Source organism: Shewanella sp. BJSY2023SW001 (assembly GCF_047314685.1).
GTDB lineage: Bacteria > Pseudomonadota > Gammaproteobacteria > Enterobacterales > Shewanellaceae > Shewanella > Shewanella indica.
The window spans coordinates 1-57,671 of sequence record NZ_JBKORF010000010.1 but is presented as its reverse complement, the minus strand read 5'-3'; the positions used below and the strand labels follow the sequence as shown (position 1 = coordinate 57,671).

At 52.2% G+C, this 57,671-nt stretch carries 48 protein-coding genes, 1 pseudogene and 1 riboswitch (1 of these 50 running past the window's edge); of the genes and pseudogenes, 32 read left to right on the top strand and 17 right to left on the bottom strand.

The window, feature by feature from the left end:
• Nucleotides 1-663: the 5' portion of a GGDEF domain-containing protein gene (locus ACMHXH_RS01660; RefSeq protein ID WP_052248239.1), read on the bottom strand. The gene continues 471 nt to the left of window position 1, outside the view; the window shows 663 of its 1,134 coding nt (coding positions 1-663); the start codon lies at nucleotides 661-663; its stop codon lies off the left edge, out of view.
• 168 nt (nucleotides 664-831) lie between these two features.
• Here ACMHXH_RS01660 and ACMHXH_RS01655 point away from each other — a divergent pair, with 168 nt between their 5' ends.
• From ACMHXH_RS01655 to ACMHXH_RS01605, 11 genes are all read left to right on the top strand, one after another.
• Nucleotides 832-1,404 (top strand): aminodeoxychorismate/anthranilate synthase component II, encoded by a 573-nt coding sequence (locus ACMHXH_RS01655; RefSeq protein WP_144361029.1) that lies wholly within the window; start codon nucleotides 832-834, stop codon nucleotides 1,402-1,404.
• A gap of 177 nt (nucleotides 1,405-1,581) precedes the next feature.
• On the top strand, nucleotides 1,582-4,062 hold the full coding sequence (locus tag ACMHXH_RS01650) for a S9 family peptidase (protein ID WP_335912359.1): 2,481 nt from the start codon (nucleotides 1,582-1,584) through the stop codon (nucleotides 4,060-4,062).
• A gap of 137 nt (nucleotides 4,063-4,199) precedes the next feature.
• The gene (locus tag ACMHXH_RS01645; RefSeq protein ID WP_335912358.1) at nucleotides 4,200-5,342 is read left to right on the top strand and encodes an HDOD domain-containing protein; all 1,143 of its coding nucleotides are present in this window, start codon (nucleotides 4,200-4,202) and stop codon (nucleotides 5,340-5,342) included.
• Nucleotides 5,343-5,379: 37 nt separating this feature from the next.
• Nucleotides 5,380-6,285: an alpha/beta hydrolase gene (locus ACMHXH_RS01640; protein WP_335912356.1), complete on the top strand. Its 906-nt coding sequence runs from the start codon at nucleotides 5,380-5,382 to the stop codon at nucleotides 6,283-6,285.
• A 305-nt stretch (nucleotides 6,286-6,590) separates the two neighbouring features.
• Nucleotides 6,591-7,808 carry an aspartate aminotransferase family protein gene (locus ACMHXH_RS01635; RefSeq protein ID WP_335912355.1) on the top strand — a complete coding sequence of 406 codons (1,218 nt, stop codon included), beginning with the start codon at nucleotides 6,591-6,593 and terminating at the stop codon, nucleotides 7,806-7,808.
• 101 nt (nucleotides 7,809-7,909) lie between these two features.
• Entirely contained in the window at nucleotides 7,910-8,929 is a 1,020-nt protein-coding gene (gene astA, locus ACMHXH_RS01630) for an arginine N-succinyltransferase (protein ID WP_039035546.1), read from the top strand.
• Between the two features lie 10 nt (nucleotides 8,930-8,939).
• Nucleotides 8,940-10,400, top strand: a complete 1,461-nt coding sequence (gene astD, locus ACMHXH_RS01625; RefSeq protein WP_039035525.1) for a succinylglutamate-semialdehyde dehydrogenase — start codon at nucleotides 8,940-8,942, stop codon at nucleotides 10,398-10,400.
• 83 nt (nucleotides 10,401-10,483) lie between these two features.
• A complete protein-coding gene (locus ACMHXH_RS01620) occupies nucleotides 10,484-11,284 on the top strand; it encodes a DUF1338 domain-containing protein (protein WP_071476526.1) in 801 nt (266 codons plus the stop codon).
• 328 nt (nucleotides 11,285-11,612) lie between these two features.
• Nucleotides 11,613-12,005, top strand: coding sequence for a hypothetical protein (locus tag ACMHXH_RS01615; RefSeq protein WP_101095568.1), 393 nt, complete (start codon nucleotides 11,613-11,615; stop codon nucleotides 12,003-12,005).
• A 52-nt stretch (nucleotides 12,006-12,057) separates the two neighbouring features.
• Entirely contained in the window at nucleotides 12,058-12,921 is an 864-nt protein-coding gene (locus tag ACMHXH_RS01610; protein WP_052248240.1) for a hypothetical protein, read from the top strand.
• A 23-nt stretch (nucleotides 12,922-12,944) separates the two neighbouring features.
• Complete coding sequence (locus tag ACMHXH_RS01605) at nucleotides 12,945-16,403, top strand: zinc-dependent metalloprotease (RefSeq protein WP_335912354.1); 3,459 nt, start codon at nucleotides 12,945-12,947, stop codon at nucleotides 16,401-16,403.
• Nucleotides 16,404-16,495: 92 nt separating this feature from the next.
• Here the strand turns inward: ACMHXH_RS01605 and ACMHXH_RS01600 are convergent, their stop codons facing one another.
• The 4 genes from ACMHXH_RS01600 to crp all read right to left on the bottom strand — a co-directional run bounded on the left by ACMHXH_RS01600 (nucleotide 16,496) and on the right by crp (nucleotide 19,549).
• The gene (locus tag ACMHXH_RS01600) at nucleotides 16,496-17,827 is read right to left on the bottom strand and encodes an ATP-binding protein (protein WP_101095565.1); all 1,332 of its coding nucleotides are present in this window, start codon (nucleotides 17,825-17,827) and stop codon (nucleotides 16,496-16,498) included.
• Entirely contained in the window at nucleotides 17,827-18,501 is a 675-nt protein-coding gene (locus tag ACMHXH_RS01595; RefSeq protein WP_039035530.1) for a response regulator transcription factor, read from the bottom strand. Before ACMHXH_RS01595 ends, ACMHXH_RS01600 begins: the two co-directional genes overlap by 1 nt.
• A complete protein-coding gene (locus tag ACMHXH_RS01590; RefSeq protein ID WP_039035548.1) occupies nucleotides 18,482-18,829 on the bottom strand; it encodes a PepSY domain-containing protein in 348 nt (115 codons plus the stop codon). Before ACMHXH_RS01590 ends, ACMHXH_RS01595 begins: the two co-directional genes overlap by 20 nt.
• Nucleotides 18,830-18,913: 84 nt before the next feature.
• Complete coding sequence (gene crp / locus ACMHXH_RS01585) at nucleotides 18,914-19,549, bottom strand: cAMP-activated global transcriptional regulator CRP (protein ID WP_025011303.1); 636 nt, start codon at nucleotides 19,547-19,549, stop codon at nucleotides 18,914-18,916.
• A gap of 356 nt (nucleotides 19,550-19,905) precedes the next feature.
• On the opposite strand from crp, the gene ACMHXH_RS01580 reads away from it, so the two are divergent.
• Complete coding sequence (locus ACMHXH_RS01580) at nucleotides 19,906-20,688, top strand: tetratricopeptide repeat protein (RefSeq protein ID WP_039035549.1); 783 nt, start codon at nucleotides 19,906-19,908, stop codon at nucleotides 20,686-20,688.
• 333 nt (nucleotides 20,689-21,021) lie between these two features.
• On the opposite strand, the gene ACMHXH_RS01575 is transcribed toward ACMHXH_RS01580, so the two are convergent.
• The 3 genes from ACMHXH_RS01575 to ACMHXH_RS01565 form a co-directional block, all read right to left on the bottom strand.
• Entirely contained in the window at nucleotides 21,022-21,909 is an 888-nt protein-coding gene (locus tag ACMHXH_RS01575) for a phosphoribulokinase (RefSeq protein ID WP_039035531.1), read from the bottom strand.
• 103 nt (nucleotides 21,910-22,012) lie between these two features.
• Nucleotides 22,013-22,270, bottom strand: a complete 258-nt coding sequence (locus ACMHXH_RS01570) for a YheU family protein (protein ID WP_039035532.1) — start codon at nucleotides 22,268-22,270, stop codon at nucleotides 22,013-22,015.
• A complete protein-coding gene (locus ACMHXH_RS01565; protein WP_039035550.1) occupies nucleotides 22,254-23,231 on the bottom strand; it encodes a hydrolase in 978 nt (325 codons plus the stop codon). Before ACMHXH_RS01565 ends, ACMHXH_RS01570 begins: the two co-directional genes overlap by 17 nt.
• A 122-nt stretch (nucleotides 23,232-23,353) precedes the next feature.
• On the opposite strand from ACMHXH_RS01565, the gene ACMHXH_RS01560 reads away from it, so the two are divergent.
• Entirely contained in the window at nucleotides 23,354-23,860 is a 507-nt protein-coding gene (locus ACMHXH_RS01560; RefSeq protein ID WP_039035533.1) for a hypothetical protein, read from the top strand.
• Nucleotides 23,861-23,879: 19 nt separating this feature from the next.
• Nucleotides 23,880-25,493 (top strand): GMC family oxidoreductase N-terminal domain-containing protein, encoded by a 1,614-nt coding sequence (locus tag ACMHXH_RS01555; protein WP_413737528.1) that lies wholly within the window; start codon nucleotides 23,880-23,882, stop codon nucleotides 25,491-25,493.
• Here the strand turns inward: ACMHXH_RS01555 and ACMHXH_RS01550 are convergent.
• Nucleotides 25,453-25,905, bottom strand: a complete 453-nt coding sequence (locus tag ACMHXH_RS01550) for a DUF2390 domain-containing protein (RefSeq protein ID WP_039035535.1) — start codon at nucleotides 25,903-25,905, stop codon at nucleotides 25,453-25,455. The two genes, ACMHXH_RS01555 and ACMHXH_RS01550, sit on opposite strands and share 41 nt — an antisense overlap.
• Nucleotides 25,906-25,949: 44 nt before the next feature.
• Nucleotides 25,950-27,857: an ABC transporter ATP-binding protein gene (locus ACMHXH_RS01545; RefSeq protein WP_335912353.1), complete on the bottom strand. Its 1,908-nt coding sequence runs from the start codon at nucleotides 27,855-27,857 to the stop codon at nucleotides 25,950-25,952.
• A gap of 326 nt (nucleotides 27,858-28,183) precedes the next feature.
• Here ACMHXH_RS01545 and ACMHXH_RS01540 point away from each other — a divergent pair, with 326 nt between their 5' ends.
• The 3 genes from ACMHXH_RS01540 to fusA all read left to right on the top strand — a co-directional run bounded on the left by ACMHXH_RS01540 (nucleotide 28,184) and on the right by fusA (nucleotide 32,206).
• Nucleotides 28,184-28,369, top strand: coding sequence for a hypothetical protein (locus tag ACMHXH_RS01540; protein ID WP_039035537.1), 186 nt, complete (start codon nucleotides 28,184-28,186; stop codon nucleotides 28,367-28,369).
• A gap of 51 nt (nucleotides 28,370-28,420) precedes the next feature.
• On the top strand, nucleotides 28,421-29,854 hold the full coding sequence (locus ACMHXH_RS01535; RefSeq protein ID WP_238398941.1) for a diguanylate cyclase: 1,434 nt from the start codon (nucleotides 28,421-28,423) through the stop codon (nucleotides 29,852-29,854).
• Between the two features lie 261 nt (nucleotides 29,855-30,115).
• A complete protein-coding gene (gene fusA, locus ACMHXH_RS01530; RefSeq protein ID WP_039035538.1) occupies nucleotides 30,116-32,206 on the top strand; it encodes an elongation factor G in 2,091 nt (696 codons plus the stop codon).
• Nucleotides 32,207-32,543: 337 nt separating this feature from the next.
• Here fusA and arcA read toward each other — a convergent pair whose 3' ends face one another.
• Nucleotides 32,544-33,260 (bottom strand): two-component system response regulator ArcA, encoded by a 717-nt coding sequence (gene arcA, locus ACMHXH_RS01525; protein ID WP_039035539.1) that lies wholly within the window; start codon nucleotides 33,258-33,260, stop codon nucleotides 32,544-32,546.
• Between the two features lie 560 nt (nucleotides 33,261-33,820).
• On the opposite strand from arcA, the gene ACMHXH_RS01520 reads away from it, so the two are divergent.
• The 4 genes from ACMHXH_RS01520 to ACMHXH_RS01505 all read left to right on the top strand — a co-directional run bounded on the left by ACMHXH_RS01520 (nucleotide 33,821) and on the right by ACMHXH_RS01505 (nucleotide 41,172).
• Nucleotides 33,821-34,255, top strand: a complete 435-nt coding sequence (locus tag ACMHXH_RS01520; RefSeq protein WP_071476533.1) for a DUF3293 domain-containing protein — start codon at nucleotides 33,821-33,823, stop codon at nucleotides 34,253-34,255.
• An 82-nt stretch (nucleotides 34,256-34,337) separates the two neighbouring features.
• Nucleotides 34,338-34,515: riboswitch (Lysine riboswitch) on the top strand.
• 136 nt (nucleotides 34,516-34,651) lie between these two features.
• Nucleotides 34,652-36,019, top strand: coding sequence for a lysine-sensitive aspartokinase 3 (lysC, locus tag ACMHXH_RS01515; RefSeq protein ID WP_039035541.1), 1,368 nt, complete (start codon nucleotides 34,652-34,654; stop codon nucleotides 36,017-36,019).
• Nucleotides 36,009-37,115, top strand: a complete 1,107-nt coding sequence (locus ACMHXH_RS01510; protein WP_335908181.1) for a succinylglutamate desuccinylase/aspartoacylase family protein — start codon at nucleotides 36,009-36,011, stop codon at nucleotides 37,113-37,115. Before lysC ends, ACMHXH_RS01510 begins: the two co-directional genes overlap by 11 nt.
• A 187-nt stretch (nucleotides 37,116-37,302) precedes the next feature.
• The gene (locus ACMHXH_RS01505) at nucleotides 37,303-41,172 is read left to right on the top strand and encodes a S8 family serine peptidase (RefSeq protein WP_335912351.1); all 3,870 of its coding nucleotides are present in this window, start codon (nucleotides 37,303-37,305) and stop codon (nucleotides 41,170-41,172) included.
• 161 nt (nucleotides 41,173-41,333) lie between these two features.
• On the opposite strand, the gene asnC is transcribed toward ACMHXH_RS01505, so the two are convergent.
• Nucleotides 41,334-41,795, bottom strand: coding sequence for a transcriptional regulator AsnC (asnC, locus tag ACMHXH_RS01500; protein ID WP_039035065.1), 462 nt, complete (start codon nucleotides 41,793-41,795; stop codon nucleotides 41,334-41,336).
• A gap of 108 nt (nucleotides 41,796-41,903) precedes the next feature.
• Nucleotides 41,904-42,581, bottom strand: coding sequence for a bifunctional tRNA pseudouridine(32) synthase/23S rRNA pseudouridine(746) synthase RluA (rluA, locus tag ACMHXH_RS01495; RefSeq protein WP_039035058.1), 678 nt, complete (start codon nucleotides 42,579-42,581; stop codon nucleotides 41,904-41,906).
• A 208-nt stretch (nucleotides 42,582-42,789) separates the two neighbouring features.
• Here rluA and ACMHXH_RS01490 point away from each other — a divergent pair, with 208 nt between their 5' ends.
• Both ACMHXH_RS01490 and ACMHXH_RS01485 read left to right on the top strand, forming a co-directional pair.
• On the top strand, nucleotides 42,790-44,898 hold the full coding sequence (locus ACMHXH_RS01490; RefSeq protein WP_039035057.1) for a winged helix-turn-helix domain-containing protein: 2,109 nt from the start codon (nucleotides 42,790-42,792) through the stop codon (nucleotides 44,896-44,898).
• 184 nt (nucleotides 44,899-45,082) lie between these two features.
• The gene (locus ACMHXH_RS01485; RefSeq protein WP_039035056.1) at nucleotides 45,083-45,274 is read left to right on the top strand and encodes a hypothetical protein; all 192 of its coding nucleotides are present in this window, start codon (nucleotides 45,083-45,085) and stop codon (nucleotides 45,272-45,274) included.
• Nucleotides 45,275-45,478: 204 nt separating this feature from the next.
• On the opposite strand, the gene ACMHXH_RS01480 is transcribed toward ACMHXH_RS01485, so the two are convergent.
• Genes ACMHXH_RS01480 through ACMHXH_RS01470 form a run of 3 tightly spaced genes read right to left on the bottom strand, consistent with a single transcriptional unit; the run spans nucleotide 45,479 to nucleotide 46,728 of the window.
• The gene (locus tag ACMHXH_RS01480) at nucleotides 45,479-45,769 is read right to left on the bottom strand and encodes a hypothetical protein (protein ID WP_028779462.1); all 291 of its coding nucleotides are present in this window, start codon (nucleotides 45,767-45,769) and stop codon (nucleotides 45,479-45,481) included.
• Nucleotides 45,770-45,802: 33 nt separating this feature from the next.
• Nucleotides 45,803-46,321 (bottom strand): class I SAM-dependent methyltransferase, encoded by a 519-nt coding sequence (locus ACMHXH_RS01475; RefSeq protein ID WP_162206738.1) that lies wholly within the window; start codon nucleotides 46,319-46,321, stop codon nucleotides 45,803-45,805.
• Nucleotides 46,318-46,728 carry a hypothetical protein gene (locus tag ACMHXH_RS01470; RefSeq protein ID WP_039035054.1) on the bottom strand — a complete coding sequence of 137 codons (411 nt, stop codon included), beginning with the start codon at nucleotides 46,726-46,728 and terminating at the stop codon, nucleotides 46,318-46,320. Before ACMHXH_RS01470 ends, ACMHXH_RS01475 begins: the two co-directional genes overlap by 4 nt.
• 397 nt (nucleotides 46,729-47,125) lie before the next feature.
• On the opposite strand from ACMHXH_RS01470, the gene fccA reads away from it, so the two are divergent.
• The 3 genes from fccA (at nucleotide 47,126) to ACMHXH_RS01455 (ending at nucleotide 51,014) form a co-directional block, all read left to right on the top strand.
• Nucleotides 47,126-48,910 carry a fumarate reductase flavoprotein subunit FccA gene (fccA, locus tag ACMHXH_RS01465; protein ID WP_039035053.1) on the top strand — a complete coding sequence of 595 codons (1,785 nt, stop codon included), beginning with the start codon at nucleotides 47,126-47,128 and terminating at the stop codon, nucleotides 48,908-48,910.
• A gap of 197 nt (nucleotides 48,911-49,107) precedes the next feature.
• Nucleotides 49,108-50,097, top strand: a complete 990-nt coding sequence (locus tag ACMHXH_RS01460; RefSeq protein ID WP_233962637.1) for a 2-hydroxyacid dehydrogenase — start codon at nucleotides 49,108-49,110, stop codon at nucleotides 50,095-50,097.
• A 179-nt stretch (nucleotides 50,098-50,276) separates the two neighbouring features.
• Complete coding sequence (locus tag ACMHXH_RS01455) at nucleotides 50,277-51,014, top strand: dienelactone hydrolase family protein (RefSeq protein ID WP_221050484.1); 738 nt, start codon at nucleotides 50,277-50,279, stop codon at nucleotides 51,012-51,014.
• Here the strand turns inward: ACMHXH_RS01455 and ACMHXH_RS01450 are convergent.
• A complete protein-coding gene (locus ACMHXH_RS01450) occupies nucleotides 51,011-51,556 on the bottom strand; it encodes a mechanosensitive ion channel family protein (protein WP_039035050.1) in 546 nt (181 codons plus the stop codon). The two genes, ACMHXH_RS01455 and ACMHXH_RS01450, sit on opposite strands and share 4 nt — an antisense overlap.
• A 93-nt stretch (nucleotides 51,557-51,649) precedes the next feature.
• On the opposite strand from ACMHXH_RS01450, the gene ACMHXH_RS01445 reads away from it, so the two are divergent.
• The 6 genes and pseudogenes from ACMHXH_RS01445 (at nucleotide 51,650) to tnpA (ending at nucleotide 57,609) form a co-directional block, all read left to right on the top strand.
• Entirely contained in the window at nucleotides 51,650-52,393 is a 744-nt protein-coding gene (locus tag ACMHXH_RS01445; RefSeq protein WP_039035049.1) for a spermidine synthase, read from the top strand.
• An 88-nt stretch (nucleotides 52,394-52,481) separates the two neighbouring features.
• On the top strand, nucleotides 52,482-54,020 hold the full coding sequence (locus ACMHXH_RS01440) for a leucyl aminopeptidase (protein ID WP_405130410.1): 1,539 nt from the start codon (nucleotides 52,482-52,484) through the stop codon (nucleotides 54,018-54,020).
• A gap of 189 nt (nucleotides 54,021-54,209) precedes the next feature.
• Entirely contained in the window at nucleotides 54,210-54,779 is a 570-nt protein-coding gene (gene ahpC, locus ACMHXH_RS01435; protein WP_028779456.1) for an alkyl hydroperoxide reductase subunit C, read from the top strand.
• A gap of 104 nt (nucleotides 54,780-54,883) precedes the next feature.
• Nucleotides 54,884-56,443, top strand: a complete 1,560-nt coding sequence (gene ahpF / locus ACMHXH_RS01430) for an alkyl hydroperoxide reductase subunit F (RefSeq protein WP_071476541.1) — start codon at nucleotides 54,884-54,886, stop codon at nucleotides 56,441-56,443.
• 308 nt (nucleotides 56,444-56,751) lie between these two features.
• Nucleotides 56,752-57,000 carry a hypothetical protein gene (locus tag ACMHXH_RS01425; RefSeq protein WP_039035046.1) on the top strand — a complete coding sequence of 83 codons (249 nt, stop codon included), beginning with the start codon at nucleotides 56,752-56,754 and terminating at the stop codon, nucleotides 56,998-57,000.
• Nucleotides 57,001-57,174: 174 nt separating this feature from the next.
• A pseudogene (tnpA, locus tag ACMHXH_RS01420) lies at nucleotides 57,175-57,609 on the top strand (IS200/IS605 family transposase).
• Nucleotides 57,610-57,671: the final 62 nt, after the last annotated feature.

The window sequence follows — 57,671 nt, the reverse complement described above, 5'->3', positions numbered from 1 at the left end:
GCGCATGAATGCGCGGCGGTTGAGCAATCCGGTTAAGGTGTCTGTGTCGGCCTGATGTTGCAGTACCAGCTCGGCGCGCTCGGCATACATTTCGCTGATCAGCAGTATGGCGCAGGAGCTGATAATACAGGAGCAGATCACCAAGGCTTGTAAAACAGCTAGGGTATGTGTAGAAAGCAGGGCGATATCCGGGTGGGATGGCCAGCCATGCAGCTCAAAGAAGCTGAACAACCCCAGATTGGCTAACATCAGGATCAGGATAGAACGCCATTCACGGATCTCAAACAGTACAACCAACATGATGGCAAACAGCAGGTAATAGCTGTGGATCTTGATACTGGTACCTTGGGCTGTCATTAAAGCTGTGGCGGCATCGGCCATCAACAGCAACATTAAACACCATCTGGCGGCAAAGAACTTGCCTTTGTAGTTGAGCAGTAACACCAGAGGCAGCAGGGCAACAAAGGGCAGCTGATTCAAGCCGGAAAGGAGAAAACCCTGATTGCCGCTGATATAAAAGCCGAAAGTAAATAATAATATAGTCGCTATGGAAACCAGTACGCCCAAGTTGACTTGAATGACTTTGCGCTCCCGGGTTTTGACAGCACATCTATCACACCCTAGCATCAGTAAAAAATTCAGTAACCTGGTCATATTGAGCATAGGCAAAGCACTTTGAGAAGCCACTCGAAATATCAGCTTAATTCAAACCTCGTTGTTGAACCAGTCTTGGCTGACTTTCGGCATGATCCCTGTGCGTCAGTATGGTAGCATCTCTCGCCTGCACAACCTTTACCGTGCAATTGCGGGCAAAGATAAGGTGAGACCACAATGCTGCTGATGATCGACAACTATGATTCCTTTACCTTTAATCTGGTGCAGTATTTTCAGCAGTTGGGGCAGCAGCCTGTTATCAAGCGTAACGATGAGATTGCGCTTGATGAGATCCGCGAGTTGGCGCCGGATTATCTGGTGATATCTCCCGGGCCTTGTAGCCCGGATCAGGCGGGGATCTCGCTGGCCGCCATCGAACATTTTGCCGGTAAGTTGCCTATCCTGGGCGTCTGTCTTGGGCATCAATCGCTGGCTCAGGTGTTTGGTGCCAAGGTGGTTCGGGCCAAGCGGGTGATGCATGGCAAGACATCGGCCATCAGTCACAATGACCGTGGGCTGTTTCAAGGCCTGGCCAATCCTTTGACCGTGACCCGCTACCACTCGCTGCTGATTGAATCTGTGCCTGAAGGCTTCAGTCTGGATGCCTGGTATGATGACCCGGTACACGGGCGGGAAATCATGGCCATCAGCCATGCCGAGAAACGCCTCTACGGCGTGCAGTTTCATCCCGAATCCATTCTGACCCAGCAGGGGCTTGAACTGCTCAATAATTTTCTGCGTCTGGCTTAAGGAGCAGTGAGCCAGTCCCGGATTCGTACCAAGGTTCCATCCTTAACAAGCCTTTACAAGTTTTCAGCTTTTGCAGAACAACATCTTTTGGCAAATATGGTATAACAGGCCGCAATCGCTTGTTTTCTGTCATATGTCGCTTCCCGGCGGCCAAGATAACTATAAAAAGGAAGGATGATGAAAAGCCTGATGCGTCATGCCGGTCTGAGTGTTTTGACTCTGGCCGTTCTCAGCGGCTGCGCCGCCACCGAGCCGCAACTCACCACCCAAGAGATCACCAAAGCCAGCCAAACAGTACCCTTGGCAGCGCCTCCTGTGGCCGACAAGCCGTTAACTCTGAATCAAATTATGGCGGATCCCGATTGGATGGGACTTGCCCCCAAAGGTGCCTACTGGAGCGATGACAGCCGCGCTGTGCTGTTCGCCCGCCAGCAGAGTGCATCTGTGCTGCGTAGTTACTATCGTCAGGGAGTGGCAGACAAACAGGCGCAGGAGCTGGCGCTGTCTGAGCTGCACACAGTCTCGCAACGAGACGGCGTTCTGAGCCCGGATAAGCGCCGTAAGGCTTATATCTATCAGGGCAATCTGTTTGTAAAGGAGTTGGGCAGTGGTGAAATCACTCAGTTGACCCGGCAAAATACCAAGGTTGAAGGATTGCGCTTTTTAGCGAATGGCGATCTTGCCTATTGGCAGGCGGGGCAGGTATTCAGATTGCATGCAGGCTCTGGCCTTGTGGAACAGCTCGCGGATATCAAGATGGCCAAAGAGCCGGCACAGACCCAAGAGCCGGAAACTTATCTCGCCAAAGAGCAACATAAACTGATCCGCTATGTGGCCAAGCAGCAGGAAAACGCCAAGTCTCGGGAGACATATCAGCAGCAGTTACAGAATGAAGACCCGACCCTGACGGCCAAGCCTTGGTATCTGGGTGAGAGTGAGCAACTGGTGGAACTGAGCCTGTCGCCGGATGGCCGCTATCTGCTGCTGGCTTTGCAGGACAAGAGTTATAACTGGCGTGGCGAGCATGACATCATGCCCAACTATCTAGGCAAAGATGGCTATGTCGATCCTGTGCCGGTGCGAGCCAGAGTGGCTGAAGACAAGGCGCCAGGGCAGCGCTTGGTACTGCTGGACTTGCAGCAGCAGAGTCAGAAAGAGATAACTATCGAAGGCTTGCTCGGTTACAACCAGGATGTGTTGGCCGGCGTCAAGGCTGAAAACGCCAAGGCGAAAGGCGAGCGCTACGAAAGTGAAAAAGCCCCGCGCAAGATCCAACTGATGCAGGATTGGGGCTGGAGTCAGAGCGCCATTCAATGGCAAGAATCAGGCAAGCGCTTGGCCGTAATGCTGGAAGCCGTGGACAACAAAGACCGTTGGCTGGCCAGTGTCGATCTGGCCAAGGGCAAGCTAGTCACTGAGCACAGGCTGCATGACGATGCCTGGGTCAACTATGACTACAATCAGTATGGTTGGTTACCCGGCAGCGAGACCCTTTACTACCTGTCGGAAGAGAGCGGTTATTCGCAGCTGTATCTCAAGCCGCTCGGTGGCAAGGCGCGGGCTTTGACCTCGGGTAAGTTCGTGGTCAGTGACATCACCCTGAGCCCGGATAATCGTTATATCTACTACAAGGCCAACAAAGAACACCCCGGCAAGTACAATGTTTATCGGGTTGAGATAAGTAGCGGCAAGGATGAACAACTGACCCAGTGGAACGGGGTGCTCGACTACAGCCTGAGCCCGGATGGCCGTTCGCTGCTATTGACCGCCTCCAACCTGACCCGGCCGGATGAGCTCTATATTCAAGTCATAGGCGGTGAGCTGACTCAACTGACCCATTACACCAGCGACAGCTTCAAGAGTTATCCTTGGCAGGCGCCTGAGGTGGTTGCCGTGCCTTCCAGCCATGGCGCAGGTAACGTTTATGCCAGGGTGTATCTGCCGGCAGGTTTCGACAAGGATCGCGCCGAGTCATATCCGGCGGTGATCTTCAATCATGGTGCCGGTTATCTGCAGAATGCCCATTATGGTTTTTCCGGTTATTTCCGTGAGTTCATGTTCCATAACCTGCTGGCACAGCAGGGATATGTGGTGATGGACATGGATTATCGCGGCTCCAAAGGCTATGGCCGCGACTGGCGCACCGCCATCTACCGCAATATGGGGCATCCGGAAGTGGAAGACTTGGCCGATGGCGTCAAGTGGATGAGCCAGCATGCCAACGTTGATGCCAAGCGGGTGGGCACCTATGGCGGTTCTTACGGCGGCTTTTTGACCTTTATGGCACTGTTTACCCAACCCGAGTTGTTCCAGGCCGGTGCCGCGCTGCGGCCTGTGACCGACTGGGCTCACTATAATGCGCCTTATACCTCGAACATACTCAACACTCCGGATGTGGACCACATCGCCTATGAACGCAGCTCGCCCATCTATCATGCCGAGGGCTTGCAAAAGCCGCTGCTGATCATGAGCGGGGTAATGGACGACAACGTATTCTTCCAGGACAGTGTCCGCCTGGTGCAGCGACTGATAGAGCTGGAAAAGCCGATGTTTGAGACGGCTATCTACCCGGTTGAACCCCATGGCTTCAGACAGCCATCGAGCTGGCTGGACGAGTATCGCCGCATCTATAAGTTGTTTGAACAAGAGTTGAAATAGTCACTTTGCAGGCCTCATTCGAGGCCTGTTTCTTTTTGCTATCAAGATATTGCTGATAAAGCCGCTACATATATAACAATAAAGGGACTAACATAAAAAATGGAGCCCGGGTACGGGTGTGGCAGGAAGGTAATAATTTGGCCTTGTCGGTAGCGGGGGGCGTAAAACCCGGAAGTGTAATAGAGATAGAGCAGCGCCTGTATCAGCAGTTGATACTGGGCAAGCAACGCATTGATAGCGGTGGCGATGAGCTTGAACCTGAGCTGGCGGCGGTGGCCTTCAAGCTTGAGGTTGAACGCGAGGCGACTCTGGAGCGGCTCGCGAGGCAGCAACAGGCCAAGGCGCTTTATCAAAGAGTGTCGGTTCAGTTGAACTATACCCTGGCGGCTGAACTCGGCAACTGTTTGGCCTCCATCGAAGAGGTGACACGCCTATCAGGCATCACAGATAAACAGATCTTACTGCTGGAGTTATTGCAGCACCCAAGGCTTGATCTGGCACGCCTTCGCCCGGTCGTTGCCGAGCAGAGCTGGTTGGTGAGGGACTTGAGCTCTCTGGTCAACAGCCCCTCATTCAGGGCTCGCAGGCCGCAGAATCTGGATGTGCAATTGACAGACCTCAAGCTGGTGCTCAGCTATATAGGCGTTGAGCACCTGCGGGTATTGATCCCTTACTACACCTGTCGTCATTGGCTGCCCACAGGTCATGCCAGTTTGCTTTGGACTGTGCGCAAGCTATGGCGTTTCTCGCAGGTGCAGGGCATTGCCGCCAGAACCCTGGCCAGGTTGCATGACTTGGATGCTCCAATGCTGTACGCGGTTTCCCTGATGCAACAACTGGGGATCTCAGTGCTGCTCTCCATGAGCGCCAAGCTGTTTGAGCAGTTGCGCGGCTCCTGGCTCAGGGAGGCGAGTCGAGACAGGGATAAGGCGCTCTACGATGCCATCGCCCTGTGTGATTTTCCCGCCGCTTTGGTCTATTCCCTGGTCAAGCAGCATGCGCTGTCACTCAATTGGCAACTGCCGACCCAGCTTGGGTTTGCGGATGCGGCCATGGTGACTCTGCTCAAGGAGCGAGACACTGCTCTGGGGTTCAGTCAGTTGTCACCCAATGCGGCAGTGCTGGCTAAAGCCGATTGTTTTGCCAAGTGTTTTTTACTGGAAGAGATGCGGCAACTGGAATTCAGGGACAGACAGATCATGATGGCGTATCATGAGCTCACTGAACAGGAACTCATTCGTCTCAAAGGCCAGAATTACCGCAAACCCGAGCTGCTTTAAGCCGTTGCGGAGCCTGTAGGCCTTCCATGGAGGAGCTATGCCCAGTTGGCAAGCCTCGGTATTGAACCGGTTGTTAACTTATGTGGCGCGGCCGTCGGTCAGTCGCGGCAGTGCCAAAGTACCACTCAGTGCTATTCGCCAGCGCTTATTGGAGATGGATCGTCGCTGGTTGGGCTGGCCGCAGGAGCTTAAGGTCGAGCACTGGCCACTGAGCCACTCGCCGCTCATCCATTACCAGCTGCCGCAGCCAAGAGATGTCAGCCTCTTCTATATTCGCGGCGGTGGTTTCTGTTTCAAGACTCCCCATGCCCATGCCCGTTTCCTGGCCGATATCATGCAGCGCAGTTTGGCAGATTGCTATGTACCTGATTATCGTCTGGCACCTGAGCATCCATTTCCGGCAGCTTGTGATGATGTGCTGGAAGCTTATCGGATGACGCTTGAGCATTGTGACCCGACTCAATTGGTGCTGATGGGCGACTCGGCTGGAGGCAATCTGGCCTTGAGTCTGTTGTTGCAGCTGAAACAACTTGAGTTACCGTTGCCGAGAGCTTGCGTGTTGCTGTCTCCGGCGCTGGATCTCGGCATCACAGGCGACACCGAGCGCATTCTGGCAGCCGACGACCCTCTGTTCACCATTGAATCGCTACTCAGACTCAGAGGCGCGTATCTCGCCGGTAGTAACCCCATGTCTGAGCGGATCTCGCCGCTTTATGGTTGTTTTAACGATCTGCCGCCCATCTTGCTGCTGGCCGGTACTCGTGAGCTGCTGCTACAGGATGCCGAGCGCCTGCAACAGGCGGTATTACGCGACGGCGGTCGCATAGAAGCCGGTTTCTACCTCAATATGCCCCATGTCTTTCCATTATTTGAACTCTTGCCTGAGGCCATGGAAGCCAGGGGCCAAATCGCTGCTTTTATACGCAATAATCTACTGTTATGATTATCGTTAACTATTCAAAATGTATGAATAGTTAACGAATCCGGTGTCAGTTGAGATTTTTTGTGACTATTTATGCCGTTAAACGGCAGATATTTGCCTGCTTAATTCTCAAACTCAGATCTTTATGCACTTATAGGCCAAGGCATTGCTCCTGCATATTGATCAAACTGGTATTTTGATCACAATTTCGCTAATAATGACACCTAAGCAACACAAGTAAGTGCAGTTTTACTCACAAATAATAAAGATTAACTGCTTAAAACGGTGGCCGACAGAGCCGCCGACAACACAAAGGATGAGAAGGAATGAGTGTAAACATGAATTTGACACGTGCCCAGTTTGATGAAGTCATGGTGCCTAATTATGCACCGTCACCCGTTATCCCGGTTCGTGGCGATGGCAGTCGTGTTTGGGATCAGGAAGGCAAAGAGTATGTCGACTTTGCCGGTGGTATTGCAGTTAACTGTTTGGGCCACTGTCATCCAGCCGCCGTTGAGGCGCTTAAGGCGCAGGGCGAAAAACTCTGGCACTTGTCCAATGTGATGACCAATGAGCCGGCACTGGCATTGGCGACCAAACTGGTTAACGCCACTTTTGCCGACAAGGTCTATTTCGCCAACTCAGGTGCCGAAGCCAATGAAGCGGCCCTGAAACTGGCCCGCCGCTATGCTCTGGACAATTTCGGCGCCGAAAAAGATCAGATTATCGCCTTCGACAAGGCATTCCACGGCAGAACTTTCTTTACCGTCAGTGTCGGTGGTCAGGCCGCCTACTCAGATGGTTTTGGCCCCAAGCCGCAGGGGATCACACACCTGCCATTCAACGATGTTGCCGCATTGGAAGCCGCGGTGTCGGACAAGACCTGTGCCATCATGCTGGAACCGCTGCAGGGTGAGGGCGGTATTATAAACGCCACTCCAGAGTTCCTGGCCAAGGTGCGTGAACTGGCCGACAAGTACAATGCGTTGGTGGTGTTCGATGAAGTGCAAACCGGCGTTGGCCGTACCGGCGAGCTGTATGCCTACATGGGTACAGATATAGTGCCGGACATTCTCACCACGGCCAAGGCCCTGGGCGGCGGTTTCCCCATCGCGGCCATGTTGACCACGGACAAGATTGCCGCTCATCTTAAAGTGGGCACCCATGGTTCCACCTATGGTGGTAACCCTCTGGCCTGCGCCGTCAGCAACGCGGTATTTGAGCTGGTCAATACCCCCGAAGTGCTGCAGGGCGTTAAACGCCGTGAGCAACTGCTGCGTGATGGCCTGGAAAAAATCAATGCCAAGTACCAGGTGTTTTCCGAGGTGCGCGGCAAAGGACTGTTGCTCGGCGCCGTGTTGAATGAGCAGTATCAGGGACGCAGCCGTGAGTTTCTGTTGGCCTCGGTCGACAATGGCCTGATGACACTGATGGCCGGTGCCAATGTGGTTCGTTTTACTCCTTCTTTGATCATCCCTGAAAGTGATATTGCCGAGGGTCTGGCACGCTTTGAAAAAGCGGTCGCCAAGGTGGTTGCCGCCTGATCCCCGTGGGCCTTGGCCCACTTAGCGCAATAAACTCACAGCTGCTGTTCTGACGGGCAGGCCCGACGGAGCAGCAACTGTGGATGAGTGGAGATTTAACCATGTTAATCATACGGCCTATCCGAGCCTCAGATTTCCCGGCGCTGCGCTGTATCGCCGAGGAATCGGGCCATGGATTCACCTCGCTGCCGGTCAATGATGAACTGCTGACCCGCAAAATCGCCCGTTCGGAAACCTCTTTCGCCAAGGCGGTGGAAACGCCTTTTGATGAAGGTTACCTCATGGTGCTGGAAGACACAGAGACCCAAGAGGTTGTGGGCACCTGTGGTCTGGAAGCCGCGGTGGGAATGGAAGATGCCTTCTACCATTACCGTCTGGGTACAGAGGTTTATCATTCGTCGCAGATAGAAGTACGTAACGAGGTTGAAACCCTCAGCCTGTGTCATGATTACACAGGTGCCGCCGAGCTCTGCACCCTGTTTCTGAGAGATTCCTACCGCAAGGGCAACAATGGCCGCATGCTGTCACGCAGCCGCTTTCTGTTTTTGGCCCAGCATGCCAATCGATTCGGTGAAACTGTTATCGCCGAGATGCGTGGGGTCAGCGATGAGAACGGTAATTCCCCTTTCTACGGCTGGCTGCAGCAAAACTTCCTCGGCATAGATTTTATTCAGGCCGATTACCTCTCAGGTCTGGGACAGAAGGCTTTTATGGCCGAGATGATGCCCCGCAGCCCTGTCTATGTTTGCCTGTTGCCCGAAGCGGCGCAGAAGGTTATCGGTGAAGTGCACACCAATACACGCCCGGCCTTGAGCCTGTTACAGGCGGAAGGTTTCCGCTGGCGCAACTATGTGGATATTTTTGATGGTGGCCCCACGGTTGAATGCAACCTGGCGGACATTCGCTCCGTGCGCGAGAGTCGCTTACTGACGGTGCGTATCGGTGATATGCCTCAATCAAAGGACAGCTTTATTCTCTCCAACACCCATTTGGCAGACTACCGTGCCGGTTCGGCCAAGCTGGCGCTGACAGACGACAGTGAAGAAGTGATCCTGTCGAGCGAGTTGGCCGCCGCACTCTTGGTGGCAGACGGGCAATCGGTCAGGGTATTGGCAATATAGGAACAGCATAATGACACAATTTATCAAGGGCCAATGGCTCGCTGGCGAAGGCCAGGCAATGAGTTCAAGCAACCCGGCCAACGGTGAAACCCTGTGGCAGGGTAATGCCGCTACTCCGGCTCAAGTAGAAGCTGCCGTTGCAGCCGCCAGAGAGGCACAGTTTGACTGGTTTATGCTCGGTTTTGACGGCCGCCTGCAGGTGATAGAGGCTTATCGCGATCAGCTGGAAGCCCATAAGGCGGAAATCGCCGACACCATAGCGCAGGAAACCGGTAAGCCATTGTGGGAAACGGCCACCGAGGCGGGTGCCATGATAGGCAAAATCGGTCTGTCGGTTGCGGCTTATCACAAGCGTACCGGCGAAACTGAAAATGAACTGCCTGCCGGGCGGGCCGTGCTGAGACATAAGCCCCACGGCGTGGTGGCGGTCTTTGGGCCTTATAACTTCCCAGGCCATCTGCCTAACGGCCATATAGTACCGGCTTTGCTGGCGGGCAACACCGTGGTATTCAAGCCATCGGAACTGACGCCAAAAGTGGCAGAGCTGATGCTCAAGCTGTGGGAGAAAGCCGGTCTGCCAGCCGGGGTTATCAACCTGGTGCAGGGCGAAGTGGAAACCGGCAAGGCGCTGGCTTCACATCCTCAGCTTGATGGTCTGTTCTTTACCGGCAGCTCCCGCACCGGCCACTTGCTGCATCAGCAGTACGCCGGTCATCCGGGCAAGATCCTTGCCCTGGAAATGGGTGGTAACAATCCGCTCATCGTTAAAGGGATCAGTGATATCAAGGCGGCCGTGCACGAAATTATTCAATCTGCCTATATCTCCAGTGGCCAGCGTTGTACCTGTGCCCGCCGTCTCTACATAGAGAAAGGTGAGCAGGGCGATGCTTTGGTTACTGCCCTGGTTGCAGCGGTCAAAGCGATAGCTGTCGGCCCCTGGAATGCCGAACCACAGCCCTTTATGGGCTCGATGATCTCTGAAGCAGCCGCCAAGGGCATGGTCGCGGCGCAGCGTAATCTGCAGAATCTCGGCGGGGTTTCGCTGGTGGAACTGACCCATATTGAGAGCGGTACCGGCCTGGTGTCACCTGGGCTGATTGATGTTACCGAGGTGATTGAACTGCCCGATGAAGAGTATTTTGGGCCCTTGCTGCAACTGGTGCGCTATAGCAGCTTTGATCAGGCGATTTCGCTGGCCAATGATACCCGTTATGGCCTTTCTGCCGGGCTGCTGGCTGATAGCCGTGAAGACTATGACTATTTCCTGGCACGGATTCGTGCCGGCATAGTGAACTGGAATAAGCAGATCACCGGAGCCTCTGGTGCGGCGCCATTCGGCGGCGTCGGGGCATCGGGTAACCACAGAGCCAGCGCCTTCTATGCGGCCGACTATTGTGCTTACCCCGTGGCTTCCATGGAGGCCGATGGTTTGAGTTTGCCACAGGCATTGAGTCCGGGACTTAGCCTCTGACAGTGAAGGGAAGCGCAGTGGCGCTTCCCTTTTTTGAACATACCATTTGCCTTTGGGCAAACTGCATTACACAGGGAATAACCATGCATACAGATATCAATGCGCTGTTCAATGCCATGTGGCAGGACTATATCAAGATGACGCCTTCGGCGGCCAAAGTGCATCAGCTGTTGGGTCAAGGCAAGGCGATTATTAACGACCATATCGCCTTGCGTACATTTAATCTGCCCAAGGTGGGCTTGGATGTGCTGGCGGCCCATTTCGAAGCGCTGGGCTATGTGGCTTGCGGAGATTATCGCTTTGAGCAGAAAAAGCTGGTGGCGAAGCACTTTGAGCATCCGGATCCGACTCAGCCCAAGGTCTTCATTTCCGAGCTGCTGGTGGAAGAGTTTAGCCCAGAGCTGCAACAACGGGTTACCGACTTGGTTGAGCAGATCCCAACCCAGGCTTTGACCGCAGATAACTTTACTTATTCAGGCAGGCATTGGCAGCTTGATTATGGCACCTACCAAGCCCTGCTTGCCGAGAGTGAGTATGCTGCCTGGGTTGCCGCCTTTGGTTATCGTGCCAATCACTTTACCGTGTCTGTGAACCATCTGGCCGAGTTCAGCACCCTGGCCGCTGTCAATACCGCGCTCAAGGAAGCTGGTTTTATCCTCAACAGTGTGGGCGGTGAGATCAAAGGCTCAGCTGAAGTCTTGTTGGAACAGTCGTCCACCATGGCCGACAGAATCCCCGTCGCCTTTGATGACAAGACGGTAGAGATCCCCAGTTGTTTCTATGAATTTGCCCTGCGTTACCCTAAAGCCGATGGTGAACTCTATACCGGCTTTGTTGCGGCCTCGGCAGATAAGATTTTTGAGAGCACTAACGTCAAAGCATAGCATTGCTTAAATTCTTATAAATGGCCTCCTTAATTAGGGAGGCTTTTTTTTATAAACAAAACGACATGCTTAATATTTTGATGTCTCAATGTTTTTATTGTGTTTTAAATATGTTTTTTCATTGGTGTTTTGCATGCTTTATTAATTTGTTTTTATGATGTTTTTTATGACGTACACCCAGTTTTTAATCTATTTAGACTAGTCATTAAGTATTGGTGTTGATTGTAAGGTTTTTCATGCCTATGCTTGTTTACATACGTAACAATGCGTATTAAGTGCATTAGTATCAATATCGAGACGCTATTCCACTTGGAACAGCGAAAAAACCATGAACGAGAGAACAAAGTCGAATAATAAATTACTGAGCTTGGTCAAGTTGGCCATGCCTTTGCTATTGTTTTTGGCTTTTTCTAATGCAGCGATATCTAATGAGTTTGAAGAAGTTAATACACTGATATCTATTGCCAAACAGAACACATCACAGGTAAATCAGCTGGCAATCTATTCTCTTTCCTTGCCTTGTATTATGGCTGTTAAACTGGCAGATAACGCCGTCTTGGCCGAAGTGTTTAAAGCCATAGCAGTCAGTTGGTTTATTTTGTTCTTCTGCGGGCCCCGTATTCCCAACCTGGGTGTCCCGCAACTTTCCTTTGGTTGGATGCCCTATTGGGCGCAATTACTTCTCGAATGGGTAAAACCTATTCGTGGCAGTACCTCTTAGACTGGAATTAGCTCCAGATTAATTCGTTTTAAATAAATTAAGGCTTTTAAATATGAGATCCGGTATCTATCACCGCGATCTGGCCTTGTCACGCATAATAAAAAGTAAAAAAGCAAAGACGATCTTCCCTTTGCTGGGCTTACTATTGCTTGCGGGACAAGCTCAGGCGGTTAATGAGTTTGAACTCAAACAGGAAGAATTCGGCGAATGGACTGCCTATTTCAATGCGTCTTATACCCGCAATGCCTACAGTGAATCGGCTTTCGATGCTTACCGGGCTTATAGCCTGGATGCCAGGGTCGATTACAACAGTGATTGGGGCAGTGTACTGCTGACCTTTGGCGGTGAAAAAGAGACGCTGCACGGTAAGGAGTCGAGCTTTTTTGACCCCTTGTTCGAGTATCGAACGCCACTCTATTCCCTGACCGACACTCTGTCGCTTAAGGGCAGTGTCGGTGTTTATCTGCCGGCGGCGCATTACACCAAGCTGGATAGACTGGAGTATGCCCCCAGAGTGGCGGCTTATCTCTTCTATCGTCCTGAGGGCAACTTCAGCTTCTACCTGTCTCCCAGATACAGGTACAACGCCTACAAGTACAAGACCGCCGGTGAGCGGGTGCTGATTGAACATCAGGTCGATCTGGTGGCCGATGCCTATTGGCAATTTGCCAGTCATTGGTACCTGGATATCAGCGGCCGCTATCGGATGTCGAAGAACTACCGTGGTCGTCGTATGGATGACCAATTCACCTTTGCCCAGGAACTGGGATGGATGCCTGCCGATAGTTGGACACTGGCCATTGGCCATAACAACAGCGGCCGTTTCTACCACCCGGAACTGGGGCCTTCCGAAGGATTTGAGCTGTATAACAAGCGCAGCTCTACCTTCTATTTCTCAGTAACAAAATACTTATAAACTCAATTTATTCAGAGGATTAAATGAAGAAGTCAAGTCTGAGTCTGGCGATTGCAGCCAGCCTGGCACTCGCAGGATGTGGGGCAGGAGAAGAACCATACAAGGAGTTGCCCAAAGATGAGAAACAGATTAGCAGCGACTCGATAGAGAAGGCCGGTGAGCGCCAATATCTCTATATCCGCAGTGTCGGCAAGGCGCCGCGGTATGCCGCTGCCATCCGCGGCTTTAGCCAAGGTGATCCCAAGTTAGTGACCCTGCACAAGACAGAGAATGGCATACAGGTTCGTCAGTTGGATCGGGACGCCATAGGTCTTGGTCATGACAGCCGCTACCAGGAGGGCATCAACCAGGCGCCAGTGCTGACCATCCCCGGTGAATACATAGACTTCAGATGTACCGAAGACAAGTGGCGAGAATGTATCAACGTCGAGCAGGTCAATACCGATGCCAACCTGACCTGGCAGGACAAGCGCTTTTTTGTGCCTGACTTTGCCGACACCAAGATAGCTGAGCTGGGGATCAACGATATCTTTATGTTTGGTGAGTGTGTCACCGAAACTGAATCTCCAAAACTGGTCAATGCCGGAACCTACAAAGGCTATGAAATGGATCTGGACAAGGGGGTGATCAACTTCGAGATTGAACACACCTACCAGGCATCGGGCCAGTGTTTCAATCAGTTCTACGGTGGCAATCTGGATAACCTGTCGTTCACCACTACGGAATTTATCTCCATAGTGGCGCTGGATCAGCTGGCCAGTGAAGATTATCAAGCCATTCCTTACAGCGAGCATGAGAAGGGCACTTTTGGTTTCTTCAACTCCAGTCACAGCTATCGGGACAGAACCGACTCAGAGGGGGTGGATGGCTATGTTCGAACCTACCTGAACCGCTTCAACCCGGCCAAGGGAGAGTTGGTGTACTACTTGTCCAACAACTTCTATGAAGCCAAGAACAAGCCTTTCCTGGATGCGGCTATCGAGTCTGTGACCGCGATGAATATCGCCAACAGTCGGTATCATACCGGCTTGCCACAGATTAAGCTGGAGCAGGCGGGCGATAAACGCCATGGCGATCTGCGTTATAACCATATCACTCTGTTTGATGAACCTCTGGATAACGGTCTGGCCGGTTACGGTCCATCAGCAGCCAACCCACTGACAGGGGAGATTGTCAGCGCCAGGGTTAACCAATACAGCTCCAACCTCAAGCAAGGCGCGGTGCGTTACTATCGGCAACTGATGCTGGATTATAACCGTGGCAAGCTGGATGCGGCTTCGGTCGAAGCGCTCACCGGCGTGCCTTATCAGCAAGCCGTGGTTAAGCCTGCAGCTTTAGCAACATTGGAAACTGCGCCTGCCGCGCTGGACAAGCCTGCCGATGTGATGGTAGCCGCCACTCCGGCTGCTCTGCCACTCAAACCCGCTGAGCAACAGTTCAACGCCTTGGCCGACTTCGATGAAGCCAGCCGTGACTATTGGTCCGAGCATACTTTGATGCATATCGACACTGTGTTTGCCGCAGGCGGTCAGCAAAGAATGTTGCCGACCGGTGTTAAGGACCACAAGATTGATTGGCAGAATGCCGAATTGTGGGCCAATGGTGAAGTTGGCGGTAAGCTGCAGGCATTCGAGAAGCTGAGCCTGGATCTGCAAGATAGCCTGAGCACTGCGCTGGCCGCCCAAGCCTTTGCCGGTACTCTGACCCATGAACTGGGCCATAACTTCGGCCTGAGACACAACTTCGCCGGTAGCCGCGATGGTGACAACACCTTTAGCCAACAGGAAATGGAAACACTGAACCAGGCTTTTGCCGGTGCCGGTTATTCGGATCTGAAAGTGAACGCCGAATTTTCCAGCCAGATGGACTATAACGTTAACCGCTTTGCGACCACTTTTGAGCCCTATGACCTGGCGGCGCTGCGTTTCGGTTATGCCCGTGAAGTTGAAGCCGAAAATGGTGATTTTGTTTCCCTCAAAGAGGAAGATGCCAAGCGTCGTGAGGAGCTGCAAAAGGGCATGCTCCAGGGCGAGACTCGTTTCGGTGCGCTCTATAACATTGCCCGCGACCACAAGCTGCGCAGCTATGCCTTCTGTACCGACGAGCATGTGTCGCTCAACAGTAACTGTAACCGCAGTGATGCCGGTCAGAACCTGGATGACATTGCCCAGTTCTATATCGACAGATATCAGGACAGCTATGAAACCAGTAACCTGAGACATAACCGTCAGTCCCTTTATGAAGATCACAGCCTGGGTTACACCATTGCCCGCAAGCGCCAGTTTGATGAGATCCGCCAGTTTATCGAAGATGTCAGCTTCCTCGAGGGGATCTTTGACTTGCCGGAAAACTTCTTCGCCAACGACTGCCAGGTGAAAGAAGCAGCTGGCCAGGATACCTGGTATTGTGCCAACCAAAGGGCGATGAACAAGGCGGCCGACCTGTTTCTGCGCCTTGCCGGTGAAAATGATGCCGTGGTAGATGTCACCTTCCGCACTGCAGATGGCCAGGCAGCGCTGAGACAGCAGTACAACTTTGCCAAGTTGCTGGAGCAATATCGTTTCAAGAGCGCCGACATGACCATGAGGTTTGCTCCGGGTGAAGTGATCAGCCGGTTTGCCGACTCTCCAGAAGCGCTGAAGGAACTGATCATCAACTATGGTATCAAGGAAGAGTTCCGGGATATGCTGAGCGCCGATGTTACTTTCGCCGGTCGTTTGCTGAACGGGGTCAAGGCGCCTGAAGGCTCGCCCAACCATCCTTATGTCAACGAGCGAGATGTGCTTGGGGTATGGCCGGACAAACTGTTGGCAGTGCGTGCCTTGGTGAGCCGCACGACTCCGAGATCGACTTCCAGCCGCGGTCACAAGGCGCTGGTGGATCTGCCACAAACCGGCAAGCTGTTCGAAGAGATGCTTTGCCGCATGGCGCTGGGTAATGGCCCGGATCTGGTCAGCAATGGCAAGCCTTTGTTTGCCGATGCCTGTAACAGCAGCCCTGAGCTGGAAACGTATCTGCCTTACTATAGCGATTTTGCCAGCCAGAGCATAGAGCCTCTGCCCAATTATGACCGCACAGTATCACGCTTCTTTGGTTTTGATACAGTCAATGGTCAACCCAAAGGCAAGAGCAACCTGCTGCAGATGATGCTGAGACAAGTGGTGTTGGCCTCGGTCGACAGCGACTATCAGGGTGAGCAGAAGGCCAGGGTATGGCGTGAATATGTCGGTATTCATCAGGCTGCCCCTGGGCTGGATATGCAGGCCCAAGTGTCCCTGAACGGTAAAATCTATGCCGCCACCGCCGAGAACAAGTTGGCGCTGGCGCTGATTGCCCGCATCAAAGAAGTGCAGCAGTTTATCGCCTCGGCTTCTCCTGAACTGTTGGCGCAGCAGCTCAAGGGCGGCACTGTGGGTGAGATACTCAATGGTCAACTGAGCCGCGATCGTTTGGCTCTGAGCTACCTGCCTGTGCTCGATTGAGCCAAGGTCTGACAGCTTGATAGCAAAGAGCCCAGCCTAGGCTGGGTTCTTTATTTTTGTTTCAGTGGCTCTTTGAGGAGTCAGGCTAACCTTCAGGCCTTAAAGGTCAGTGAAACCTTGAGTCCACCCAATGCCGGGCTTCTGCTGAAGTCGATATCCAACTGATACTGCTCGGCAATATCCTTGACTATCGATAATCCTAATCCATGACCATTGATCTCTTCATCCAGACGATTGCCGCGGCGGGTGAGGGTTTGCATGTTTTTTTCTGCCACCCCGGGACCATCGTCTTCGACACTGACATATACCAGCCCCTGATGTTGCCACACCCTCACCAATACCAGGCTAGAGGCCCATTTATAGGCGTTATCCAACAGGTTACCGAGCAGCTCCATACCGTCTTCCCTGTGGATTGGCAGCCTGGGAATGCCATCGCTGATATCGAAGCGCCAACTGATTTGTTTGTATCTATGCACCTTATCCAGGGTTTGGCACAGGCTTTCCAGATCCCTTGGCAGTACCAGCTGCGCCGCAGGTAGCATATCGCCGGTTATTCGCGCTGCCGCCAGTTTACGCTCTATCATCTTGTGGATCTGCTCCAACTGCTGTTCCAGTGCCCTGGCGGTGTCGGGATCTTTCAACCCCAGCGCCTCGACCTGCTGACGCATCACCGCCAGTGGTGTCTTCAGACCGTGGCTGAGATTGCCCAGATTATTACGGCTGCGCTGAATTTGATTACTGGTGTATTCAAGTAACTCGTTGTAGGTTTCGGCCAGAGGTTTGACTTCGGGAGGAATAGTCTCTAGCGACAGCGAGTTGATTTCCCCCTCCCTGAGTTTGGCCAGCGCCTGTTTTATCTGCTTAACCGGCTTGAAGGATTGCCTCAATACCAGAAATATCCCCAGGATCATCGCCAGCAGCATAGCCAGGTTGACACTCAGTTTAGTGCCATAAACCTCGGTAAATACCTTACGGCCTATGCTGAGATCCTGTGCCACTGTCAAAGTGGCATTGATCTTCTTGCTGCTGGAGGTCAGCCCCAGTGACAACAACTGAATATCGTGATTTTGTGGCCCCTTGGTTTGCCAGGCGCGGGTTTGCCCTGGCTCCAATTGCACTATCTCCAGGCGTTGATCCCACAAGGAGCGGGAGCGGATCTCCCTATCCGGCAGGTTGAGCTGGTAATAGCGCCCGGAATAGGCGGGTTTGTAGAAGCCGGAAAGCAGGCTCTGATCTATCAGGATCTCACCGTCATTGAGGTGAGTCGCCAGTGCCACCTGTTCCAGATCTTCCTGCAAGCGGTTGATGATAGAGTCGTGAAATGCCTGACGCAGCATGGACTCCATAAACGCCAGGCCTATCAGGGTACTCAGTAACACCAGTGCTGTTAGCCACAGGCTCAGCTTGGTGCGGATGGACATCATCAGGATTGGCTGCCGTGAAAGATATAACCTTGGCCACGACGGGTTTCTATCGCCGTCTTACCCAGTTTCTTACGCAGGTGGGTGACATAGACCTCGACCACATTGCTCTCTTTCTCATCGTCAAATTGATACAGCTTATCGGTAAGCTGTGCCTTGGAAAGCAGTTTCTTGGGTGACATCAAGAAAATTCGCAGCAAGCGAAACTCCATGGCAGTCAGGTCGAAACTTTGTCCATTGACTGTTACTGTCTGTTCGGCTTCATCCAGACTGACGCCGCCGAAGTTCAATTGTTTGCCGGGCACAGTGGCACGGCCATGGGTTCGGTGGATAATTGCCTGCAGTCTGGCCAGCAGCTCTTGGGTATGAAAGGGCTTGCCCAGGTAGTCATCGGCGCCGGCATTGAAGCCTTCGACCTTTTCATGCCACTGACTGCGAGCGGTCAGCATGATCACAGGAGTGGTCAGTCCCTGCTGACGCCATTTTTCCAGCAACTGCAAGCCGTTGCCATCGGGCAGGCCGATATCGAGAATGATGCAGTCATACTGGGTTTCTTTGACCAGATAGTCAGCTTCTATGGCTTTGTCGGTGACATCCGTGACATAGCCTGCTTGCTTTAATTGTTTTGCCAGTTCTTCAACCAGCAGGGCGTTATCTTCAACGAGTAGCAGTTTCATTGGGACGACATTCGCTCGGTAATGGGGTTAGGTTATCGGGTAAACCTGTGCCTGCATTTAGGCTCAGGTTGACGATATGGCCATGTTCGACTTTTATCTGCAAATCATAACGCCATTCACCATCTTTCTGATAGAGATGAGCGTCGATCAATTTGCCATGGCACACCCATTGTAGCTGAGAGAGAGTGGCATCCAAGGAGAGAATCGTCCCGGATTTCACTAATTCCTTGGCGATATCGTGATCGGGTTCCAGGTGGGGACTGGCCACTTCAGCCTTTGCAGTACTCAAAGTCAGGCTAATAAAGCTAATGAAAAATAGCCCTCTCAATTGATGCTCCCGAAAAACAAAAGTGGCCAAGGATATTACCTTGGCCACTCTATAGAATCAGGCTTAAATCAAGCTGAAGCTGGCTTAGCGGGTACCGTAAACCACTATGGTTTTACCGTGCGCCTGGATCAGGTTCTGCTCTTCCAGCATCTTGAGGATGCGGCCCACAGTTTCGCGGGAACAACCAACAATCTGACCGATTTCCTGACGGGTGATTTTGATCTGCATGCCGTCTGGGTGGGTCATGGCATCAGGCTGTTTGGCCAGGTGCAACAGAGTCTGAGCGATGCGACCGGCCACGTCGAGGAAGGCCAGGTTGCCCACTTTTTGGCTGGTGCTCTGTAGACGATGTGCCATCTGAGCGGCAAGTTTCATCAGGATTTCAGGGTTAACCTGGATCAGCTGCTTGAACTTCTTGTAAGAGATTTCAGCAATTTCACAGGCTTGCTTGGCGCGAACCCAAGCGGTACGCTCGGCTTGCTCTTCAAACAGACCCAGTTCACCGATAAAGTCGCCCTGATTCAGATAAGAGAGGATCATTTCCTTACCTTCTTCATCTTTAATCAATACGGCAACAGACCCTTTAACTATGTAATACAGAGTGTCTGAATCTTCACCAGCATGGATCAGGGTGCTTTTGGCTGGATACTTATGAATGTGACAGTGTGATAAAAACCACTCCAAAGTCGGATCTGGTTTTGGCTTACCAATCAGAGCCATGCCTATGTTCCTCGATTGATTAAAACGAAAGTAAGGATATTCTAAATAAGGATTTTACGTCAATATCAAAGAGTAAACTTTGAACCTGGTCTTAGTTTAGACTAAGTGAATCAACGCAATTAAATCGCTAATCTTGGTTATCATTCTGATACTTTAGTGATACATGTCAACCAATTCAGATTAAAAGCCTCTGGATTCGCTCGAGTCTGTAGGTTAAATCACATCTTCTCAGCCTTGCTCACAATTCGCCAAGCACATTGAGGGCTATTATTAGCATTTTATTGTTGAATTCACCTCGACTTTCACGCCGGGTTCGGGCTAATTTATGAGTCTGTATGCATAGATTACCAAAGGGTATCAGAGTGAAGACCCCCTTAATTGCAGCGGCTGCCATGTTGGCCTTGAGTCTGTTCAGTGGACAGTTACAGGCCTTTGCCATTCCCCAGCCAAGCAAGGAAATTGCCGCCAGCAAACTGGCTTATATTCAGCTCAATGCCGCCAATGGTGAAGTGGAAGCTCAGTACCTGCTTGGCTTGATGTACCTCTCCGGCCGTTTCGTCGTCGAGGACAAAATTGCCGGTCTCGCCTGGTTGACCAAAGCTGCCGAAGGGGGCGAGACCAAGGCGCAGCAAACCCTGGCAGACCTGGCATTTGAAGGCAAGTTAATGCAGCGGGATCTGGCGCTGGCCGAGCGTTGGTATCTGCCGTTGGCTGAACAGGGCAACCATTGGGCCAAGTTCAGACTGGGTTTCCTCTATGCTTCCGGCGGCGAAGGGGTTAACCGCCATTGCGGCAAGGCTGTGGCGTTTTTCAGCTCGGCCGGTGATGACATCTCTCTTGGCAATGCCGCCTGGATCCTGGCCACTTGCCCGGAAGCCAAGTACCGAGATGGTGGTCGGGCGTTGGCGCTTGCTAAGCAACTACTGGAAGTTAACAATCAGGACCCCACAAATCTCGATAACCTGGCGGCAGCTTACGCCGAATTGGGAGATTTTACCGCTGCGGTGGCGACTCAGCAGCAGGCCATTGCAGCGCTTGAGCAGTCACAGGATTTCAGTAAAGCGCTTGAATTTAGGCAGCGGCTGGAGAGTTATCGCAGTCACAAGCCTTACCGTGAAGTGGTGCCCTTGATGGAATAACGCCCATTGTGAATGCTTCAAGCCGATACGGATAATTCCTTTGCTGAACGCTGGGGTTTTCGCTGTGGTTGATTGTGTTTGCGTCAGAGGAAGATAAGGGCGCTTGCATGGGGAGCAAGAATTCGGGCAATAAAAAATGCCCATTATGGGCATATAAAATAGGGTAGGTTGTTGACATACTCGAGGGAACAAACAGATCAAGATGGGGGAATCTATCCCCAAGAGTATGTCAACCATCAGTATTTCGCCTGAAATCCCGATGACTGTAATTTACCCTTTTAGACTTAAATCAAACTTAATCGAGTCTGAAGCCAAAATTTATCTGCAACCAGCTTATTCAATATCCTGCTCCAGCAGGGCTTGGCGCTTATCCATCAGGTCTTTGATAAGCGGCGTCAGAATAAGCTCCATCGCCAATGACATCTTGCCTCCCGGCACGACCAGGGTGTTTACCCTGGACATAAAAGCCCCTTGGATCATCTTCAAATAGTAAGGAAAGTCGACATTGTTGATGCCGCGAAAACGGATCACCACAAAGCTTTCATCCAGACTGGGAATATCCTTGGCACTGAAGGGGTTGGAGGTATCTACCGTAGGGACCCGCTGAAAATTGATATGAGTGCGGGAGAATTGCGGCGTCATGTGATTGATATAGTCGTCCATTGAACGCACGATTGAGCCCATCACTTTTTCACGGGTATGGCCGCGCTCAGAGGTATCGCGGATGATCTTTTGGATCCACTCCAGGTTGACTATGGGTACCATGCCAATCAAGAGATCCACGTGTTGGGCAACATTGCTTTCGCCGGTCACTACACCGCCGTGCAGCCCCTCGTAGTAGAGCATATCCGTGTCTTCCGGTAGCGGCCGCCATTGGGTAAAGGTACCCGGCATCTGGTTGTAAGGCACGGCTTCATCGAAGGTATGCAGGTAGGAGCGGGTTTCCCCTTGTCCCGTGCCGGCATAGTCGGCAAAACACTTCTCCAGACGGGCAAAGTCATTGGCTTCCGGACCAAAATAGCTGATGTTGCGGTTTTCGGCCTTGGCTTTGCGGATCATCACTTCCATTTCGGCGCGGGTATAGTGGTGAAAGCTGTCCCCTTCCACCATGGCCGCATTGATCCCCAGTTGTCTGAAGATGTGACTGAAGGCGGTTGTGGTAGTCGTGGTTCCGGCCCCCGATGAACCTGTCACTGCGATAATTGGATGTTTTGCAGACATTTTTCCTACCTGTTTCAAAGAACTTGGGCCGCAGGCCAACACTGTGGTTATCTGGCCCGTTAACCTTTAGTTAACTACTTATAAAGGAATGCAGGGGGACGGGTCAATCATGGGCAAGTGGAGTTCGGCGCATGATTTCCTCGCGGGAGCGGATGGCAACGGACTCGTCATCTTCGCTGAATTCTACCAGTAAATGGCCGCTCTTGAGCGCCAGATGGCACTTGCCGATGGCCTGCTCCAACGCCTTGTCACCCAGGGAATCGAAACTGCCGTCTTCCACCTGGGAAAGCAGGTATTCCTTAATCAGGTTATCCAGGGTTTCCTTGGGCAGTTGCAGCAGGGATTCATAGGGTATCAGCATGAGTTGACTCCGTCAGATAACGCAGCAATCGCTGCTCCAGATAATAGCGTGGTCGCCACGGTGTGCCACCCTCAATAAAACCTACATGGCCGCCATTGGCATGAAGTTCATATTCGACGCAGGCGGGCAGATGTGCCAATGATGGGATAACGGCGTCAGTCATAAAAGGGTCGTCTGCTGCATGAATTATCAGGGTCGGTTTGGCTATCTTACCCAATAAAGGCAAGGCGCTGGCCCTTTGATAATAGTCATCGACACCGTTGAAACCGTGCAGCGGTGCAGTCACCTGATGGTCAAAATCATAAAAGGTGTTCAGCCGTTTGATGGCTTCACCATTCAGCGGCAACTGGCTGTTGCCCCGCTCGAGTTTCAGCAACATTTTTTGCTGCAATTGGCGGATAAGATAACTTTGATAAACTTTGGAGAAGCCTTTCTCCAGCCGCTTGGCGCAGGATGCCAGCGCCAGCGGTGCCGATACCACGGCGGCGCGGCTGAGCAGGCTTTTATCTGCAAATTCTCCCTGGTACTTGGCCAGTACATTGCCGCCGAGGCTGTAACCTACCGCCAGTAGAGGCGAGTGGGGATAGCGCTGCTTCAGGGTTTGCAGGCTATGGCTGATATCGGCCGTATCACCGCTGTGGTAACTGCGCGCCAGGCGATTGTCTTCACCCGAGCAGCCTCTGTGATGGTGCACTACGGCGGCCAGTCTCTGCTTCTGACACTCACGCAGCAGGCGGCGGATATAGTGGGAGTCGGCGCTGCCTTCCAGCCCGTGCAGTATTACCAATAAGGGCTTACCCGGGGTTGGCGTCTTGAGCCAGTCGAGATCGATAAAGTCACCATCTTCCAGTTCCAGACGCTCACGCCGCAGCGGCAACCCCGCCACTTTGGTCAGCACGGGAATGATAGTTTGAAAATGGGGGCTTCTGGCCCACCAGGGCGGACGAAAACTGCTGCTCATGGGATCTCGCATGCAAAATGGCCTATTGCCGTGGGCGCTTTGCTGTGGTTAATTGGTTATCGGCCGGATTGTAACACAGATGTCAGCACAGCCGAGTGCAGGGAAATGACAGGAGGACAGGCATGCAAAGACGGCAGTTTCTATTGTGGGCTTTGGGAGGAACAACGGCGCTGGCGTTAGGTGTCAGCCTCTATGTGGATGAGGAGATTGCCAGCTTGAGTGAGCGGGAAAAGCCCCATGATCTTCTGCTTGGTGCCTTGATCCCTGTGTTGCTTGAAGGCGCATTGCCTGAGATTAGCAAGCATAGAGTCGATGCCATCAATCGTACTCTGGATGCGGTCAATCAAACCCTTAAATGGCTACCTAAGGCCCAGCGTCAGGAGCTGGAACAGCTGCTCGACTTGCTGGAAAACCGCTTTGGCTTACTTTTGCTGAGCGGCAGCATGACGCCTCTGATGCTGCGCAGCCCCAACGAATTGGTCGACATGCTGGAGTCCTGGCGCAGCGCTTGGATGGCGCTGCTGCAACAAGCTTATCTCGGTCTCAGAGAATTATTGATGGCAAGCTATTATGCCTGCCCTGAGCATTGGGACAGACTCAACTATAACAAGCCAAAACTGGCACTCTGATACCCGACTGGAGACACATTTGTCGATAGCTGATCCCATTTTGGCCGGGCTGGCCACAGGTTGGAAACATACAGATGGTGCCTCTTTGGCCGAGGATCTTGAACTGGAGACTGATGTCGTCATCATAGGCACAGGTGCCGGTGGCGGTACGGCGGCTGAAATATTGACTCAGGCTGGGCTCAGGGTCTTGCTGTTGGAGGCCGGGCCGCTCAAGTCATCGTCTGACTTTGTGATGGAGGAGCGCCGCGCCTATCCAGAACTCTACCAGCAAGCGGCGGCCATGAAGACCCTGGATAAGGGGATAGGTATTTTTCAGGGCAAGTCGGTCGGCGGCTCCACCACAGTCAACTGGACTACTTCGATTCGAACCCCCAAAGCCACCTTGGATTATTGGCAAAGCCTTGGGGTTAAAGGTTTGTCCCGCAGCGAGCTGGATCCCTGGTTCGACAAGATGGAGCAAAGGCTCAATATCAGTCGCTGGCCGATAGATCCCAACCGCAACAACCAGGCCCTCAGGGATGGCTGTGTCGCGCTTGGCTGGGACTACACAGTTATCAAACGCAATGTGCTGGGCTGCTGGAACACTGGGTACTGCGGCATGGGCTGCCCGGTGAATGCCAAGCAATCCATGCTGGTCACCACAATACCTGCTGCCCTGAATGCCGGGGCAGAGCTATACAGCCATGTTCGCGCCGAACGCTTCGAGCATCATGGTGAGCGGGTTTTTGCCCTTAGAGCCGAGGCGCTCGATGGCTATAACAAGCCTACAGGTGTCAAATTGATGATCCGCGCCCGTCATTATGTGGTGGCGGCCGGGGCCATTCACACTCCGGCATTACTGCTGCGCTCACAAATGACAGATCCCTATCAGCGCCTCGGCAAGCAGACCTGTTTACACCCAACCGTACTCAGCGGCGCCCGCTTTCGGGAGGCCATCAATGCCCACTCCGGGGCACCGCAGTCGATATATTCGGATCAGTTTGTTTGGCAAGATGGTGCCACTGGTCAACCTGGATATAAGCTGGAAGTACCGCCGGTGCATCCTGTGCTTATCGCCTCCAAGACCTTGGGCTATGGGCCACAGCATGCCGAGTTGATGTCCTGGTTCAATCATCTGCAGGTCACCATAGCCCTGATCCGGGATGGCTTTTCGCCGGAATTGCCCGGTGGCCAGGTATTGCTGACAGATAAAGGTACAGCGCTGGATTACCCTCTGACGCCGGCCCTGTTTGCCGCCGCCAGAAGGGCTTTTGCCAGCATGGCCGAGCTGCAGTTTGCCGCCGGTGCCGAGCAGGTTATGCCCATCAATGAGGGCGCCGGAATTTTGTCCTCCTGGCAAGAGGTCAAACAGGTTATTGCTGAGATGCCGCTGGCGCCACTGAAGACCATAGTGGCTTCAGCGCATGTGATGGGCGGCTGCGCCATGGGTGAAAACAGGCAGTTATCCTGGGTGAACAGCGAAGGCCAGGCGCATTACTACAGCAATCTGTCGGTGATGGATGGCTCTGTATTTCCCAGCAGTTTGGGAGCCAATCCGCAGCTGAGTATCTATGGTTTGACGGCGCGCAACGCCAGCTTGCTGGCCCGGAGGCTCAAGCCTGAGCCAGCAGTGCAGGATATTGCTGAGGACTGAGGTTGAACTGCGCCAGATAGGTACTGAGATTGTGTTGCCTGTCTTCAGTGACGCTGCGAGGCAGGCCGTTGAGTTTGTGCAATATCAGCTGCTGCCCTCTGCGTTCCATCATCAGCTCGACATCCAACATCTGTTGGTACTCGGTTTGTCCCAGGTTGGGTTTGGCCAGGCGTCTCAGTCGCCGATAGGGGCGCAGAATACCGCTTTCCCATTGCTCCACTTCGCTGTGGAGCTGGGCCCACGAGCCTTGGTTGAGGCTAACGCCTTTGTTGTCCAGGGTCAGCGCCAGCAGCAAGAGGTTGACTATCAGGCCGTGTTCGTCCTGCAGCTTTATCAGCAGGCTTTCCAGCGCCGGGTAAAGTGTTTCACATTCCTGCCAAAGACTAGAGGTAAACAGACTCGTATGTGGCACGCTTTTCTCCTTGCTTGCAATCTCAACACCCGGGTTTCCCCGGCTCAAAGGCCTGACTCGGCTTCGATGGTGTCTATCTCTTCCTGAAGTTCCAACCAGTTCATTTCACTCTCTTCCAGCGCCTGCGAAAGTTGGGTGCGCTCGGCGAGGATCTCCGTCAGTCTGGGCTTTTGTTCGGCTTCGTAGAGAGAAGTATCCGCCAGCAGATTTTCCAGCTCCGCCAATCTGTCGGTAGCCTGGCTCTGCTCGGCTTCCAGTTTGGCCTGGCGTTTCTTCAGTGGTGATAGTTTTTGCCTCAATTCAGCTTCCAGGCGTTTTTGCAGCTTCTTGTCCTGGGCCGGTGAGGCTTCGTCAACCTGAGACACACTTGCCGTTGCGGCTTTGGCGGCATCCAGCAACCACTGGTGATAGTCATCCAGATCGCCATCGAACATCCGCACTTCGCCGCCATCGACCAGGTAATAGTCGTTGCAGGTGAGTCTCAGCAGGTGACGGTCGTGGGACACTATCACCATGGCGCCTTCAAAGCCCTGCAGTGCAACGGTCAGGGCGTGGCGCATCTCCAGATCCAGGTGGTTGGTGGGCTCATCGAGCAGCAATAGATTGGGGCGTTGCCAAACCAGCAGCGCCAGTACCAGACGGGCCTTTTCACCACCGGAGAAGGGACGCACTTGGGCCAGCGCCATATCTCCCTGGAATCCAAAGCCACCGAGGAAGTCTCTCAACTCCTGTTCGCGGGCATTGGGGGCCAGGCGCTGCAGATGCTGCAGCGGGGTATCATCCAGCTGCAGAAACTCTATCTGATGCTGGGCAAAGTAGCCGATATTGAGCCCGGGATTGGGCTCGTACAGGCCGCGCATGGGCGAGAGTTGCTCAGACAGCAACTTAATCAGGGTGGACTTACCGGCACCATTACGACCCAATAAACCGATGCGGGCACCGGGCACCAGATTGAGATACACCTTGTTGAGAATAGCCTTGTCGCCGTAGCCGACCGACACATCTTCCATCTTCACCAAGGGGTTGGGCAGCGCATCCGGCTCGCGAAACTCCATATAGAAAGGGCTGTCGGCCTTGGAAGGCATCAGCTCAGTCATCTTTTCCAGTGCCTTCAGGCGACTTTGGGCCTGTTTGGCCTTACTGGCCTTGTAACGGAAGCGGTCTACAAAAGACTGCATATGCGCTCTCTCTCGCTGCTGGCGTTCATAGGCCACCTGTTGCTGGGCCATACGTTCGGCACGAGTGTGTTCAAAGGCGCTGTAGTTACCCTTGTAGAAGTTAAGTTTTTGGTGTTCCACATGGACGATTTCGTCCACTATGGCATCGATAAAGTCACGGTCGTGGCTGATCAGCACCAGCGTGCCTTGATAGGATTTAATCCAACCTTCCAGCCAGTACATGGTATCCAGATCCAGGTGGTTGGTGGGCTCATCGAGCAGCAATAATTCTGAGCGACACAGCAGTGCCTGCGCCAGATTGAGGCGCATCCGCCAGCCACCGGAGAAACTCTTCACCGGATGGCTCTGCTGGGCCTCGGTAAAGCCAAGACCTGCCAGCAGGGTACCGGCACGGGCACGTATGCTGTAGCCGCCTACGGCATCAAGCTTGCCGTGCAGTTCGGCTATCCTGTGGCCATTATCCTCGGCTTCAGCCTTGGCCAGCTGGGTTTCGAGCTCGCGAAACTCACTATCGCCATCGAGCACATATTCCAGTGCCGATACCTCCAGCGCCGGGGTCTCCTGGGCAACGGTTGCAATGCGCCACTGGGATGGCACGCTGATTTCGCCTTTGTCCAGGTGTAGTTGCCCTAAAATCAGGGCCAGCAATGAGGACTTGCCCGTACCGTTGGCGCCGACTAATCCCACCTTGTGGCCGGGATAAATAGTCAATGAGGCCTCGTCAAGCAAGGTCTTGGTGCCACGGATCAACTGGGCATCGGAAATGGTGATCATGAATACTGCTTTGGAATACGCTGAAATTATGGGGCCAGATGATAGCCCAGAACCCCGGTCTCAGGCTATAGCAGCAACACTTTGCTGTGAGCTGGCACCTGGGGGTAAATGACGGTCATCATTTCGAATGAAAGCCCCCCTCAAAAGTATGGCTTTACGGCTAACGACGCGAAAAACATCGGAAAAAGCCAAAGTTTCAGATATTTCTGAACTGCTGTTTGTAAAAACGTGCAGTACCATCCAAGCGCGCAAAAAAAGCGCCACAGGCAACAAGGAGTTTTACCAAGGGAGCCTAATTACCTTGGGGCAGACAGGGAGAGTCGTAGATGGGTGTGATCCGCGTAGTCAGCATGGCTGAGTTGCATCTCAGCGATGCCGGGCAGATTGAGGCCAACTGGCAAAGCTTGAGCAATGAACAGCTGGTATCTTTGGCGCCGTCCGGATGCTCGCTTGAGCAGCTCAAGCGGGAACTGGCCGATAGCAGTAGAGTGCTCCTCAGAATGAGAGAGTAAAGTTTATGGACTAAAATTCTATGTATTCTGACTCGCCTGAGAGTAAACACTTTGCTGACATTTTTGCGGCCCATATTGTTTGGCAACCTTTTACTGGCAACGGCCGCAGTCAATGCAGTCACGATTCCCTATTGTGTCGACCCCGACTGGATGCCCTATGAAGGCATAGACCAAGGCAAACATGTGGGCATTTCATCCGGCTTTCTTGAATTCATTGAAGAGCAGACTGATTGGCAGTTTCAGTTAGTACCCACCGCCAGCTGGCAGCAGACATTGACATATTTGAAGCAACAACAGTGCGTATTTACTCCCATGCTCAACTATACCTCCAGGCGCGCCGAATATTTATCCTTCACTGATATCTATAGTCGCTCTCCCAATGTGTTGGTTTCCCGCCGCGAGCAACCCTTTCTACAAAGTATGGAACAGGTCGGGAATAGAAGTCTGGTGATCCCCAGAGGTTACCGCTTGCTGGATTATGTGCGTCAGAACTATCCCAAGATCCACATTATGCTGGCCGAGACGGAGCAGCAGGGACTGGAGATGGTATCCAGCGGTGAGGCTGATCTGTTTATTGGTTCTATGTATTCCATCAATGCCCGCATTCAGCAGAGCGGCTTGTTTAACCTCAAAATCGCCGCTTGGGCCGGGCCTGAGGATCAGTTCCGGATGGCGGTGACTGAGAATAGCAAGTGGATGCTGCCCGATCTAAATCGTTTGTTGGCGCAGATTTCTGACGACCACAGGGCCAGGCTGTATCGTCAGTGGAGCAATATGGCGGTGTTGGAGCAGACGGATAGAGGGCTGACTTGGCAGCTTATGGTTGTGATAACACTGGTCTTCGGCGCTTTGTTGGCGCGCTACCGCTGGATTAGTAAGTATAACCGGGAGCTGACAGCCAAGAATCAACAGTTGGAGAAACTGCGTAATCAGCTATTGGAAACCAATAAGGAACTTGAGTTTATTTCGACCCACGATCCTTTAACCAAGTTGTATAACCGTCACTACTTTCATCGACATTTTGCGCCAGAACATCGCAGTGACGCAGCGCAAGGGCATACATCACTGATAGTGATAGACATAGATTTCTTTAAAGATATCAATGATCGCCATGGTCACAGCGTGGGTGATTCCATACTCAGTGATCTGGCTTCTCTGCTCATGGAGGGAGCCCGCGAAATCGACCTGGTGGCCCGTTGGGGCGGTGAGGAGTTTATGATTATTTGCCCGGATACTGATTGTATTCAGGCAAGGCATCTGTGTGAGCGCTTGGCATCGGCGATGACTGTTTATCCCTTTTCTGCCGGTGTTAGCCTTAGCTGTAGTTTTGGCCTGACAGAGCTGAAACCCGGAGAGTCTATTTGGAGCGCATTTGATCGGGCTGACCTGGCTTTGTATCGGGCCAAGTCAGAAGGCCGTAACAGAATTTGCTGCGATCCTGAATATGATCGAGCCAATAAAATCGGGCCAAATTCATCGGTTTGAGGTTAGAGCCGCACTTTTATGAAGTCAATTTCCGTGTTTATGACCCGAATAGTGAAAGTATGTGTGCTCAAGATGTTGAATTTATGGTGTTTTATTTTTTTTATTCGTTAGCGGTGACAAACTGGTGAAAATTGAAACTGCTGATTGCAGCCTATGGGGGTTTCGGTGTTATAATACGCGCCTTATTTATGGGGTTCCGTCTGTCGCAGCTTTGAAGTGGCATACTCCGTCTCCTATTAACTAATCATTTGAAGTTGAATCATGACTGACTTATCAAAATACAGAAACATTGGTATTTTTGCTCACGTTGACGCGGGTAAAACCACTACCACAGAACGTATCCTGAAACTGACCGGCAAAATCCACAAGATGGGTGACAGCCACGACGGTACCACTACTACTGACTTCATGGAGCAGGAAGCCGAGCGCGGTATTACCATTCAGTCTGCTGCGGTAAGTTGCTTCTGGAAAGATCACCGTTTCAACGTCATCGACACACCCGGACACGTTGACTTCACAGTTGAAGTATATCGTTCTCTGAAAGTTCTGGACGGCGGTATCGGTGTATTCTGTGGTTCCGGTGGTGTTGAGCCTCAGTCCGAAACCAACTGGCGTTATGCTAACGAATCTGAAGTTGCTCGTATCATCTTCGTAAACAAGTTGGACCGTATGGGTGCCGACTTCCTGCGTGTTGTAGGTCAGATCAAGCGCGTTCTGGCTGCGACTCCATTGGTTATGACTCTGCCTATCGGCGTTGAAGATGAGTTTAAGGGCGTTGTTGACGTTCTGAACCGTAAAGCTTATGTATGGGATGATTCTGGTCTGCCAGAAAACTACTCTGTAGAAGAAGTTCCAGAAGACATGGTTGATCTGGTTGAAGAATACCGTGAGCACCTGGTTGAGACTGCCGTTGAGCAGGACGACGACCTGATGGAAGCTTACATGGAAGGTGAAGAGCCTTCTATCGAAGATCTGAAGCGTTGTATCCGTAAGGGTACCATCAATCTGTCATTCTTCCCCACTTACTGTGGTTCTGCTTACCGTAATAAGGGTATGCAGCTGGTTCTGGATGCGGTTGTTGACTACCTGCCATCTCCAACAGAAGTTGAGCCTCAGCCTCTGACTGACCCAGAAACTGGTGAAGAAACCGGTGAAGTCGCTACTGTATCTGCCGATGAGCCACTGCGCGCTCTGGCGTTCAAGATCATGGATGACCGTTTCGGCGCCCTGACCTTTATCCGTGTCTACTCTGGTAAGCTGAAGAAAGGTGACACTATCCTGAACTCTGCTACCGGTAAGACCGAGCGTATCGGCCGTATGGTTGAGATGCACGCTAACGATCGTAAAGAGATCGACTCTGCTCAAGCCGGTGACATCATCGCCGTTGTAGGTATGAAGAACGTTCAGACTGGTCACACTCTGTGTGATCCTAAGCACGAATGTACTCTTGAGCCTATGATCTTCCCTGATCCAGTAATCTCTATCGCTGTAACTCCTAAGGACAAAGGCGCTTCTGAGAAGCTGGGTGTTGCTCTGGGTAAGATGGTTGCAGAAGATCCATCATTCCAGGTTGAAACCGACCAGGAAACCGGTGAAACCATCCTTAAGGGTATGGGTGAATTGCACCTGGACATCAAAGTAGACATCCTGAAGCGTACTCACGGTGTTGAACTGACTGTTGGTGCTCCACAGGTAGCTTACCGTGAAACCATCACTCAAGCCGTTGAAGACAGCTACACTCACAAGAAGCAGTCTGGTGGTTCTGGTCAGTTCGGTAAGATCGACTACCGCATCCGTCCAGGCGAAGCTGGTAGTGGCTTCAAGTTCACCTCCAGCGTTGTTGGTGGTAACGTACCTCGTGAATTCTGGCCAGCAGTTGAAAGCGGCTTCGAAGACATGATGAACGAAGGTCCTCTGGCTGGCTTCCCAGTACTGGACGTTGAAGTTGAACTGTTCGACGGTGGTTACCACGCAGTTGACTCCTCAGCGATCGCGTTTGAAATCGCTGCCAAGGGTGCATTCCGTCAGTCTATGCCTAAGGCCAAGCCTCAGTTGCTTGAGCCTGTGATGAAGGTTGACGTGTTTACTCCAGACGATCACGTTGGTGACGTTATCGGTGACCTGAACCGTCGTCGCGGTATGATCAAGGATCAGGAAGCTGGTCTGACTGGCGTACGTGTTAAGGCTGACGTGCCACTGGCAGAAATGTTCGGTTACATCGGTCACCTGCGTACCATGACTTCTGGTCGTGGTCAGTTCTCCATGGAGTTCTCTCACTATGCTCCATGTCCTGCCAACGTGGCTGAGACTGTTATCGCAGAAACCAAGGCTCGTAACGCAGCCAAGAAATAAGGATTAATTATCCTGATAAAAACCCGCCTTGATGGCGGGTTTTTTTATGGGCGAATATCCAGTGCCACTAAGCCAGCAGAATCAAGTTTGTACTCAGTTCGGCGGATGCCGCTGAATATCAATGGGCAATCGTATGGCAACTGTTTCCGAAACTGGTATATGTGGCAAAGGAGCTACCTAAGATAAAGGAGCTATCTAAGATAAAGGCGCTGGGATTGGCAGAGCATTACCGTGAGGAAATCACAGCAAATATCAGTAGAAGGGGGAGTGGTGATAGCAGATAAACAAAAGCCAGCTCGATAAGCTGGCTTTGTTCAGGGCCGATAACGCGTGTTTATCAGTCTTCCAGGTTACCGCAGAAACGGTAGCCTTCGCCGTGGATGGTGGCGATGATTTCCGGTGTATCAGGCACACTTTCGAAGTGCTTACGGATACGGCGGATAGTCACATCAACAGTACGGTCATGTGGCTTAAGCTCACGGCCGGTCATCTTCATCAGCAACTCGGCGCGGCTGAGGATCTTGCCTGGGTTTTCCACAAAGTGCAGCATGGCGCGGAATTCGCTACGCGGCAGCTTGTAAGACTCACCCTGAGGGCTGACCAGTGAACGGCTGTTGATCTCCAGGCTCCAACCATTGAAACGATAATGTTCCACGGCGGCCTTTTCTTCAATTTCAGCACCTGAGCTGTTGACACGAGTCAGCAGGTTGCGGGCACGAATAGTCAACTCACGAGGGTTGAACGGTTTGGTGATGTAATCATCGGCACCGATTTCCAGGCCCAAGATCTTGTCTACTTCGTTATCACGACCGGTAAGGAAGATGAGGCCGATATTGTTGATTTCGCGCAACTCCCGCGCCAACAGCAAACCATTCTTACCTGGCAGATTGATATCCATAACCACCAGGTTCACCTTGTTTTCCTGCAAGGCTTTGTGCATCTCTGCGCCATCATTGGCTTCGGTTACCACATAACCTTCTGCCTCGAAAATACTTCTCAGCGTGTTACGGGTAACGGCTTCATCTTCAACGATCAGAATGTGCGGGTTTTGCATGTTATTTACCTAATTAAATCAGTTTATCTAACCATGAGCGCGGGTGACGCTCCGCTATACTCTCTAAAACGCCAACATTCACAGGGTTCACGTAAGTGCTGTTCAAAACTGAAATGAAACGGCAACACACTTCATGATTAGCAAAAAGTATGCTCTCCACCTGGAGAGGCGCGAACTGTACTCTCTAGGATTCCCAGTGGCGGGATTTAGTTCCTGAAAGACATGGAAAATCCAGAAAATGCGATCTTAAAACCAGATTACATTTGGTACAGAGTCGTTATCATTAGAGACTTATGCTGTCGCGTAATGGCGCTAGCCTGGTCACACGCTTAACTCTAGGTCTCTGTCGATACAATCCATTGTACTAGGATTAGGCATTTGTTAACAAATGAAATGTTAACAAATTAATGTTTAACTATGATCTAAGTCACAAGTTTTTATGTTAGATATTGAAACTTAAGCGTTTTGTGTTTTGTCTTACTGTGAGCTTGCTCACGGGGCTAGGGGATTTCGTAAGCCTTTGCTAGAATAACTCCGGTTCATTAGAGACAGATACTACAATGGATGCTGCATTTGAAAGTCTCTGGCAGTACTACCAGAGCGCATGCTTTTTTTTGACTCAGTCGTTTTCTTCCGCTGTTCCTTTTGCGATTGTCACCGCCCATAACCCTCTGGGGCAAAAATTGACTTCCTGCCAGAACCGTCTTCTCGATCGGCAATTACAAGGTGATATTGATAAGCTCGGCATACCCTATCGGGCCATTATAGGTGCGGCTGAGGATCTCAGTCATATGGAAAAAAGTTGGGCCCTGTTTTTGGATAAGGCTGCGGCAATCGAACTGGCATTCAAGTACCGTCAGAATGCACTTTATTATGTGGATAAAGGCTTACTGACATTAGTGCCCTGCCATAAAGGCAAGCATGAAATAGAGCTTGGATTATTTGCAAGCCGAGCTCGTTTGGTCAATGAATTACCTGAACTTAGTGATAAATAAGTTGAGGATATTTCATCGGATGCAAATTAGCATTGACTTCATAAGGGCTTTATTGCTAATTTTTTCATCCCTTTCGCAAGAAAGGAACAGAAGAGGAGCGTTAACTAGGTAGTGAGTCAGAGGAAACCAATTTCCTATGACGGCTCATGAGGGAGATTAACGCCGAGGTCGGGATGCGTATTGGTAACGCTCTCCGGTCGGTTGGTCAGGCTGAATCCTGGCGGCTGTCACCTGGTTTTTGGTGGAGAGCTTCTGGTGACGATCGCTTTGTCCCTACTTTGGGGTGCGTTATCTCAGCACCAGGCTCTTCGAACGTTATCTGTTCGGAGCTTAACTCATGAAGTCTATTCTCGTTGTCGACCTTTCCCTGTCACCTGCCTGTGGGGGAATGCGCTGATGTCTCTTGTTGTTGCCAAGTTTGGCGGTACCTCAGTTGCCGATTATCAGGCGATGAATCGCTGTGCCGATATAGTGCTTGGAAATTCGGCTACTCGTCTGGTTGTGGTGAGTGCATCCAGTGGCGTAACCAATCTGTTGGTGGAGTTGTCTCAGGCAGACATGGGGGATGAGCGCCGTCTCAAATTATTGAAAGATATTGCCAGCATTCAATATGCGATTCTGGACAAACTTGGTAGACCTGCTGCTGTTGCCGCGGCGCTGGATGCCTTGCTCAGCCGTATGGCAACGCTCAGTGCCAAGCTGTTGCAGGGGCCGAGTAATGCTATGGTTGATGAGATCCTGTCCCTTGGTGAGCAATGCTCTTCAGCGCTGTTTGCCGCGGTATTGAGAGAACGCGGTGCCAAGGCCAGCGCCTTTGATGTGCGTCAGGTGATGCGTACCGATAGCCATTTCGGCAAGGCCGAACCACAAATCGCCGAACTGAAGCGACTGGCGACAGAGAAATTACAACCCTTGCTTGAGCAGCAACTGTTGGTGACCCAGGGGTTTATCGGTGCCGATGCCGAGGGGCGAACAACTACCCTTGGGCGTGGCGGCAGTGATTATTCCGCGGCTCTGTTGGCAGAAGCTTTGCAAGCCGATGCGGTTGAGATCTGGACCGATGTAGAAGGGATTTACACCACAGATCCCAGACTGGCTCCCAACGCCAGGCCTATCGCAGAAATCAGTTTTAATGAGGCGGCGGAGATGGCTACTTTTGGCGCCAAGGTGTTACACCCTGCCACCATCTTGCCGGCGGTGCGCCAACAGATCCAAGTGTTTGTCGGTTCCAGTCGGGCGCCGGAAAAAGGCGGCACCTGGATCCGCCATCAAGTGGAAGATGAGCCGGTATTCAGGGCCGTTGCCGTGAGACGAGATCAGACCCTGCTTAACTTGCATAGTTTGCAGATGTTGCATGCCCAGGGCTTTTTGGCTGAGACCTTTGCTGTGTTGGCGCGGCACAAGATCAGTGTCGATCTCATTACCACCTCAGAGGTGAATGTGTCGCTGACCCTGGACAAAACAGGTTCAGATTCAGCCGGTAAGGGGCTTCTGACGGAAGCTCTGCTGCAGGAGTTATCGCAAAACTGCCGGGTGCGGGTGGAAGACAAGCTGGCTCTGGTGGCGATCATTGGCAACAAGATAGCCACTACCGCCGGGATCTGTCGCCGGGTATTTGAAGTGCTCGAACCCCATAACGTCCGAATGATCTGTCAGGGTGCCAGTCCACACAATCTCTGTGTCTTGGTGTCTGAAGCCGAAGCCGGTGATGTGGTGGCCGCTTTGCATCGTAACTTATTTGAAGGTGCTCAGGATGCAGCTTGAACACCTGCAGGTTGGGGAGCTGGCCGCAGGTCAGCCTCTCACCATCCCCATATATCGCTTCAAAGGCACCGGTCATTCGGCGCCCAGCGTCTATATTCAGGCCAATGTGCATGGCGCCGAGGTACAGGGCAATGCGGTGATTTTGCAATTGTTGCAGTACTTCAAGGCGCATCCGCCTCTGGGAGATGTCACTCTGGTGCCTTTGGCCAACCCCTTGGGGATCAACCAGAAAAGCGGTGAGTTTACCTTGGGCCGCTTCGATCCCATCACAGGTATTAACTGGAACCGAGCCTATCTTGAGCAGGTCGTCCATCTGGATGACTGGTATCCGCAGTATAGTGAGCTGCCGGAGCAAGCACTGTTTGATGCTTTTCGTCAGCTTCTCATTGCCAACTGTGAGCAGGCATTGGCCAATCCCTGGGGAGTGACGACCGGCCAGAGATTGGCGCTCAATCTGCAGAAACTGGCACATGGCGCTGACATAGTGCTGGATCTGCACACCGGCCCCAAGTCCTGTAAACACCTTTATTGCCCCGAGTATGAGCTGTCAGCTGCCGGCTACTTTCATATTCCCTACACCTTGGTGATGCCTAAAGGCTTTGGCGGTGCCATGGATGAAGCGGCCTTTAATCCCTGGTGGCAACTCAGCGATTATGCCAAGAGTAGGGGGCGAGATCTAAAAGTCGCAGTATCGGCCTTTACTTTGGAGCTTGGCAGTCAGGAGCGTATCGATCTTGCCGATGCCAGTCGGGATGCGGAAGGAATATTAAGTTATCTGAGTTATAGAGAGGTGATAGCCCAAAGCGTACTGCCGCAGGTGATGCCGCGTTTTGCTTGTTTGCTGAAAGACTATCGAAAGTTTCACGCACCTATGGCGGGTATGGTGGAGTATCTGGCCGAGCCGGGAGTGCCTTTGCCCGCCGGCGCGCCTCTGGTCAATATTCTCAGGCTCGACCGAGTCGATGTTGGCACAGAGGTTACCAAGCTCTCACTTGAGGAAGATGTGATCCCCGTGCTGCATTTTGCCTCGGCGTCTGTGCACCAAGGGACTGAGCTCTACAAGGTGATGACCAACTACTTTACTCTTTCTGATTAAGTTAGGTCCGGTGTGAGCCGGAGTTTAACGTCTATCATTCTGTAAATTGCTGATAAATTGTAATTTTTTGTGTATTTGTTTTTCAATTGTATCCATGGGTGTTACAAATGTTGGCGCCCTTGTATTTAGGGTGTTTTTAAAACGGAAACATAAAACAACAATAAACAGTCTTAATGGGAGTAGACAATTGAAGAGTCAAGTTGCAATAGCTGTTTCAGCAGCGCTGTTATCCATGTCATGCCATACCCAGGCCGCGCCGTTGAGCGTTTCAGATCCATTTATTTCTTCAGATCTGCTTAGTGCATCCAGCGGTCGCAAAGGACAACAGCAAGAGATGGGGCGACATAAGTTTGTCAGGGAACCAGGACTTGCTGAGGGGAAATACACTTATATAGTGCGCCTTAAAGATCCCTCTGTGGCGAATTATGCCGGTGGTATTGCCGGGCTTGAAGCCACCAGTCCACAGCGAAGTCAAGGGTTGGCGTCCCAAAAGGCCCCCAAGCTGAATACCGCCAGTGTGGCGGTGAAGTCCTACGTGAAGTATTTGAATGCCAAGCAACAGAACTTTTTAATGAGTGCTGCGGCCCAAGGGGTTCAGTTACAGGCTAAGGTCAGGTATCACTATGCCTTTAATGGGCTGGCGGTCACCATGGATCAGCAGCAGGCAGAAGCCCTGTCCAAGTTACCCGAAGTAGCTTTCATTGAGCGGGAAAGCCTTTATTCAATGGATACCGACAGCAGCCAGAACATGATAGGTTCTCCCAAAGTGTGGGACGGCAGTGCTACAGGGACTCAGGCTATGGGGGAAGGGGTCATAGTCGGGGTGATCGATTCGGGGATCAACAGTGATCATCCATCCTTTGCGGATATTGGGGGTGATGGTTATGACCATACCAATCCCTGGGGACAAGGTGTCTACGTCGGTGACTGTGCGGTAGAGTTCTCTGACATGTGTAACGATAAGCTGATCGGAGTCAGAAGTTATCCTGAGATTACCGATAGTTATGATGATGGGGAGGTCTTTGGTCCAACACCTCCTGCCAAGAATGGTGAGGATTATGGTGGTCATGGTTCTCACACTGCCGGTACGGCAGCGGGAAATATCCTTAAGAATGTCCCTTATGTTGTCGGTGAGGTCGGTGAGGCTCAAGGGGATGGCATTGAGACCGGACTCGAGTTTACACAAATCTCCGGGGTCGCTCCCCATGCCAATATTGTTGCCTATCAGATCTGCCGTCCGGGCAACAATGGCGATAGATACTCAGGTTGCCCCACATCGGCGATTCTCAAGGCGTTGGATGATGCCATTGCCGACGGAGTGGATGTGATCAACTATTCCATCAGCGGCGGTGGTTTCCCTTGGGCTAGTTCCACTGAAATGAGCTTCCTGGCAGCCCGTAATGCCGGCATTTTCTCTGCCGTATCGGCCGGAAATACCTCTGCATCGGTTAATCAAGTTCCCTTTTCTTCACCCAAGAATGCGCCTTGGTATACCTCAGTCGCGGCATCAACCCATAACCGCGAAGTGCGCTCCACTCTCGAATTCAACGGTGACCTGCTGGATTACACTCAGGGAACCGGGCCGGTGATTACTACAGACATCAGCGCACCTTTGGTGTACGCCGGTGACTTGGCTGCTGATAATTTCGAAGGTTGCAACGCCTTTGCCGCCGATGCGTTCAAGGAGCAGTTGGCGCTGATTAAGCGCGGCGGCTGTAACTTTGCCGACAAGGTCAATAATGCCAAAGAGGCGGGTGCAGTAGGGGTTATTGTCTTTAACAAAGACGGTGAAGGCAACGTCAGAAACAAGATGTCCGGACTTGGTAACACCAGTATCCCTTCTGTTTTCATCGGCAATATTGACGGTTTGGCCGTCGTGGATGCGCTGGCGGCTACGCCAGGCTTGGTGGCCAAAATCAATGCCACTCCATCGGCCGTTGAGCGTCAGGCCGATGTGTTGGGAAGTTTCTCTCTACTTGGACCAAACCGTTACTTCGACGTGATTGCGCCGTCGATTTCAGCTCCGGGTGTGGACATCTATGCCGCTTACGCCGATGAACAGTATGGCCATGAAGTGACAGGTACTGATCCTGCTGATTATACCCTGATGTCCGGTACTTCTATGTCGAGTCCTCATGTGGCGGGCGCTGGGGCGCTGCTGAAGTCGGCTCATCCAGAGTGGACGCCGGATAATATCCGTTCAGCCTTGATGCTGACAGCAACAACAGCCAGTGCCATGACCAAGGCAGATGGTAAAACTACCGCGGATCCGTTTGATGTGGGAGCCGGTCGGATACGGGTGGATTTGGCCGCCAAGACTGGGCTTATCATGGATGAGTTGGCGGACAACTATGAGTTTGCCAACCCAGAGCTCGGTGGTGATCCAAGACGTTTGAATCTTCCCAGTATGTCCAGTAGCCAATGTGTTAATAGTTGCAGCTGGAAGCGAAAAGTCACGGCTACCAAAGATGGCGTATGGAGCGCTGCCGGAGTAGCGACGACTGAAGGGTTGAAAATAACGGTTTCACCAGAAAACTTCACTCTGACCAAAGGGCAGTCGCAGGTGGTGACTGTCACCGCCGATATCACTGGGGTGAGCTCAAGTGATTGGGCGTTTGGTAATCTGCTGTTGACCTCGAGCAACCACCCTGATGCGGCTATGCCTGTGGCGGTTAAAGCTGCCCGTGATAACTTGCCGGACAGCTTTACCATCAGGGCGGGACGAGATGCTGACGAGCTGACTTTCAACGAGCTTAAATCGCTTGATATGACTGGACTGGATGCAGAAGTCTCTGCCTTGGCACTGGCCGACAGTTTTGAGGCGGTATTGAAGCAAGATTCAAATGTTGGTAGCTTCCTGGACGACATTACTGATGGTGTCGCCTTCGTTGCCTACAGGGTTGAAGAGGGGGCAAAGCTGTTTAATACGACTATTACTGCCACCAATTCCCCGGATTTGGATCTCTATGTGGCGATAGACAGAGACAGTGACGGGTCGTTGGATGCCCTTGTCGGCCAATCGGCCAGAGCTGGTTCTGATGAATCTGTCAGTATCAGTAATCCAGAAACCGGTGACTATTATATCTTTGTGCAAAACTATGAGGCTTCAGCCGCCAATGCCGAAGATCCCTTCACCCTGAAAACTTCTGTGGTAGAGGCAGGTCCGGCTCAGGACAATTTTACTCTGACCAAGACAGGTGACAACGAGGAGTTCTCACTGAAGTTCGCCTGGAAGGATAATTTTGCCGCTAGCGACCTGGGTTATGCTGTGGTAACTCTGACGTCCAGTGATGCCAATGTCGCCGCCAAGAACTTGCCGGTTGCTTTCAACCGGGTCGTTGATGATGTGCAGATGCCTGCGGCCAGTGTACTCAGTGGTGAGATGACCCCTGGGCAGCCAGTAACCATGACTGTAACTATCGCTGCCAATACTTCCCTTGAGGCTCGGGAGTATCAGCTCAAGGCCATGGTGCCGGAAGGGCATGAAGTCACGGCTATCAGCGACCAAGGGGAGCTGGCTCAAGGAGTATTGAGTTGGACTCATGTGATGCAAACTGGCGATCCGGCCAAAACACTGAGTTTCAAGTTTATCCCGCGTAAACAGGGGCTGGGTAATAAGCTGATACTGAGCAATACCGTTGTCAATGATACCGCCGAGGTATTGACTCAGGAGTATCTGTTTGATGTCAAAGAAGGTGCTCCTGTTATCAAAGTCAATGCACCCGACCGAGTGGCAGAGCGTAATAGCTTTGTTATCGATGCATCAGCCTCGGCCGATCCCAATGGTGATTCGGTCAGCTATCACTGGACTCAGATCGCCGGCGCGCCGCTGAAGTTTGACAGCTCGGCGGCCAAGTTGGAGCTGACAGCGCCTGAAGTGGGTGGTCCTGGCGATTTGCTGACTTTCAATCTGAAGGTGAGTGACTCCAAGGGTAATAGCACCACGGAAACGGTCAGCATAGTGGTGTTTGACTGGGAGCGTGACAGTGGTGGTTCACTGGGATGGTTGTCACTGTTGTTGCTGCCTTTAGGCTGGCTGCGCAGGAAATCGAGCTAAGGAAGGTGCGAACAAAGTCCTATGTGTGCTCTGCGTCGGCTTACAGGCCTGGATGCAAGGTGTGGCTCGCAGCAAATGGCTTTAGTCCTTTGCAATAAGCACTTCCCCGAGTCTTAAACTGAAAAAGGCTGCCAATTTGGCAGCCTTTTCTTTATCTGTTGTTAAGGTTTTACTGCCCTGACAATTGGGTTTTGCAGGCTTATCAGGGTTTCGGTGGACTGAATTTCATCTATCGACTGGATACGATTAATCAGCACGTGTTGCAGGGCATCGATGGACTGGCACATTACTTTGACAAACACACTGTAATTGCCTGTGGTGTAGTAGGCTTCGACCACTTCTTCCAGCTCATTGAGCTTTGAGATGGCGGCGGGGTAGTCACCGGCACTCTTGAGATTGATGCCGATAAAACAGCAGACGTCATAGCCCAGAGCTTTGGGGTTTACCGATATTTGGGCTCCGGTGATAATACCTGCCTGTTTCATCTTTTCTACCCTGACATGAATTGTGCCTGCGCTGACGCTGAAGCGTTTGGCCAGCTCGGCAAAAGGAGTTCGTGCATCCTGCATCAGGGCTTCCAGGATCTGATTGTCCAGTTGATCTCTTTGAAATGATGTATCCACAGCATCACGCCTAAATTGCTTATAATCAGGCATGAATTTACGTGTTTTATTGTAAAATTGCCAGTCTTAAGGCGACTTTTGGCTCAACATCTAGGGTGATGTTAGCGGTTATTGTTCGCCTTCGGGCGTGAGAAAAGGCACAGGTGCACTGAAGCTCATGGGGTCACCCGAGTAGGGATGCTGGATGCTGAGGCTGGCGGCGTGCAGCAGCAATCTGGGAGCCAATCTTTTTGCCCAGGAGTCGGCGTAGAAACCATCGCCCAGAATGGGATGGCCCAGCGCCATCATATGCACCCTGAGTTGGTGTGAACGCCCTGTGATGGGGATCAGCTTGACCAGAGTTGAATAGCGTCCCTTGCTGATCACCTCATAGTGAGTCAGTGACGGCTTACCCACTTGATGGTCGACTTTCTGTCTGGGCCTGTTGGGCCAATCGCAAATGAGTGGCAGTTCTATACTGCCTTGGTTGGCCTTGATATGACCGGCGACTCTGGCGTAGTAACTCTTTTGGGTTTCCCTGTCTCGAAACTGGCGTTTCAGCTCACGCTCGGCACTGCGCCTCAGTGCCAATAAGAGTACGCCCGAGGTGGCCATGTCCAGGCGGTGAACCACTTGTGCTTGCGGATGTTCGGCCAACACTCTGGCATAGGCGCTGTCGTGATGGGCCGGATCCCGTCCGGGAACCGAGAGCAGTCCCGAAGGTTTATTGATGACTATGATGTCCTTGTCCTGGTAGAGAATATCCAGCCAAGGCTCGGTTGGTGGATTGTAGACAAAATCTGACATGTCATGGCCTCAATGAAAATGGACGGCAAAGATAACCGCGGCTGTCGGCAGATGCAAGCTCTTGGGCGTTGTTGCATCCAGGCGCGTAAGCCAACGCAGAGCATCATGGGGCTTGTCCATATCTTACCTGGGTTAATTTGAGTGCTTTACTTCTCTTTTACAACCGCGGCAATTAGTATCTTAGTGTTTGAATTGGAAATGGATTGGTATGGGAAGGCGTTCAGGTTACCTGTTGGAAGATTGGTTGGTTGACCCTCAGATGAGTACGTTGAGCCGCGAAGAGGCTCAAGTACGGCTCGAACTCAGGGTGATGCAGGTATTGCTGTGTCTTATCCATCATGCCAACACCTTGGTGACCCGAGAGATGTTGATCCAGGAGGTTTGGCACGGCGGTATTATCACGGATAACGCCATCAACCGCATTATCGGTTTGCTGCGCCAGCATCTGCAGGATAATCCCAGAGCGCCACGTTTTATCAAGACTGTGCCCAAACAGGGCTATGTACTAATAGCGAAAGTGCGTGAAACGACACTCGATGACGATTCGCCGGACGAACTTTTGCCAATAAAACCGATAGGTGCCGAGACTGAGCAAAAGATAGCTGCAGGCGGCAGCAAGTGGGGCTATTGGGGCGGCGCCTTCGGAGTGCTGGCAGCGGGTATCGCCAGTTGGCTCTATCTGGCACCGGCCCAGGAAAACCCCCAGCTTGAGTTGACCGATGTGGCCATCCGGCGTCTGACTCCACTGACTTCACTCAATGGTCAGGAGGTGGACCCCAGTCTGTCCCCCGATGGCAGTATGCTGGCGTTTTCCTATCGGGAACTGAACGCCGATAAATGGCATATTGAGCTGATGTCACTCGGCGACAGGGTCATCAAAACCATTCCTGTTGTGGGTGATTACAGTCTGCGCTACCCGGCCTGGCGCCACGATGGCAAGGCCTTGGCTTATTTGGCGTTCAGTGAAACTCAGGGCTGCCGTATCATGTTGACAGAGCTGACTGACGAAGGGATGCGCAGCCGCATAGTCAGCCAGTGTCATCAGACGACACAGTCTACCAGCATCGCCTGGAGCCCATCGAACCGCTCGCTGTTTTATGTCGATGCCGATGGGGTCGAAGGCTTCAAACGCATTTTTCTGCTCAGCCTCAGCGATGGCCGGCGTCAGCAGTTGAGTCAACCTCATGTGGTGGGGCGCGGCGACTATGCGCTGGCTTTGTCTCCCGACGGTCACAGTCTGGCGGTGCTGCGCAGTATCAACTGGTTTGATACTCAGATCTTACTCTTTGATATTGAATCCGGTGATTGGCAAAACCTGCAGCGGGTGGGGTATCCACTGCGTAGTATCGCCTGGGATAAAGGCGGCAACGCCTTGGTATACAGAGGTGAGGAGGGGCAACTTCACCGTTTGCAACTCAAACCCCGCAAGTTAACCCGGCTGACGAGTGTGTTGCAGGAAATCAATTCTCCCTCGGCCAATAGTGGTGGACGCATGGCGGCAGTTGTCGGCGAACTGTTTGAAGAGGAGATCTGGTTCTGGTCCTCGCCCTTCGATGAGGCTTCCAAGCCGCAGCGCTTTGTGGCGTCCAGTCGCCGTGATACCGCCGGTACCTTGCGCCACGATGGCAAGGAGTTGATCTTTGTTTCCAATCGCAGCGGCTTGCCACAACTATGGCGTCGGGATGAACAGGGCACCGAGAAACAGCTGAGTCGCCTGAGCACTTTTTCCCATATAGATGAACTCAGTTATTCAGCCGACGACAAGCTGGTTGCCGGTAGTCTCAACCAACAGGTGTTTGTCCTTAACCCTGAAAACGGTGAACTCAAGTTTTTCCCTCAACTGGGCAATGTCCGGAATGTCAGCTGGGGGCGCAGCAGTAATGAATTGCTGGCAGCGGTTAGTGTTGATGGTCGCTGGCAGATAAACAGCCTGCTGTTGGACAGTGGTGAGCAGCAATCCTTACTGACAGATGGCTTTTCTGCCAAATACGCCGCCGACGGTACTCTTTATTTTACCCGCCTGTACAAGAAAGGGATTTGGCGCCTGAAGCAGGGCGTCGAAGAACTCTTTTATGACCAATATACTCCTCACTTCGGCAGCAGTTGGCAACTGGCTTCCGAGGCACTCTGGTTGCTGCGGCCCAACGACAATGCTATGGGCATCCTCAAGATAGATCTCCATACAGGTAAGAGAGAGGAGCGCGACATTCCGATGGAGAAAGTTTCCCCAAGATTGCTGTCAGTGACAGATGACGGCCAGATATCGCTGGCGTTACTGGGGCCTGCCAATACCGATATAGTTGAAGTAATTAACTGATTTATAAGACATCACCTTTCCGTCACCTTTTCATTATGGTGCTTTTCTCTGCCTGAGATAGCTTTAGGGACAAGCTTGATTGCCTGACCACCAAAGCGCTTGGTTTTTACCCTGAGTACCGAGCTAAACGGTTAAAGCAATCTCGGGCGCAGCTTGCGCCCACCCCTTCCCAGCAGGAGAAAAGATGATGAAAAGTTTGAATCAGTTTGTGAAAAATGCGATTGGGTTTGCCTTGCTTTCTACTCTGTTTGCTTTACCGCTACTGCTGGCGTCGACACCCACCAAGGGCAAGGATGAAGTCAATACGCCATCTCTGTGTGAGCCGTATCCAGAGTGTGTGATTTACAAGATCCCCGATGAGTCCATCAATCTATAACCATCAATGGAGGCCATCATGTTGCAGGTAACTCTCTATTTGGTCGGTTCACTGAGCGCTTTTGTATTGGTGTACTACCTGTTTTTAAACTTGGTTCTTGCGTCCGAAGAATCAAGGTTGCTCGACCCGAAGGACAAATAACCCTCCCTTTCCAAGCTAAAGGGGCACGGTATTAACCGCGCCCCTTTTTATTCATCTGCAAGCTTAGGAGAAGCTGTGACCGCCCACATGCATAATGCAAAAGGTCCAGACCACGAAAGCCAGAATGCCGTGTACCAAAGCGTAAAAAGCCTGATCCAGGCGACGTAAGCCGGCGGCTTGCCAGATAAGGTGCAGGTGCAGCCCCAGCACCAGGGGAAACAGTAGCAACAAGGGATAAAGGGCGAATGGGCTGGCATCTCCCAGCAGAGGCCGGGTCAACAGTGACCAGAGCACCATAAAGGCGGTGATCAGCGGGGGCAGGGCAAGCCGATACTGCTCGGGATAGGGAAACATTAAAGGTCCTTGATACAGCTGAATAAAGGCGGATCAGCGGACGGCTCTGGCAATCAATTGCGCCTTGGCTTGCAGCATTCCCGTTTCTCCGCCGGGCATATGGCCTTCAAAGTAATGTAAAGTCTCGAATTTGGCAAATCTGTGTTGTAGCTCACCCTCATTCAGTAAAAAGTCCGGGTTGCTGGGACGGCCGAACTTGGCCTGTTCTCGAGTAAAGGTTTCGTAAAACAGCAGGCCTCCAGGCTTGAGTTGTTTGGCAATCCAGGGCAGCGAAGGACGATGTAAATAGTTGAACACCAATACCACGTCGAAAGGGCGCAGATCGGGCTTGTCACCCTGCTCGAGGTTCCATTCCAGGAATTGGCAGTGAGGAAACTGGCGCCAGAGCTCATCGAAGCTCTCGGGGTTGCGGTCGATGAAGGTGACCTCGGCGCCCTGTTTGGCAAACCAATGACCGTTGCGCCCTGAGCCGCATGCCAGGTCCAGCACTCTGAGCTCAGGTGTTATCTCAGTGTGCCGGTCAAAGGCGGTAATCAGTTCTGCGGTATTCATCCTTTGATCTCCTTGCGACTGTCGATTCTGCGTCTATGAACTATAGAGTAATGCCGCAAGCCCGCAGGCCCGTGTGACACTATGACCGAAAGTAAAACCACAGTCACAAGTAATTCACTCTTGTAGGCTGCCAGGGGAATAAACAACAGGATTAGCAGCAGCTTCATCAGGGTCAACACCCCTTTTAGTTGAATAAGCCAGCGCCAATCCCGGACTATCTCCCACAGCATCAGGCAACTGCCGCTGGCCATGGTCATGATCCAATAGAGCTGCCAGCTTTCTCTGGGGACCGACAGCAAAATACCGCCACCGGCACCGACTATTCCCAAAATGTGCAGGGCTCTGAGGCTGGTCTTACAAAGGCGTTGTAGCCAAAACTGCTTTTCTGACATCTGTGTTTTTGCCATGGCGATGATATTTGTGATCCAGAGTACAAATTTTTCGTTAGCTTAGCAGTATTCACTGATTGGCGACTATGCTTGATCTTGTATTTGTCGAGTCTTCTCACATGGAAATACAGAACATCAAAACGTTAACTTCGTCAGTTATACGGTACGCTGACCGTGATTTGTATCAATATGTGACCAGCTAATCTGCAAAAGTGCACAGAAATGCGGATAGCTGTCTGCAGCAGGAAATTTTTTGTGACTCAGTTAAATATATGACTAAAGGGGTAGTGATATCTTCTGCCGTGGGAGATATGACGTGCTACAGCCTTGGTAATTGGTATAAAAAACTAAAAAGTACTGTAGTACGAAATAGCTATATATGAGTATGTGAAATAATATGGTGGAGGAACACTTTATGTTCACGGGAGCACTTAAAAAAACAGCACTGGCTGCTCTGATTTCCGGCATGATGGCCGGTACAGCTTATGCCGGCGCAGATGTATTGGCGGATTTTCATGGTGAGATGGGCGGTTGCGATACTTGCCACGTTTCCGAGAAAGGCCCAACCGATGACAACCTGACCCATGAGAACGCTCAGTGCGTTAGCTGCCACGGTGATCTGAATGAGATCGCTGCCGGTGAAAAAGATCTGAAAATTTCTCCACACAAGTCTCACCTTATCGGTGAAATCGCTTGTACTTCTTGCCACATCGGCCATGAAAAATCAGTGGCATACTGTGACGCTTGCCATAGCTTCGGCTTCGATATGCCATTCGGCGGTAAGTGGGAGCGTAAGTTCGTTCCTATCGACGTGCAGAAAGATGCTCAAGACAAAGCCATCGCAGCTGGTCCTCGTGAAACTACTGACGTGGTTATCATAGGTTCTGGTGGTGCCGGTCTGGCCGCCGCAGTATCTGCCCGCGACAACGGTGCCAAAGTTATTCTGCTGGAAAAAGAACCTGTTGCTGGTGGTAACACCAAGCTGGCTGCCGGCGGTATGAACGCTGCTGAAACCAAGCCTCAAGCGGCTCTGGGTATTAAAGACAAGAAAGAGATCATGATTGAGGACACCATGAAAGGTGGCCGTAACATCAACGATCCTGAGCTGGTTAAAGTACTGGCCAACAACTCTTCCGACTCTATCGACTGGTTGACCGCTATGGGCGCCGACATGAATGACGTAGGTCGTATGGGTGGTGCAAGTGTAAACCGTAGTCACCGTCCAACTGGTGGTGCCGGTGTGGGTGCTCACGTAGCTCAGGTTCTTTGGGACAACGCTGTTAAGCGCGGTACCGATATCCGTCTGAACAGCCGCGTTGTTCGCGTACTGAAAGATGATTCAGGTAAAGTGACCGGCGTTCTGGTTGAAGGTAAGTACACTGGTTACTACGTGATCAAGGCTGATGCCGTGGTTATGGCTACCGGTGGTTTTGCCAGAAACAACGACCGCGTTGCCAAGTACGACCCTAAACTGAAAGGTTTTGCTGCTACCAACCATCCTGGTGCAACCGGTGACGGTCTGGACGTTGCCATGCAAGCCGGTGCCGATACCCGCGATCTGGAATGGGTACAGGCTCACCCAACTCTGTCTCCACGTGGTGGTGTGATGGTAACTGAGGCCGTACGTGGTAACGGTGCTATCCTGGTTAACCGCGAAGGTGACCGTTTCGTCAACGAAATCACTACTCGTGACAAGGCTTCTGCAGCCATCCTGCAACAGAAAGGTGCCAGTGCCTTCCTGGTGTTCGATGACTCAGTTCGCAAGAGCTTGAAGAAGATTGAAAACTATGTCCATCTGGGCATTGTTGATGAAGGTAAGACCCCTGAAGAACTGGCCAAGAAGATTGGTGTTCCAGGTGCGGAACTGGCCAAGACTATCGCCAGCTACAACGGTTTCGTGAAGTCTGGCAAAGACACTCAATTCGAGCGTCCTAACCTGCCTCGTGAACTGGGTACTGCTCCTTACTACGCCATCGAAGTTAAGCCAGCTGTACACCACAGCATGGGTGGCGTGAAGATCGATACCAAGACTGAGGTTAAAGCCAAAGACGGTCATCTGATCCAGGGTATGTATGCTGCCGGTGAAGCTACCGGTGGTGTTCACGGTGCCAACCGTCTGGGTGGTAACGCCATCTCTGATATCGTGACCTTCGGTCGTATCGCCGGTGCTGAAGCTGCCAAGTACGCTAAAGAGCACTAGGCCAAGCTAATTCTCCGATAGCACGGAGTCGGGGCGTTTGAGCCCCTATTAAAAAAGCGGACTGTCAGGAGTCCGCTTTTTTCTTTTTATTGCGCTGCATCATGTTTCCGGTGAGATAGCTATTGCCAGGCAAAGACAAGTTTAAGTAATTCACTTACACTTTTAGCTACCATTCCAATTACCGGGTCATAAATAGCATGAAGATAGGTTTTTTTAGCGCCAAGCGTTACGACATGCAGCATTTCAACCGTACCAATGAAGCCTTCGGGGCGCAAATTGAGTACTTTGATGTGCGCCTATGTATGCAAACAGTGAAACTGGCTTACGGATTCGAAGTGATCTGCGCCTTCGTCAACGATGAACTCAATGAAGAGGTGTTGACAGAACTGGCTGTCAACGGCACCAGGATCATCGCCATGCGCTGTGCCGGCTTTAATAATGTCGACCTGGATGCGGCCAAACGTCTGGGTATGAATGTTGTCAATGTCCCGGCTTACTCTCCAGAATCTGTAGCCGAACATACGGTCGCCCTGATATTGACCCTGAACCGCAAGATCCATAAGGCGTATCAACGCACCCGGGATGCCAACTTCTCTCTCGAAGGGTTAGTGGGCTTCAACATGTTCGGTAAGACAGTGGGCGTGGTCGGCACAGGGAAAATCGGTATTGCTACCATCAAGGTCTTGCTGGGCTTTGGCTGTAAAGTACTGGCGTTTGACCCTTATCCCAACCCGCAAGTAGAGACGCTGGGGGCTCGTTATGTCACCCTGGATGAGATGTACCAACAGAGCGATATCATCAGTCTTCATTGCCCGCTGACGGCGGAAAACCGCCATCTGCTCAACGCAGACAGCTTTGCCAAGATGAAGCCGGGCATGATGGTGATTAACACCAGTCGTGGTGGCTTGCTCAACGCCATAGATGCCATGGAAGCGCTCAAGCTCGGACAGATAGGTTCGCTGGGGTTGGACGTGTATGAGAACGAGAAAGAGCTGTTTTTTGAAGATAAGTCCAATGAAGTGATCCAGGACGATGTGTTCCGGCGTTTGTCGGCTTGCCACAACGTGATCTTTACCGGTCACCAGGCGTTTTTGACCGAAGAGGCCTTGGGCGCCATCGCCCACACCACACTGTCCAATGTACAGAAACTCCTCAGCGGTGAGCGTTCGGGTAACGAGCTTTTCTAAGGAAGGTACGAATAAGTCCCATGTGTGCTCTGCGTCGGCTTACAGGCCTGGATGCACGTGGTTCGCAGCAAATGGCCCTAGTCCTTTGCAAGAATTCTCTAAAGATAAATACTGACACCCGACTCCCCGATTGCTAGATTGAAATAACCGCATCGGGGAGATGCTCATAGGGAGGTGTCATGCTGGTTACACAGAGTCTTCATCAACTGCCGACGGCAAGCGGCAGCATGCAAACCCGGGTCTATCGTCCCGATAGTGAGGGTTGTTTTCCCGCCATCATTTTTTACTCGGAAATTTTTCAGGAAACCGCGCCAATAAGCCGCATGGCTTGCATGCTGGCCGGTCACGGTTTTGTGGTATTGGTGCCGGAGATTTTTCACGAACTCAATCCGCCGGGCACTGTGCTTGGTTATGATGACAGTGGCAAGGACAAAGGCAACAGCGACAAGCTGAGCAAGCCATTGGAAGCCCACGATGATGATACTCAGGCGCTGGTGGATTTTATTCGGGCTCAGCCCTGGAGCCGCGGACGGATTGGTGCCATGGGCGTCTGTGTTGGCGGCCACCTGGCATTTCGCGCCGCCCTTAATCCCGATATCGCAGCGGCATTTTGTCTCTACGCCACAGATATTCACAGCGGCGCTATCCCGAGTGCGCCGGGGAATGACTCTCTGAGCCGCTGCCGGGATATTCGTGCCGAATTGGTGCTTATCTGGGGCAAGCAGGACCCCCATGTGCCGAGTGAAGGGCGCAGGCTCATCCAGCAAAGGTTGGAACAATGCCAGACCTTATACAGCTGGCAGGAACTCAATGCCCAGCACGCCTTTATGAGGGATGGCGATCCCCGTTATGACCCGGCGTTGGCGTTGCAGATGTATCAGCAGGCGTTAGCGTTGTTTCAGCGCAGGCTCAGTTAATCCTGCTTGGGTAACTGCTCCGGTGTTGTCTCTTGTGCCTGCGGCGCCGAGGCATTGCCGGGTGCCAGCTTCAGTACGGCTTTTTGCAGTATCAGGTTGTTGGGGTAGGTAACAGTATCGCCGTTGTCGCGGCGGATAAGCACGTGAAACAGCCCCACTTCCAACAATACCCCGGTAATATCCTCATCCTTGTCGACAACTTTGATCCGCTCACCGACCTTGTAGGGAAACACGAAAAAGATCAGCACCCCGGCGGTGAGGTTACTCAGTATCGACCACTGGGCCACCAAAGCCACCCCCAGCACGGCAAATGCCGAAGACACGAACAGTGAAACTTCCTGATAGCCGAGTCCCAGAGAAACGGCCATCAACGATAGAGTGACAAAGAACAACAGATAGCTGATAAAGCGGGTCACCAGGCTGGTGCGGGCGGCGCTGACCTGTTTCTTGTCCGCCAGGGTTTGCACCGCATTTTTCAGCGCCCGCTGCAGAAAGAAAAACACCCCGAGATAGAGGCAGGCAATCAGAATATTGTGAGTCATATGGCGTTTGCTTCTGTGAGAAATAAGGCGTTTGCTGGCATACTAGCGACTTTGTCACAGGGGATAAACTCCCCAACCGAGAATTATTCAAGCATGTCAGATTATCGCACCTTAGTGCAGCAACAGGATGAATGGGGCAGCGTCGCTGTCCTTGATGATGGCGACTGTCGGATCTTGGCCTTCGGCGAACACGACGAGCAGAGCAAACTGTTGAAAAAGGCTCCCCATGTACCGCAGCACACCTATGTGCAGGCCATGCTGCTGGCGCTTTTGTACCTCAAACCCAAGAGCGCCATTATTTTGGGGCTGGGCGGCGGCGCCTTGGTGCATGCGCTGAGGCATTTTGATGCCGCTATCAAGCTGACAGCGGTCGAGTTGCGCCCCCTGGTGCTGGAGTTGGCCAAGAGCCATTTTCAATTGCCACTGTCGAAAAAGTTGAACCTTATCAATCAGGATGCCAATCAGTTTCTGGCCAGTGCCGAGCACAAGAAGGTAGATATTATCTTCGCCGATCTTTACGGCTCTGAAGGCGTTGACGCCGGTCAGCTGAGCCAAACCTTTATCGAGCAGAGCCTGGCGCTGCTCAAGAGTGAGGGTTTGCTGGTGCTCAACTGCTGGAAAGAGCACAGTCAGGACAGAGGCCTGCTGGCGCGCCTGCAGCAGCATTTCCCCGATGTGCGTGCCTGTCTCACGGGGGGAGGCAACTGGGTAGTGTTTGCCTCAAGGACACCGAAAAACTTTACCAGTGCCGGGCTAAAGCAGGGCGCCGCCGGCTTGTCTGCTGTTCTGGACTGCGATCTCGGCCGCTCCCTCAGTCGCTTCGAACTCTGGCAGTAGGCTAATTTGTAAGGGATTGTTAAGGACGCTGGTCCGTAAAAGCCCTGATGTTATATTTGTCTGCCCTCATTAACGATAAGCAGTACAAATGAATAAAAACAAAAGATTAGCTGTAAAACTTCTGACCCTATCTTGCCTTATGGGCGCTGGGACGATACAGGCCGAACAGTATGAGTTTGCCACTCAAGTCGCCCCGGCCAACACCTTGGTGATGTTCCAGCATCAGGATGGCACCCTCTACTCGGCCGCAGGCTTGCAGGCAGATACCCGCAAACAACTGCAGCGCGCCATTACTGCCGCTAACTTCACAGGCCAGGAGGGCGATCTGCTCGAATTGCTGGCCCCCATTGGTACCCAAGCTGAGCGCCTGTTGCTGCTCGGGCTTGGGGATGCTGAACTGACGCCGGGGAAGACAGCTTTGCTGGGGGGCAAGCTGTCAAATCATCTGGAAGCCGTCAAACAACCCAAGGTGGCTGTCTGGGCCGCTGATATCCCCAATAGCCAAGGGTTTATCGCCGAATTGACCCAGGGGATCTCCCTGGCAAGCTACCGCTATCGTGACTTTACGGCCAAGCCGCGCACCGAAAAACAGTACTATTTTGCGGTCGCCGAGCCCAAGGTAGCCGAGACTAATCACCTCAAGTCAGCAGCGATTGCCGATGGCGTGGTGCTGGCGCGGGATCTGACCAACAAACCTGCCGCCGAACTCTATCCCGAGTCCTTTGCCGATGCGGCCAAGGAACTCAAGCGTTTTGGCGTCAAGGTTAAGGTGTTGGAGCCCAAAGACCTGGCCAAGCTCAATATGGGGGCGCTGCTGGCCGTGGGCAAAGGCAGTGAGCGTGGCCCAAGGTTGGTAGTGGCACACTGGCAAGGCAGTGATGATGCTCCGGTGGCGCTGGTGGGGAAGGGGATTACCTTTGACTCGGGCGGTTATAACATCAAGGCGACCGGCACCTCGATTGCACGGATGAAGTCAGATATGGCCGGCGCCGCCACAGTGTTGGGAACGGTCAAGGCCATGGCCGCCGCCAAGGCGCCGGTTAACCTGGTGGGTATCATGCCGCTGGCGGAAAACATGGTCTCGGGCCGTGCGATGATCCCCGGGGATGTGATCAAGACTGCCCAGGGGCTGACGGTTGAAGTCCTCAATACCGACGCCGAAGGACGTCTGGTGCTGGCCGATGGTCTTTGGTATGCCCGCGAGCAATACCAACCACAAGTGATAGTGGACGTGGCGACCCTCACAGGCTCCAAGGTGCGTGCCCTAGGGGTGGAATATGCCGGCCTGTTCAGTGACTCGGAACCTTTGGTGCAGCAACTGACCTATGCGGGGCAGCAGGTAGGGGAAAAACTGTGGCGCCTGCCGCTGGACCCGGCCTACGGCGAAGAGTTGCATTCCAGCATAGCGGACTTAACCAACACAGGCCGTGAAGGTAGCGCCGGGGCTTCTTCGGCGGCGATGTTTCTCAAGCGTTTTGCCGGTGAGCAACCCTGGGCTCATCTGGACATTGCCGGTAATGCCCTGGTCAGGAGCGACACTCAGTTGGCTCCGGCCGGAGCTACCGGTTATGGTGTACGCCTGCTGAGCCATTGGTTGGAACAGAATAAGTTCAGTGATAACCAATAGATCAATAACTTGCTCGGGAGCGAAGGGTAATCGCTTTTTTCGCTCCCGATACAAGTTCCTCTGAAAAACCGATTAAGGCAACAGCTTTTATCCGTTATCTTATTTTAAACCCTTTGGTTAATATGACTTCCATCGACGGGCAGCAATGAAGTTGACCCGGACAATTCAAACTGAAAATGGGAGCATACAATGACTCAGTCAATCATCAACTCTGTAATCAAACCCTTTAAAGCTACCGCCTTCCACAAAGGTGAATTCGTTGAGCTGACCGAACAGGATCTGCTGGGCAAGTGGTCTGTAGTTTTCTTCTATCCAGCCGACTTTACCTTCGTTTGCCCAACTGAACTGGGTGATATGGCTGACCACTACGAAAAACTGCAAGCTATGGGCGTTGAAGTTTACTCTGTGTCTACCGACAAGCACTTTACTCACAAGGCATGGCACGATACTTCCGACACCATCAACAAGATCCAATTCCCAATGATAGGTGACCCAACCGGTGAAATCAGCCGTAACTTCGGTGTGCTGGTTGAGGAAGACGGTGTCGCCCTGCGCGGTACTTTCGTCAGCAACCCTGAAGGTGAAATCAAAGTCGCTGAAATCCATGACCTGGGTATCGGACGTAGTGCCAGCGAACTGGTTCGTAAGATCCAAGCTGCTCAATATGTTGCTACTCACGACGGCGAAGTTTGCCCAGCCAAGTGGCAGCCAGGCGACGAAACTCTGGCTCCTTCTCTGGACCTGGTTGGCAAAATCTAAACTGCCAGTCTGACCCAGAAGGCTCCGAACCTCCCCCTGCAAGGGTTCGGAGCCTCTTTCCCCGCACTATTTCTGTTTTCCTTTAGTCTGATTCTGGAGTCATCATGTTGGATGCGAATCTGAAAAATCAACTGCAAACCTATCTGCAGAACCTCAAGCAACCAGTTGAACTTGTCGTATCTGCAGATGAAAGCCCAAAGTCCAAAGAGCTGTTGGCTCTGGCACAGGATATTGCCTCGCTGTCTTCCCTGGTCAGTGTGACCGAGCAGTCATTGTCCCGTACCCCGGCGATGCAAGTTACCTCAATCAAGGGCTCTGACATACGTTTTGCCGGTTTGCCCATGGGGCACGAATTTACCTCACTTGTGCTGGCTCTGTTGCACACAGGTGGGCATCCCATCAAGCTGGAGGCCGAGCTGATCGAGCAGATCCGCAGCCTGCCAGGGGAATATCATTTTGAAACTTTTGTCTCTCTGAGCTGCCAGAACTGCCCGGATGTGGTGCAGGCGCTCAATATGATGGCGGCGATCAACCCGCGGATCAGCAATACCATGATAGATGGTGCCTTGTTCCAGGATGAGGTTGAGCAGCGCAATATCATGGCCGTGCCTTCGGTTTATCTGAACGGCGAGCCTTTCTCTGCCGGCCGCATCAGCCTGAAAGAGATACTCAATAAACTGGATACCAATGCCTCTGCCCGCCAGGCCGAGAGCCTTAACCAGCGTAAGCCCTACGAAGTGCTGGTGGTTGGCGCCGGGCCTGCCGGGGCATCAGCCGCCATCTACGCCGCCCGTAAGGGACTGCGCACTGGGCTGTTGGCCGACAAGTTCGGTGGCCAGGTCAGCGAAACCGTCGGCATTGAAAACTTTATTTCGGTCAAGGCGACTGAAGGCCCCAAGTTGGTGGCAAATCTGGAAGAGCATGTTCGCGACTATGAAGTGGATGTGATGGATAACCAGAAGGCGGTTCGTCTCGGCAGCAATGGTCTCTATGAAGTGGAACTGGAAAATGGTGCCCTACTCAAGAGCCGTACTGTCCTGTTGGCCACAGGGGCTCGCTGGCGGGAAATGAATGTCCCCGGTGAGCAGGAATATCGTGGCCGCGGTGTGGCTTATTGTCCTCACTGTGATGGCCCGCTGTTCAAGGGTAAACGGGTTGCGGTGATTGGCGGCGGTAACTCGGGTATCGAGGCGGCTATCGATCTGGCCAACATAGTTGAGCATGTGACTGTACTCGAGTTTGACAGTAAATTGCGCGCCGATGATGTGCTGCAGCGCAAGGCCAAATCTATGGGTAACATCACTATTATCACCCAGGCGCAAACGACTGAAGTCCTTGGTGATGGCAGTCGGGTTATCGGCCTTAACTACACAGACAGAGCCAGTGGCGAGCAGCATAATATTGCGCTGGCAGGTATCTTTGTGCAGATAGGTCTGGTGCCCAATACTGAATGGTTGCGTGGTACTGTGGAGTTGACCCCGCGCGGTGAAATCATTGTCGATGAACGCGGTCAGACTTCATTGCCAGGGGTGTTTGCCGCCGGTGACGTGACTAACTCGGCCTACAAGCAGATCATCATCGCTATGGGTAGCGGTGCGACCGCCTCTCTGGGAGCCTTTGACTACCTGATCCGCCATTCAGAGGATGAATCGGCAGCGGCTTGATGGGTTAACCACTCAACAGCCTTTAGCAACACAGAAGCCGGCCAAGTGCCGGCTTCTTTTTGTTCTAAGGAAGGGGGCGAACAAGTCCCATGTGTGCTCTGTGTCGGCTTACAGGCCTGGATGCAAGGCGTGGTTAGCAGCAAATGGCCCTACTCCTTTGCAAGAAGCACTTCCCTAAGGTAAACCTTTGGTTCAGCTGAGCGTCAGTCTCTGTGGGTTAATTTAAACCGTTTAGGGTCAATGCCGGTTGGTGGAAAATGACCTTGCCACTCGATTGCCTTGGCATTCCGGGTTTGGAGTAAATAACAATGTCTGCATCTTATTTGGTAAAGAGCGCCTTGTTGCCTTTGCTGTTGGGTTTGGAGAGTCTCGGCGGCTGCGCCGATATTCTCTGCTCTGCCCGTTCTGACGAAGCGGTTGCCGATGGTTGGCAGGAGCACAATCAGTGTGTGCGTCAGGCGGAAGACAACTTACGTCGTCATCAGCAGGAACAGCAAAGGCAGCAGGATACCGCGACGCGCCAGGCGCTGAAAGAGGCATTGGCGCAGCATAAGTGAGTCTTAGGTTCACCCATGTATCCACAATAAAAAACCGGCTTTACTGGTTTTTTTGTTTTCAGCCCCTAAACCACCTACTTCAGTAGGTGGTTATCATCAATTTAGGCTTGGCCTGTAAAGGCTACCCATGCTAATTGCTCTTTTGATTTTTAGCGAAGTCAAAGGACAAAAAGCATGAGTAGATACGAGCAAGCATCGCATGTGTATTGGCGATGTCAATATCATATAGTTTGGACTCCAAAGTACCGTTTTAGGATTCTCAAAAACAAAGTAGGTAAGGAGGTTTACCGCTGTATTCACGTTTACAGTGAGTAACTTGGGTGCAAAGTAGTAGAGTTAAATGTTCAGGTAGACCATGTTCATTTAGTTATAAAAGTTCCGCCAAAGTTATCGATATCAAGACTGATGGGAGCGCTCAAAGGCAAAATAGCACTAAAACTATTTAGTAAATATCCATACTTGAGGAAGAACAAAATGTGGGGTAACCATTTTTGGCAGCGAGGATACTTTGTCGATACGGTTGGAATAAATGAAGAGATAATAAGGCGTTATGTCCGGCATCAAGAGAAAGAAGAAAAGCAGGAGCAAACTCAGTTAACGCTGGAGTAAACAACGCCCCCTTTGAGGGGGCATATACAAAGCCACCTTCTTCAGAAGGTGGATTCTTTACT

Coding starts and splice junctions, on each gene's coding strand:
- ACMHXH_RS01655 (WP_144361029.1), top strand. CDS start 832: ATGCTGCTGATGATCGACAACTATGATTCCTTTACCTTTAATCTGGTG.
- ACMHXH_RS01650 (WP_335912359.1), top strand. CDS start 1,582: ATGAAAAGCCTGATGCGTCATGCCGGTCTGAGTGTTTTGACTCTGGCC.
- ACMHXH_RS01640 (WP_335912356.1), top strand. CDS start 5,380: ATGCCCAGTTGGCAAGCCTCGGTATTGAACCGGTTGTTAACTTATGTG.
- ACMHXH_RS01635 (WP_335912355.1), top strand. CDS start 6,591: ATGAGTGTAAACATGAATTTGACACGTGCCCAGTTTGATGAAGTCATG.
- astA (WP_039035546.1), top strand. CDS start 7,910: ATGTTAATCATACGGCCTATCCGAGCCTCAGATTTCCCGGCGCTGCGC.
- astD (WP_039035525.1), top strand. CDS start 8,940: ATGACACAATTTATCAAGGGCCAATGGCTCGCTGGCGAAGGCCAGGCA.
- ACMHXH_RS01620 (WP_071476526.1), top strand. CDS start 10,484: ATGCATACAGATATCAATGCGCTGTTCAATGCCATGTGGCAGGACTAT.
- ACMHXH_RS01615 (WP_101095568.1), top strand. CDS start 11,613: ATGAACGAGAGAACAAAGTCGAATAATAAATTACTGAGCTTGGTCAAG.
- ACMHXH_RS01610 (WP_052248240.1), top strand. CDS start 12,058: ATGAGATCCGGTATCTATCACCGCGATCTGGCCTTGTCACGCATAATA.
- ACMHXH_RS01605 (WP_335912354.1), top strand. CDS start 12,945: ATGAAGAAGTCAAGTCTGAGTCTGGCGATTGCAGCCAGCCTGGCACTC.
- ACMHXH_RS01600 (WP_101095565.1), bottom strand. CDS start 17,827: ATGATGTCCATCCGCACCAAGCTGAGCCTGTGGCTAACAGCACTGGTG.
- ACMHXH_RS01595 (WP_039035530.1), bottom strand. CDS start 18,501: ATGAAACTGCTACTCGTTGAAGATAACGCCCTGCTGGTTGAAGAACTG.
- crp (WP_025011303.1), bottom strand. CDS start 19,549: ATGGCTCTGATTGGTAAGCCAAAACCAGATCCGACTTTGGAGTGGTTT.
- ACMHXH_RS01575 (WP_039035531.1), bottom strand. CDS start 21,909: ATGTCTGCAAAACATCCAATTATCGCAGTGACAGGTTCATCGGGGGCC.
- ACMHXH_RS01570 (WP_039035532.1), bottom strand. CDS start 22,270: ATGCTGATACCCTATGAATCCCTGCTGCAACTGCCCAAGGAAACCCTG.
- ACMHXH_RS01565 (WP_039035550.1), bottom strand. CDS start 23,231: ATGAGCAGCAGTTTTCGTCCGCCCTGGTGGGCCAGAAGCCCCCATTTT.
- ACMHXH_RS01560 (WP_039035533.1), top strand. CDS start 23,354: ATGCAAAGACGGCAGTTTCTATTGTGGGCTTTGGGAGGAACAACGGCG.
- ACMHXH_RS01545 (WP_335912353.1), bottom strand. CDS start 27,857: ATGATCACCATTTCCGATGCCCAGTTGATCCGTGGCACCAAGACCTTG.
- ACMHXH_RS01540 (WP_039035537.1), top strand. CDS start 28,184: ATGGGTGTGATCCGCGTAGTCAGCATGGCTGAGTTGCATCTCAGCGAT.
- fusA (WP_039035538.1), top strand. CDS start 30,116: ATGACTGACTTATCAAAATACAGAAACATTGGTATTTTTGCTCACGTT.
- arcA (WP_039035539.1), bottom strand. CDS start 33,260: ATGCAAAACCCGCACATTCTGATCGTTGAAGATGAAGCCGTTACCCGT.
- ACMHXH_RS01520 (WP_071476533.1), top strand. CDS start 33,821: ATGGATGCTGCATTTGAAAGTCTCTGGCAGTACTACCAGAGCGCATGC.
- lysC (WP_039035541.1), top strand. CDS start 34,652: ATGTCTCTTGTTGTTGCCAAGTTTGGCGGTACCTCAGTTGCCGATTAT.
- ACMHXH_RS01510 (WP_335908181.1), top strand. CDS start 36,009: ATGCAGCTTGAACACCTGCAGGTTGGGGAGCTGGCCGCAGGTCAGCCT.
- rluA (WP_039035058.1), bottom strand. CDS start 42,581: ATGTCAGATTTTGTCTACAATCCACCAACCGAGCCTTGGCTGGATATT.
- ACMHXH_RS01490 (WP_039035057.1), top strand. CDS start 42,790: ATGGGAAGGCGTTCAGGTTACCTGTTGGAAGATTGGTTGGTTGACCCT.
- ACMHXH_RS01485 (WP_039035056.1), top strand. CDS start 45,083: ATGATGAAAAGTTTGAATCAGTTTGTGAAAAATGCGATTGGGTTTGCC.
- ACMHXH_RS01480 (WP_028779462.1), bottom strand. CDS start 45,769: ATGTTTCCCTATCCCGAGCAGTATCGGCTTGCCCTGCCCCCGCTGATC.
- ACMHXH_RS01475 (WP_162206738.1), bottom strand. CDS start 46,321: ATGAATACCGCAGAACTGATTACCGCCTTTGACCGGCACACTGAGATA.
- ACMHXH_RS01470 (WP_039035054.1), bottom strand. CDS start 46,728: ATGGCAAAAACACAGATGTCAGAAAAGCAGTTTTGGCTACAACGCCTT.
- fccA (WP_039035053.1), top strand. CDS start 47,126: ATGTTCACGGGAGCACTTAAAAAAACAGCACTGGCTGCTCTGATTTCC.
- ACMHXH_RS01460 (WP_233962637.1), top strand. CDS start 49,108: ATGAAGATAGGTTTTTTTAGCGCCAAGCGTTACGACATGCAGCATTTC.
- ACMHXH_RS01455 (WP_221050484.1), top strand. CDS start 50,277: ATGCTGGTTACACAGAGTCTTCATCAACTGCCGACGGCAAGCGGCAGC.
- ACMHXH_RS01450 (WP_039035050.1), bottom strand. CDS start 51,556: ATGACTCACAATATTCTGATTGCCTGCCTCTATCTCGGGGTGTTTTTC.
- ACMHXH_RS01445 (WP_039035049.1), top strand. CDS start 51,650: ATGTCAGATTATCGCACCTTAGTGCAGCAACAGGATGAATGGGGCAGC.
- ACMHXH_RS01440 (WP_405130410.1), top strand. CDS start 52,482: ATGAATAAAAACAAAAGATTAGCTGTAAAACTTCTGACCCTATCTTGC.
- ahpC (WP_028779456.1), top strand. CDS start 54,210: ATGACTCAGTCAATCATCAACTCTGTAATCAAACCCTTTAAAGCTACC.
- ahpF (WP_071476541.1), top strand. CDS start 54,884: ATGTTGGATGCGAATCTGAAAAATCAACTGCAAACCTATCTGCAGAAC.
- ACMHXH_RS01425 (WP_039035046.1), top strand. CDS start 56,752: ATGTCTGCATCTTATTTGGTAAAGAGCGCCTTGTTGCCTTTGCTGTTG.